Annotated in this window: 62 protein-coding genes, 4 tRNA genes and 1 pseudogene; 38 read left to right on the top strand and 29 right to left on the bottom strand. The window is 42.5% G+C overall.

Translation table 11 applies throughout. From position 1 onward, the window contains the following. Positions 1-502 precede the first annotated feature (502 nt). The 4 genes from NWE91_01850 (at position 503) to NWE91_01835 (ending at position 3,292) form a co-directional block, all read left to right on the top strand. On the top strand, positions 503-1,096 hold the full coding sequence (locus NWE91_01850; protein MCW3985139.1) for a uracil-DNA glycosylase: 594 nt from the start codon (positions 503-505) through the stop codon (positions 1,094-1,096). Positions 1,097-1,212: 116 nt separating this feature from the next. Then, positions 1,213-1,749 carry a hypothetical protein gene (locus tag NWE91_01845; GenBank protein MCW3985138.1) on the top strand — a complete coding sequence of 179 codons (537 nt, stop codon included), beginning with the start codon at positions 1,213-1,215 and terminating at the stop codon, positions 1,747-1,749. A 1-nt stretch (position 1,750) separates the two neighbouring features. Next, positions 1,751-3,034: an SLC13 family permease gene (locus tag NWE91_01840; protein MCW3985137.1), complete on the top strand. Its 1,284-nt coding sequence runs from the start codon at positions 1,751-1,753 to the stop codon at positions 3,032-3,034. A 3-nt stretch (positions 3,035-3,037) separates the two neighbouring features. Beyond that, positions 3,038-3,292 carry a hypothetical protein gene (locus NWE91_01835; GenBank protein MCW3985136.1) on the top strand — a complete coding sequence of 85 codons (255 nt, stop codon included), beginning with the start codon at positions 3,038-3,040 and terminating at the stop codon, positions 3,290-3,292. A gap of 53 nt (positions 3,293-3,345) precedes the next feature. Here the strand turns inward: NWE91_01835 and NWE91_01830 are convergent, their stop codons facing one another. Continuing rightward, a complete protein-coding gene (locus NWE91_01830; protein ID MCW3985135.1) occupies positions 3,346-4,389 on the bottom strand; it encodes a DUF4114 domain-containing protein in 1,044 nt (347 codons plus the stop codon). A 281-nt stretch (positions 4,390-4,670) separates the two neighbouring features. On the opposite strand from NWE91_01830, the gene NWE91_01825 reads away from it, so the two are divergent. Next, positions 4,671-4,745 (top strand) — tRNA-Ala (locus tag NWE91_01825). 29 nt (positions 4,746-4,774) lie between these two features. Here NWE91_01825 and NWE91_01820 read toward each other — a convergent pair. The 4 genes from NWE91_01820 to NWE91_01805 all read right to left on the bottom strand — a co-directional run bounded on the left by NWE91_01820 (position 4,775) and on the right by NWE91_01805 (position 7,758). Beyond that, a complete protein-coding gene (locus NWE91_01820; protein MCW3985134.1) occupies positions 4,775-5,476 on the bottom strand; it encodes a hypothetical protein in 702 nt (233 codons plus the stop codon). Positions 5,477-5,498: 22 nt separating this feature from the next. Beyond that, entirely contained in the window at positions 5,499-6,062 is a 564-nt protein-coding gene (locus NWE91_01815) for an adenylyl-sulfate kinase (protein ID MCW3985133.1), read from the bottom strand. A gap of 141 nt (positions 6,063-6,203) precedes the next feature. Beyond that, positions 6,204-7,340: an aminoglycoside phosphotransferase family protein gene (locus tag NWE91_01810; GenBank protein ID MCW3985132.1), complete on the bottom strand. Its 1,137-nt coding sequence runs from the start codon at positions 7,338-7,340 to the stop codon at positions 6,204-6,206. Beyond that, on the bottom strand, positions 7,327-7,758 hold the full coding sequence (locus NWE91_01805; protein ID MCW3985131.1) for a hypothetical protein: 432 nt from the start codon (positions 7,756-7,758) through the stop codon (positions 7,327-7,329). The genes NWE91_01810 and NWE91_01805 overlap by 14 nt, the downstream gene beginning before the upstream one ends. Positions 7,759-7,872: 114 nt before the next feature. Here NWE91_01805 and NWE91_01800 point away from each other — a divergent pair, with 114 nt between their 5' ends. From NWE91_01800 to NWE91_01775, 6 genes are all read left to right on the top strand, one after another. Then, a complete protein-coding gene (locus NWE91_01800) occupies positions 7,873-9,213 on the top strand; it encodes an amidohydrolase (protein MCW3985130.1) in 1,341 nt (446 codons plus the stop codon). Positions 9,214-9,276: 63 nt separating this feature from the next. After that, positions 9,277-10,533 (top strand): adenosylhomocysteinase, encoded by a 1,257-nt coding sequence (locus tag NWE91_01795; protein MCW3985129.1) that lies wholly within the window; start codon positions 9,277-9,279, stop codon positions 10,531-10,533. Positions 10,534-10,591: 58 nt separating this feature from the next. Beyond that, on the top strand, positions 10,592-10,879 hold the full coding sequence (locus tag NWE91_01790; protein ID MCW3985128.1) for a hypothetical protein: 288 nt from the start codon (positions 10,592-10,594) through the stop codon (positions 10,877-10,879). Positions 10,880-10,940: 61 nt separating this feature from the next. Beyond that, positions 10,941-11,690 carry a nucleotidyltransferase family protein gene (locus NWE91_01785; GenBank protein ID MCW3985127.1) on the top strand — a complete coding sequence of 250 codons (750 nt, stop codon included), beginning with the start codon at positions 10,941-10,943 and terminating at the stop codon, positions 11,688-11,690. A gap of 68 nt (positions 11,691-11,758) precedes the next feature. Next, the gene (locus tag NWE91_01780) at positions 11,759-13,393 is read left to right on the top strand and encodes a hypothetical protein (protein MCW3985126.1); all 1,635 of its coding nucleotides are present in this window, start codon (positions 11,759-11,761) and stop codon (positions 13,391-13,393) included. Positions 13,394-13,414: 21 nt separating this feature from the next. Further along, entirely contained in the window at positions 13,415-15,193 is a 1,779-nt protein-coding gene (locus NWE91_01775) for a hypothetical protein (GenBank protein MCW3985125.1), read from the top strand. On the opposite strand, the gene NWE91_01770 is transcribed toward NWE91_01775, so the two are convergent. Further along, a complete protein-coding gene (locus NWE91_01770) occupies positions 15,185-15,910 on the bottom strand; it encodes an anaerobic ribonucleoside-triphosphate reductase activating protein (protein MCW3985124.1) in 726 nt (241 codons plus the stop codon). The two genes, NWE91_01775 and NWE91_01770, sit on opposite strands and share 9 nt — an antisense overlap. Continuing rightward, positions 15,907-16,164, bottom strand: a complete 258-nt coding sequence (locus NWE91_01765; GenBank protein MCW3985123.1) for a thioredoxin family protein — start codon at positions 16,162-16,164, stop codon at positions 15,907-15,909. Before NWE91_01765 ends, NWE91_01770 begins: the two co-directional genes overlap by 4 nt. A gap of 304 nt (positions 16,165-16,468) precedes the next feature. Between NWE91_01765 and NWE91_01760 the strand changes: the two genes are divergently transcribed. Then, positions 16,469-16,939 (top strand): hypothetical protein, encoded by a 471-nt coding sequence (locus NWE91_01760; GenBank protein MCW3985122.1) that lies wholly within the window; start codon positions 16,469-16,471, stop codon positions 16,937-16,939. Positions 16,940-16,959: 20 nt separating this feature from the next. Here the strand turns inward: NWE91_01760 and NWE91_01755 are convergent, their stop codons facing one another. Continuing rightward, positions 16,960-17,397: an archease gene (locus NWE91_01755; GenBank protein MCW3985121.1), complete on the bottom strand. Its 438-nt coding sequence runs from the start codon at positions 17,395-17,397 to the stop codon at positions 16,960-16,962. Positions 17,398-17,681: 284 nt separating this feature from the next. On the opposite strand from NWE91_01755, the gene NWE91_01750 reads away from it, so the two are divergent. After that, on the top strand, positions 17,682-18,908 hold the full coding sequence (locus NWE91_01750) for an ATP-grasp domain-containing protein (GenBank protein MCW3985120.1): 1,227 nt from the start codon (positions 17,682-17,684) through the stop codon (positions 18,906-18,908). Here NWE91_01750 and NWE91_01745 read toward each other — a convergent pair. After that, positions 18,902-19,621 (bottom strand): hypothetical protein, encoded by a 720-nt coding sequence (locus NWE91_01745; GenBank protein MCW3985119.1) that lies wholly within the window; start codon positions 19,619-19,621, stop codon positions 18,902-18,904. The two genes, NWE91_01750 and NWE91_01745, sit on opposite strands and share 7 nt — an antisense overlap. A gap of 68 nt (positions 19,622-19,689) precedes the next feature. On the opposite strand from NWE91_01745, the gene NWE91_01740 reads away from it, so the two are divergent. Both NWE91_01740 and NWE91_01735 read left to right on the top strand, forming a co-directional pair. Continuing rightward, positions 19,690-20,439, top strand: a complete 750-nt coding sequence (locus tag NWE91_01740; GenBank protein ID MCW3985118.1) for a histone deacetylase family protein — start codon at positions 19,690-19,692, stop codon at positions 20,437-20,439. 96 nt (positions 20,440-20,535) lie between these two features. After that, entirely contained in the window at positions 20,536-21,417 is an 882-nt protein-coding gene (locus NWE91_01735) for a hypothetical protein (GenBank protein ID MCW3985117.1), read from the top strand. A 189-nt stretch (positions 21,418-21,606) separates the two neighbouring features. Here NWE91_01735 and NWE91_01730 read toward each other — a convergent pair whose 3' ends face one another. The 3 genes from NWE91_01730 to NWE91_01720 all read right to left on the bottom strand — a co-directional run bounded on the left by NWE91_01730 (position 21,607) and on the right by NWE91_01720 (position 22,585). Then, positions 21,607-21,921, bottom strand: a complete 315-nt coding sequence (locus NWE91_01730; GenBank protein MCW3985116.1) for a hypothetical protein — start codon at positions 21,919-21,921, stop codon at positions 21,607-21,609. A 36-nt stretch (positions 21,922-21,957) separates the two neighbouring features. After that, positions 21,958-22,045: transfer RNA gene (locus tag NWE91_01725), tRNA-Ser, on the bottom strand. Positions 22,046-22,213: 168 nt separating this feature from the next. Further along, on the bottom strand, positions 22,214-22,585 hold the full coding sequence (locus NWE91_01720; protein MCW3985115.1) for a hypothetical protein: 372 nt from the start codon (positions 22,583-22,585) through the stop codon (positions 22,214-22,216). Positions 22,586-23,232: 647 nt separating this feature from the next. Here NWE91_01720 and NWE91_01715 point away from each other — a divergent pair. Both NWE91_01715 and NWE91_01710 read left to right on the top strand, forming a co-directional pair. Further along, positions 23,233-23,874 carry an endonuclease NucS gene (locus NWE91_01715; GenBank protein ID MCW3985114.1) on the top strand — a complete coding sequence of 214 codons (642 nt, stop codon included), beginning with the start codon at positions 23,233-23,235 and terminating at the stop codon, positions 23,872-23,874. Positions 23,875-24,014: 140 nt separating this feature from the next. Further along, positions 24,015-24,158 carry a hypothetical protein gene (locus NWE91_01710; GenBank protein ID MCW3985113.1) on the top strand — a complete coding sequence of 48 codons (144 nt, stop codon included), beginning with the start codon at positions 24,015-24,017 and terminating at the stop codon, positions 24,156-24,158. 473 nt (positions 24,159-24,631) lie between these two features. On the opposite strand, the gene NWE91_01705 is transcribed toward NWE91_01710, so the two are convergent. Both NWE91_01705 and NWE91_01700 read right to left on the bottom strand, forming a co-directional pair. Then, positions 24,632-24,859 carry a hypothetical protein gene (locus NWE91_01705; GenBank protein MCW3985112.1) on the bottom strand — a complete coding sequence of 76 codons (228 nt, stop codon included), beginning with the start codon at positions 24,857-24,859 and terminating at the stop codon, positions 24,632-24,634. Positions 24,860-25,122: 263 nt separating this feature from the next. Continuing rightward, the gene (locus tag NWE91_01700) at positions 25,123-25,350 is read right to left on the bottom strand and encodes a hypothetical protein (protein MCW3985111.1); all 228 of its coding nucleotides are present in this window, start codon (positions 25,348-25,350) and stop codon (positions 25,123-25,125) included. 448 nt (positions 25,351-25,798) lie between these two features. Between NWE91_01700 and NWE91_01695 the strand changes: the two genes are divergently transcribed. From NWE91_01695 to NWE91_01680, 4 genes are all read left to right on the top strand, one after another. Further along, positions 25,799-26,542 carry a DNA alkylation repair protein gene (locus tag NWE91_01695; GenBank protein MCW3985110.1) on the top strand — a complete coding sequence of 248 codons (744 nt, stop codon included), beginning with the start codon at positions 25,799-25,801 and terminating at the stop codon, positions 26,540-26,542. An 89-nt stretch (positions 26,543-26,631) separates the two neighbouring features. Continuing rightward, positions 26,632-27,129, top strand: coding sequence for a DUF3795 domain-containing protein (locus tag NWE91_01690; GenBank protein MCW3985109.1), 498 nt, complete (start codon positions 26,632-26,634; stop codon positions 27,127-27,129). A 63-nt stretch (positions 27,130-27,192) separates the two neighbouring features. Next, entirely contained in the window at positions 27,193-27,372 is a 180-nt protein-coding gene (locus tag NWE91_01685; protein ID MCW3985108.1) for a hypothetical protein, read from the top strand. A 68-nt stretch (positions 27,373-27,440) separates the two neighbouring features. Further along, complete coding sequence (locus tag NWE91_01680; GenBank protein ID MCW3985107.1) at positions 27,441-27,767, top strand: hypothetical protein; 327 nt, start codon at positions 27,441-27,443, stop codon at positions 27,765-27,767. Positions 27,768-27,799: 32 nt separating this feature from the next. Here NWE91_01680 and NWE91_01675 read toward each other — a convergent pair whose 3' ends face one another. Next, complete coding sequence (locus tag NWE91_01675; GenBank protein MCW3985106.1) at positions 27,800-28,021, bottom strand: hypothetical protein; 222 nt, start codon at positions 28,019-28,021, stop codon at positions 27,800-27,802. A gap of 161 nt (positions 28,022-28,182) precedes the next feature. Here NWE91_01675 and NWE91_01670 point away from each other — a divergent pair, with 161 nt between their 5' ends. The 3 genes from NWE91_01670 to NWE91_01660 all read left to right on the top strand — a co-directional run bounded on the left by NWE91_01670 (position 28,183) and on the right by NWE91_01660 (position 29,627). Then, the gene (locus tag NWE91_01670; GenBank protein MCW3985105.1) at positions 28,183-28,629 is read left to right on the top strand and encodes a hypothetical protein; all 447 of its coding nucleotides are present in this window, start codon (positions 28,183-28,185) and stop codon (positions 28,627-28,629) included. Positions 28,630-28,826: 197 nt separating this feature from the next. Continuing rightward, the gene (locus NWE91_01665; GenBank protein ID MCW3985104.1) at positions 28,827-29,174 is read left to right on the top strand and encodes a cupin domain-containing protein; all 348 of its coding nucleotides are present in this window, start codon (positions 28,827-28,829) and stop codon (positions 29,172-29,174) included. 375 nt (positions 29,175-29,549) lie between these two features. Continuing rightward, a tRNA-Pro gene (locus NWE91_01660) sits at positions 29,550-29,627 on the top strand. 23 nt (positions 29,628-29,650) lie between these two features. Here NWE91_01660 and NWE91_01655 read toward each other — a convergent pair. Further along, positions 29,651-30,610 (bottom strand): transglutaminase-like domain-containing protein, encoded by a 960-nt coding sequence (locus NWE91_01655; GenBank protein ID MCW3985103.1) that lies wholly within the window; start codon positions 30,608-30,610, stop codon positions 29,651-29,653. Positions 30,611-30,691: 81 nt separating this feature from the next. Between NWE91_01655 and NWE91_01650 the strand changes: the two genes are divergently transcribed. Together NWE91_01650 and NWE91_01645 are read left to right on the top strand one after the other, a co-directional pair. After that, complete coding sequence (locus NWE91_01650; GenBank protein ID MCW3985102.1) at positions 30,692-31,213, top strand: hypothetical protein; 522 nt, start codon at positions 30,692-30,694, stop codon at positions 31,211-31,213. 61 nt (positions 31,214-31,274) lie between these two features. Next, a complete protein-coding gene (locus NWE91_01645; protein ID MCW3985101.1) occupies positions 31,275-33,092 on the top strand; it encodes a beta-propeller domain-containing protein in 1,818 nt (605 codons plus the stop codon). Here NWE91_01645 and NWE91_01640 read toward each other — a convergent pair. The 3 genes from NWE91_01640 to NWE91_01630 form a co-directional block, all read right to left on the bottom strand. Next, complete coding sequence (locus tag NWE91_01640) at positions 33,089-34,081, bottom strand: fructose-bisphosphatase class II family protein (protein ID MCW3985100.1); 993 nt, start codon at positions 34,079-34,081, stop codon at positions 33,089-33,091. The two genes, NWE91_01645 and NWE91_01640, sit on opposite strands and share 4 nt — an antisense overlap. Before the next feature lie 45 nt (positions 34,082-34,126). Beyond that, a complete protein-coding gene (locus NWE91_01635; protein ID MCW3985099.1) occupies positions 34,127-34,366 on the bottom strand; it encodes a hypothetical protein in 240 nt (79 codons plus the stop codon). A gap of 305 nt (positions 34,367-34,671) precedes the next feature. Beyond that, complete coding sequence (locus tag NWE91_01630) at positions 34,672-35,781, bottom strand: DegT/DnrJ/EryC1/StrS family aminotransferase (protein ID MCW3985098.1); 1,110 nt, start codon at positions 35,779-35,781, stop codon at positions 34,672-34,674. 305 nt (positions 35,782-36,086) lie between these two features. Here NWE91_01630 and NWE91_01625 point away from each other — a divergent pair. From NWE91_01625 to NWE91_01605, 5 genes and pseudogenes are all read left to right on the top strand, one after another. Continuing rightward, positions 36,087-36,950, top strand: a pseudogene (locus NWE91_01625) (FAD-dependent oxidoreductase). After that, positions 36,924-39,461, top strand: coding sequence for an NAD(P)-binding protein (locus NWE91_01620; protein MCW3985097.1), 2,538 nt, complete (start codon positions 36,924-36,926; stop codon positions 39,459-39,461). Before NWE91_01625 ends, NWE91_01620 begins: the two are co-directional and overlap by 27 nt. Beyond that, positions 39,461-39,967, top strand: a complete 507-nt coding sequence (locus NWE91_01615) for a 4Fe-4S dicluster domain-containing protein (protein ID MCW3985096.1) — start codon at positions 39,461-39,463, stop codon at positions 39,965-39,967. Before NWE91_01620 ends, NWE91_01615 begins: the two co-directional genes overlap by 1 nt. A gap of 3 nt (positions 39,968-39,970) precedes the next feature. Next, positions 39,971-40,840: a CoB--CoM heterodisulfide reductase iron-sulfur subunit B family protein gene (locus tag NWE91_01610; protein MCW3985095.1), complete on the top strand. Its 870-nt coding sequence runs from the start codon at positions 39,971-39,973 to the stop codon at positions 40,838-40,840. Between the two features lie 78 nt (positions 40,841-40,918). Continuing rightward, on the top strand, positions 40,919-42,133 hold the full coding sequence (locus NWE91_01605) for an acyl-CoA/acyl-ACP dehydrogenase (GenBank protein MCW3985094.1): 1,215 nt from the start codon (positions 40,919-40,921) through the stop codon (positions 42,131-42,133). An 8-nt stretch (positions 42,134-42,141) separates the two neighbouring features. On the opposite strand, the gene NWE91_01600 is transcribed toward NWE91_01605, so the two are convergent. The 7 genes from NWE91_01600 to NWE91_01570 form a co-directional block, all read right to left on the bottom strand. Beyond that, positions 42,142-43,110: an electron transfer flavoprotein subunit alpha/FixB family protein gene (locus tag NWE91_01600; protein ID MCW3985093.1), complete on the bottom strand. Its 969-nt coding sequence runs from the start codon at positions 43,108-43,110 to the stop codon at positions 42,142-42,144. 6 nt (positions 43,111-43,116) lie between these two features. Beyond that, positions 43,117-43,863, bottom strand: coding sequence for an electron transfer flavoprotein subunit beta/FixA family protein (locus NWE91_01595; GenBank protein MCW3985092.1), 747 nt, complete (start codon positions 43,861-43,863; stop codon positions 43,117-43,119). A 423-nt stretch (positions 43,864-44,286) separates the two neighbouring features. Further along, positions 44,287-45,486, bottom strand: a complete 1,200-nt coding sequence (locus tag NWE91_01590) for an MFS transporter (protein MCW3985091.1) — start codon at positions 45,484-45,486, stop codon at positions 44,287-44,289. A gap of 90 nt (positions 45,487-45,576) precedes the next feature. Further along, the gene (locus NWE91_01585; GenBank protein ID MCW3985090.1) at positions 45,577-45,801 is read right to left on the bottom strand and encodes a hypothetical protein; all 225 of its coding nucleotides are present in this window, start codon (positions 45,799-45,801) and stop codon (positions 45,577-45,579) included. A gap of 51 nt (positions 45,802-45,852) precedes the next feature. Then, positions 45,853-46,890: a zinc metalloprotease HtpX gene (locus NWE91_01580; GenBank protein ID MCW3985089.1), complete on the bottom strand. Its 1,038-nt coding sequence runs from the start codon at positions 46,888-46,890 to the stop codon at positions 45,853-45,855. A gap of 188 nt (positions 46,891-47,078) precedes the next feature. Next, positions 47,079-47,243 carry a hypothetical protein gene (locus NWE91_01575; GenBank protein ID MCW3985088.1) on the bottom strand — a complete coding sequence of 55 codons (165 nt, stop codon included), beginning with the start codon at positions 47,241-47,243 and terminating at the stop codon, positions 47,079-47,081. Positions 47,244-47,247: 4 nt separating this feature from the next. After that, positions 47,248-47,946 (bottom strand): hypothetical protein, encoded by a 699-nt coding sequence (locus tag NWE91_01570; protein ID MCW3985087.1) that lies wholly within the window; start codon positions 47,944-47,946, stop codon positions 47,248-47,250. Between the two features lie 358 nt (positions 47,947-48,304). On the opposite strand from NWE91_01570, the gene NWE91_01565 reads away from it, so the two are divergent. Together NWE91_01565 and NWE91_01560 are read left to right on the top strand one after the other, a co-directional pair. Further along, positions 48,305-48,883 (top strand): hypothetical protein, encoded by a 579-nt coding sequence (locus tag NWE91_01565; GenBank protein MCW3985086.1) that lies wholly within the window; start codon positions 48,305-48,307, stop codon positions 48,881-48,883. A gap of 594 nt (positions 48,884-49,477) precedes the next feature. After that, positions 49,478-50,116, top strand: a complete 639-nt coding sequence (locus NWE91_01560) for a helix-turn-helix domain-containing protein (protein ID MCW3985085.1) — start codon at positions 49,478-49,480, stop codon at positions 50,114-50,116. Between the two features lie 166 nt (positions 50,117-50,282). Here NWE91_01560 and NWE91_01555 read toward each other — a convergent pair whose 3' ends face one another. From NWE91_01555 to NWE91_01545, 3 genes are all read right to left on the bottom strand, one after another. Continuing rightward, positions 50,283-50,408 (bottom strand): hypothetical protein, encoded by a 126-nt coding sequence (locus tag NWE91_01555; GenBank protein ID MCW3985084.1) that lies wholly within the window; start codon positions 50,406-50,408, stop codon positions 50,283-50,285. Between the two features lie 373 nt (positions 50,409-50,781). Beyond that, positions 50,782-51,072: a hypothetical protein gene (locus tag NWE91_01550; protein ID MCW3985083.1), complete on the bottom strand. Its 291-nt coding sequence runs from the start codon at positions 51,070-51,072 to the stop codon at positions 50,782-50,784. A 46-nt stretch (positions 51,073-51,118) separates the two neighbouring features. Next, complete coding sequence (locus NWE91_01545) at positions 51,119-51,337, bottom strand: hypothetical protein (GenBank protein MCW3985082.1); 219 nt, start codon at positions 51,335-51,337, stop codon at positions 51,119-51,121. 77 nt (positions 51,338-51,414) lie between these two features. Here NWE91_01545 and NWE91_01540 point away from each other — a divergent pair, with 77 nt between their 5' ends. From NWE91_01540 to NWE91_01520, 5 genes are all read left to right on the top strand, one after another. Next, entirely contained in the window at positions 51,415-51,756 is a 342-nt protein-coding gene (locus tag NWE91_01540; protein ID MCW3985081.1) for a hypothetical protein, read from the top strand. A 41-nt stretch (positions 51,757-51,797) separates the two neighbouring features. Beyond that, positions 51,798-52,550, top strand: a complete 753-nt coding sequence (locus NWE91_01535; protein ID MCW3985080.1) for a hypothetical protein — start codon at positions 51,798-51,800, stop codon at positions 52,548-52,550. A 226-nt stretch (positions 52,551-52,776) separates the two neighbouring features. Continuing rightward, complete coding sequence (locus tag NWE91_01530) at positions 52,777-54,042, top strand: MFS transporter (GenBank protein ID MCW3985079.1); 1,266 nt, start codon at positions 52,777-52,779, stop codon at positions 54,040-54,042. A 51-nt stretch (positions 54,043-54,093) separates the two neighbouring features. Continuing rightward, positions 54,094-55,692 (top strand): lysine--tRNA ligase, encoded by a 1,599-nt coding sequence (lysS, locus tag NWE91_01525; protein ID MCW3985078.1) that lies wholly within the window; start codon positions 54,094-54,096, stop codon positions 55,690-55,692. Positions 55,693-56,146: 454 nt separating this feature from the next. Beyond that, positions 56,147-56,225 (top strand) — tRNA-Arg (locus NWE91_01520). Positions 56,226-56,520 lie beyond the last annotated feature (295 nt).

Here is a 56,520-nt window from a genome sequence, read left to right as displayed (position 1 = left end):
TGTCTTGCGGTGCCAGCGATTGTCGGTTTTCCTCTCTTTGTTTGAATTTGGCTAACAATTGCTTCGCTTATTTGTCGGATGAACTCCTCTCTACTGACTGGCTTTTTACTAGCTCCCGACACAACGACACTCCCAAGAGATTCCTAAGGACATCTAGTATTTAAAATTGTCGGATAAACATCCAAATGGGATAATGTTCCGACACTTGCGGTGGAAGAATATCCTGACATTGTCTGGTTACCCGACATTCTTGAAAACTTTCAAGAAAGCAAGAGCAATACTTTCTGAAAATAAACAAACGGCACATGTGAAGAACTGAATACTAAACACGCCAAAATCTAAACCGCGACGTACATGTAAACCCTCAGCATTCTCGATGAATTTAATTTTGTTTAGCAAATTCCCAGACTAAATATAAAGAAAATGCGCGCTTAGTGAATCCCTGAACCACCCGCCAAAAATATATCCGCTAGTCTGTTGAGTAAAGGGCGTTAGTGAGCAAATGTCTAAGGAAGAAACTATTAAGAAAATTAGTGCAGAGGTGGCGGCTTGCGTTGAATGTGAACTAGGGAAGCAACGTAGATATGTCGTTCCTGGCGATGGAGCCTTGGACGCAGAAATAATGTTTATCGGAGAAGCGCCTGGGAGACAAGAAGACTTGAGAGGACTGCCTTTTGTGGGTGCTGCAGGAAAACTCCTCGACGAATTGCTGCACAAAGTCGGTCTTTCTCGAGAAAAAGTCTACATAACGAACCTTCTTAAATGTAGACCTCCTGAAAATCGTGACCCCACCTCGGAAGAGATTACTACTTGTAGCGGATTATATTTGAATCGTCAAGTTCAAGTTATTCACCCAAAGCTTTTGGTGATGTTAGGTAGGCACTCAGCAGCGTATGTCCTTTCCAAAGCTGGAATTGAAGAGGGAAGTATCACAAGAATACACGGTAAAGTATATGAAATAGATTCATTTGGCGTTCCAGTTGTCGCCATCCCCATGTTTCATCCTGCGGCGGCGCTTTATAACCTAAAGTATAAAGGCTTGCTGGAAGAGGACTTTGAGGTTTTGAAATCTGAGCTCGAAAAATATGATTCCTGATCGGTGTTAATACACGCACTAGTTTCTTGATTTTCATCCAGCTCAATCAGAGGTATATTCTTAATAGTTTATTTGAATATAGACGTGATATCTTTAAATGGAGAAGGCTGGCGAACATGAGTAAGATAAAGGAAGAGATACGTCGCAGAGTTCCACGGCTTTTAATGAGCTTGGTTATGACTATTATCTTCTTGGCAATTTTTTTGGTAGTTCCGGAGACGGTCAAAGGCATCCTAATTCCAGGCCTCGACATGGACGCTAGTTTACTAGCACGGACTATAACAATAGTCATCACAGCGATTTTTCTAATACGGGCGTTGTCCGATGCTTTGGTGCTAGGCGACATCGTAACCGACATTATTATCAGACGAATGGGGATAAAGGAGGAAAGGTCTCCAAAAAGAGCAGGTAGAGATTTCATATACATCATAGTTATCATTCTAATAGCAACTGCTGTTCTGCCTGTTCTGAGTGTGTTAGAAGGGGACATTCGTTATTGGTTATCCACGTTCATCATGTATGGCGCTCTCGGAATAATCCTTATACTAATTTATGATATTGGACGAATCCTTTACAGAGTCGTTGAGCAAAAAGCCGAATCGTTTGCTGATCGTCTTTCCAAGATGGCTGAACAAGAAAAAACAGATGAATAGCATGGAGCCAACAATAGTCATAATTTTCGTACTCATCTATTTGTTGACGGTTCTTCTTTCAGCTACTAAAGCCGTTCCCATGTCTATCGCGGCATTAAGTGGAGCATTGCTTACTGCATGGTTTGGGCTGCAATATGGAGTGTTCACATACTCAGAAGCCTTAGATTTCATAGATGTAAAAATCCTTGGCCTAATAATTGGCACAATGGTCGTAGTGGAAGTTGCCAAAAAAAGTGGGCTATTCCGTTTCGGAGCATTGTACGCTGTCAAGTTATCGGAAGGAAACCCTGGCAGACTCTTCGTATCTATCTGTATAATGTCTGCTGTTGCTTCCATGTTTCTCAGTGATACAACAGCGATGTTGCTCATGGCTGCGGCTACGGTGACAGTAAGTAAACTTCTTAATTATGACCCGATACCATATTTTCTTTCTGCAACTATTATGATAAATCTCGGTGGCACAAGTACGTTAATCGGCTCAACGAGCAACATGATCATCGGCGTTGCCTCAGGTCTGACCTTTACAGACTTCGTCAGCTATCTGTTACTATGCGAAGTTGCTCTGTGGGCACTAACAATTTTTGCTCTCTACATCTTTTTCAAAAAAAGATTGGGGAAAAAAAAGGCTCTTCCAGAATATACTCCTTGGCAGAGCATAGAAAATAAGAAACTTTTCTACCAATCTATCTTCATCCTTGTTCTTTTAGTATTCCTCTTCCTAACATTGGAAAACTTAGGGGTCGGTCCTGAAGCAGTTGCTCTGGGCTGCGCTATCATAGCATTAGTTCTCAGCAACTCGGATCCAGCAGAAATCTTCAAAGGACTCGACTGGGAAACTGTATTTTTCATCGCTGGCTTCATGTTCATAGTGGGAGGCATACAAAAAACTGAGATTCTCAGCGTTGTATCAGAACAACTTTTCGTTTTGGTTGGCGGCAACCCATTAAACACAACTCTTTCAACCTTGTGGTTCAGTGGACTTGCAAGCGCCGTAGTAAGCAATGCCGCTATTGCCTTAACATTTATACCAATAGTCGCCAAATTTTCTTCTTTGAATCCAAATCTTCGCCCACCTGTTTCATCAGCACTTGTTCTGGGAACAAATCTTGGAGGCGCCACGACGCCGCTAAGTGGTTCTGTCTGCATGATGGCCGTAGGCGCTTTAAAACGTGAAGGAATCTCAATGAGCTTCAGCGAATTTACCAAGATAGGTGTCATAACATCGCTACTTCAATTAGGTTTCTCCAGCCTTTATCTCATTTGGAGATTTGGATTAGGAGTGTAATAAATGGCTAAAGTCAAAAAATGGATTGAAACAAGAACAAAAAAGCCCGAATCCGAATACGAAGAAGCTAAACGAGAATTTGAAATGGCGATAGGAAGACCATTCATCAACATAAGAATCGAGATTCCTAAAGGCTTTGAAGATTCGCGCGTCCAATTCCTTAGCTTGGAGACGGACAAAGATTTCCTCATGGAAGTTGAGGATCTAGTTAAGAAAAGGCTTGTATACGAGAAGCGTGGCATAAAGCGTACGTCATAAAATGACAAGCTGCGGGCTATAAAGGAAAGTTCTAATTCATAAATCGCTAAAGACTACCTTATGTAAGGTTTTGCACAAAAGAAATGCTTGCCACGGCGAGTTTTGGTTAGTGGAACGCTAGCTTTGTTTCTAGTATATTTCGAAAAGTGGATTATTCGAATTTCAGTGCTTCCTTCGAAGGCTTGACCGCTGAAGAGATTTCCAGAGACTACCAACGTGATTTTGACATATTTCGAAGTGTTTCCATTTATTACGATTGCGTTTTTGATGAATTCTATGATGGCGGTTCTGCTGAATTTCACCATAAGTAATTTAACGCCAACGTTGTCGAGGTCGAAAATCGCCACAGGTTTTGGTTCAGCGGGAATCGTACCATTTAGCATTATCGTTGAAACATCAATATCTTCCACATTGTAATCTTGAGGCAATCTAATGAAGCATGTTATCCATTTTCCTCTACTTTTCATGTTCAATGTGTGCGGGAAAATGTAAACTTTTGCTTCTGTAACAGGAATCAATACTGCTAGAATCATATCTTGAAAGTCTTCATCACCGCCTTCCCACAGATCTTCCCAGACGACAATATATCCGCCAAGTGGGTTAGGATTGGCAAAGATCAGCGTATGGTTAAACCCATCTGGGTTACGGTGCGTTTCAGTGTAGAATAAGCCGTCAGGAGAACCTAAACACAATCCGAAGGTTTCTGTCGCCTCGAAGATCCCTATGTCTCCAGTGCTGTTGGCTCCATCAAAAATTTGATGCAGCTCACCTGATGAAGTTGGATACCAGCTTAAATTGTTTGAAGATGCATATCCAGCAATCTCTGCTAAAATCGCGATTTGATAATATCCCGCGTCAAATGTTTCATTTCTCAATTTGTCCTCAATCACGTTGATGGCATATCCATTTGCGTCGAACCATTCTTGCAAGGTTGGTTCTTCATCCGTTTCTGCCATTCCAGCCTTAGCAATAGATGTCCTTGAAACAGTCGATTTGACCTCTGTTTCAAATCCAACCACCGTTGAAACGGATACAGATAGCAAGATTAGCATTAGTGCAATAATCGCAAAACTTTTTGTGATTACGATTTTTCGCAAATTTATATCCTCATCATGTTCTTTTGTGTGGTAGCATAAAAGCGTAGTAACTGTTTTTTTATAGAAGTTTCTTCTAGAAGTATTTTAGATTACTATAAGACAGTTGTAAGACGTTAAGTGTCTTATTCGGGGAATTATTGTGGCTGTTGCTGATGCGGAACATGCTAAAAAACCAAAACTGCCGAATAAGCGGTTTTTGAAGAGACACAAGAGAAGGAAAGGCAAATAGAAACTAAAAACCTTTAATAGTAGACTACGTGTCAAGAAATTCGCGTGTCAGTGGGCCGGTAGTTCAGCCTGGAATGAATGCCTGACTTGCACTCAGGAGGCCGTGGGTTCAAATCCCGCCCGGTCCACCTTTTTAGATATGTAGGTTCAAAACTAGTCAAGAGTTAGACGCAGACTTTTCTAAGTCTCTGAGATCACATTTGCTTTCTGTGCAATAATCTTTTCCAAATCTGAGCAGCGCGCTTTCTAGGTGAGCAAAAGATTTCCTTTTTACTTTGTTCTCTTTCCAAACCTCCTTGAGTTGTTCAAGGGCCTTTCTGGAGTCGTCTGGTTTGATGAGTTTCAGATGCCGTGTTGCCCGAATCACGGATTTTTGAAGCGGTGGATCGGCTTTAGGCCAAATATCTCTGAGTTCACGGAGAAAAATGTTAACTGTTACTGGGCCTACGCCTTTGAATTCTTCCAGCCTTTTTTCCAGTTCTTTGTAGTTGGCTGCTTTTTCGATAAGGTTAAGAATTTCTCCGTCATATTGGTCTTGTAGTTGTTTGGTTATGTCCAGGAGCATGTCGGCGGTTTTGTAGTCATATCGTGCGTAGCCTCCTTCGTCTAAAACTTCAACAAGCTTGTTCCAATCAGCTTTCTGAATAGCCTTAGGTGTGACGAGCCCTCGAGTCTCAAATTGTCTGTAGGTTTTTCTCGCTATTTTAAAGGATATTCGTGCTCCAAAAAGAAGCGATGCTAGAAACCATTTGAAAATCTCCTTTTCGCGGCACGAAGCTAAATCTATGCCCAACTCTTCAGAAAAAGTTCTGGGAAACAGTGACAATAGTTTCTTTATGGTTTGCTTTTTCTGAGACAAAAGCTTTCAGCCCACCCGACTTTTATGGCTTTTTAGATTTCAAGAAGTGTTCCTGAATTGCAGTCAAGATTTTTTCAGCACATTGCTCCGCTGAAAGCCATGAAGAGTCAACCTTTACCTCTGGGTCGAAAGGTTCTTCATAAGGGGCACCTACGCCGGGTACTGTTTGAGCTTTTCCTTCTTCTGCCTTCTTGTATATGTCACTGGGGGCTAGATAGGTGTTTTTGCGCTTTGCTTCCCGCTGCACGCAAACTTCAAGGGGGCATTCGAGGTAGACTTCCATGAAATGCGGCATGGCTTGCCTTGCTTGCTCTCGGAATCGGCGGCGATTACCTGTTGCGTCAATGATGATGTTGACGCCATTTTCGGTTAACATCTTCGCAGTGAAAACTAAAGCGCCATAGACTACTTCACGCTCATTTTCGGAGTAGGTTGGTTGCGGGGTGGCGTATTTGCGTATCATGTCTATAGAAACCATTTGAGCGTAAAGGTTTAGAGCCTTCAGCTTTTTCAGCAGCAAATTGGCTATGGTGGACTTGCCACTTCCCGGCAAACCAGTGACCCAGATACACCATCCTTTATTCAAATGAGTTACCCACCTTCAGCAATGACCTAGGAGAAAATATTGTCAATCTGTTGATAAATCTTAGGAATAAAAGACACAAGCAATCTACACTCAAAGATATTGGATATATGCTTAAGCATCTGGAATGAGAGCGCATTGCTTTCACAGTTTGAGATAGGAGTTAATATCCTTTAAGTCTAGTTTTTCGGTCTCAAGCACGTTTCGAACAAAGTTGAAAAGCTTACTTCTCACGTGCTCTGGCAGGTTTGGATACCAAACTGGTGATGCAACGACCAAGCTCCGCCAAGCGAAGAAAGGCTGAATGACAGTCAATATCTCTTCGTCCCCGGTCTTGTCTAAGTAGTTTTTCCAGAACAGGTTGAAGAGAGTTTCAAAGGATTTCGCTAGTCGCCCGTGCGTCTGCAAGCTGTAAAACAGGTAGTTAATTGTCATGGCGCTAACATCGTCTGCTGGCTCGCCCCATTCTCCTCGGCTGCGGTCGAGAACGGTGAAGTCGGTGTCTTTGTGGAAGAGTATGTTCCAAGGGTGGTAGTCTCCATGCACCTGCGCCAGTCGATGGGTGAATCGTTTCAGCTTCCACCTCCACTCCACACAGTGCTTCTCGATTTCCATTAAGTTCTTCTCGTTAATGTAATCCAAGCCTGTTGGGTAGCTGTCCATTAACCCCATTATGCACTCGCCGTGGCCTATGAGGTCGCGGATTCGTCGAATGTAAAGCTCTGTTCGGCGGCTCTTAACCTGGTGAATCTCCGCTAAATAGTCAGAGAGGGCTCTGCAGCGCTCCAAATCTAACGGACCGAGTTGCTTGAACATTTTCAGCCTATCTAAGTCTTCGTGGTAGAGCTTGCCTTCCACGAATTCTGTCACAATAAAAAATTCGTCGCAGTCGCCAAGAGACTTCAGGCTTCGTCTTTTTGTAAAGGCGCCAACATCCACCGAGTGTACATGCTTAGGCAGTTTGCTGAAGGCTGAATGTTGCCAAAGCAGGATCCCAGCGCGGTCGCTGAAATGGTCATGGCTAAAACCACTGCCGGGGCGCATCGTTTCCAAAACAATTTTTTTCATGCGACCACCAATGTTTAGGACGATGAGGTAAGGAATCCCATAGCCGAAGCCTTTCAAGCCGCATTCTTTATCCTCTTCTAGATGATTCCGCTTCTTTTCTTTACCTAGCTCATCAACATAAACCACATCAACATCTTCGCCGAACAGTGACGAAAGATATGCCTCTAAACTCTCTCGCAGAGCCACAACTCTTTCTTTTTCAGTCGTTGTCATACATACCAAATCCAAACAGTTCTTTCAACTCATCCCAGGTGTACGCCAATATAGTAACGAACACGCTTAAGTAAATAAGCCAATGTAATCCGCCAAACGGCGCAAATCTACCTAATCCCAACAGGAAATTAGACACTATAACACTTGTCAAACGTGCCTCAATAAGACAGATCACCCCTACTAGTATCAGAAGCAACAGTTCATCAAGAAACCTATCTGTGCTAACTTCACGATTGATGAAAAGAAGCACTCCAGCCACTCCAACTAAAATGCCTAAATAAATGAAAACATAAAGGTGAAGCAGACCTTTTTGAGCAAAATAGGACGCAAACAGCCCAACTTCATACAAATAGAGGGAATAACCTCGCCAAGCAGCAAAGAACGTGGACAACACGTCTAGAATGCCCAAGACAGGCAAGATAAGAATCACACGATCTAGCCGGCTTAGCTTCATTAACCTCAAAGTTCTTCTAAAGCTTCACCAACTTTAATAACATTTCATCCAGAAAAGTTGTAAAACAGGAGAGTGTCTATGAATTCGATTATAGAATGTGGAACAATAGTCACTATAAGCCACAAAGGTACGATAAAAAACAGCTCAATAGTTATCGAAGATGACAAAATAGTCGAAATAGGAAAAACCGACAAGCTAAAGCCAAAGTATCGACGCTACAGAAAAATCAACGCAAAAAACAAGGTTGTCATTCCAGGCTTAATCAACACGCACCATCACGCCGCCATGAGCATCCTAAGAGGCTACGCAGACGACTTGAACCTCAAAACATGGCTGGAAAAATGGATATGGCCCATCGAAAAACACATGACAAGCCAAGACATCTACGCAGGCGCCCTACTCACCGCCATCGAATCCATCAGGGGCGGTACAACAACAATCAACACAATGTATCACTATACTGACGAATACAACGAAGCACGAGCCTTCGCTGAAACAGGTTTGCGTGGCGTCGTGGGACATGCCTGTTTTTCGTGGCGAAAAAAACAAGACAGAACGACTCTGGATTCTTTGACTAGAACATGGCACAACAAAAAAGATGGCCTTATACGAATCAGCATAGGCCCTCACGCCCCTTACACAGTAGGCCCAGACTATATGCAAGAGCTGAGAGCGTTTACGCAAGAGCTGAACCAAAAACGATGCTCACAAAATTCGCCTATAATCTGGCACATTCACGTGGCTGAAACAGCCGATGAGCCTGAAAAGATTAGAAAAGCTTTCAACGTAGCTGTCACAGGGGGAGTGGTAGAATATCTTGATGCTTTAGGTGTTCTTTCCCATGACGTAGTGGCGGCTCACTGCGTCCACCTCACAAGAAGGGATATGGCGATTTTGGATAAAAGAAAGGTAAAAGTCGCTCACAACCCCGTTTCGAACCTAAAGCTCGCCTCAGGCATAAGTCCAGTAACACAGTTACTGGAGAAAGGCGTGACGGTAAGCCTCGGTACAGACAGTTCATGCTCCAACAACAGCTCTGACATGTTTGAAGTTATGAAGATTGCAGCTTTGCTCCATAAGGGAGTAAGCAGGGACCCAACGGTGTTGTCTGCTGAACAGGTCTTGCGTATGGCAACCATTTATGGTGCTAAAGCATTAGGTTGGGACAAAGAAGTTGGCTCGATAGAGGTCGGTAAAAAGGCGGACTTGGCCATAGTTGACTTCAAAAAGCCTCATCTAATGCCAGTATACAACGAGACAAGCCACCTTGTTTATTCAGTCAAAAGTGCAGATGTGGACACGGTAATCATAAATGGTGAAATTGTGATGGAAAATAGGAAAATCAAAACTGTGAGTGTAGATAAGGTTATGGAGCTTGCAGAAAAGACAAAGCGTAGTCTCTTAGAACGTTTGAAATAAAAGCCTTTAAGGTATCCATCTTAAATAACTGATAGTTAACAACGTGATGGAGTAGTGGAAATTATGCCAGAATTCAAAGTCAAAGACCCAAGTCTTGCTCCGAAAGGGGCCTCTCTAACGGAATGGGCTTCAATGCATATGCCTGTGCTGAATCAAATCAAACAACGATTTGAGAAGGAAAAGCCTCTTGAAGGCATACTATTAGGAGCCTCTCTTCACGTAACAAAGGAAACCGCCGTTCTCATAGACACTCTCATGGCAGGCGGCGCAGAGATAGCTCTGTGCGGCTCGAACCCCTTGTCTACTCAAGATGAAGTTGCAGCAGCTTTGGCCGAAAAAGGCATAAGTGTCTTTGCCTGGAGAGGTCAAACAACCGAAGAGTACTACTGGTGCATTGAAAAAGTCATAGATCACAACCCCTTCATAACCGTAGATGACGGCGCCGATTTAGTCGGCACAATTCACTCTAAAAGAACTGAAATCATATCAGATATTAAAGGTGGAACCGAAGAAACCACAACTGGGGTTGTGCGGCTGCGAGCAATGGCACAGGGTGGAGCATTAGAGTATCCGATAATAGCTGTGAATGACGCTTATACGAAGTATCTTTTTGACAACCGCTATGGCACAGGTCAAAGCACCCTTGACGGTATCATTAGAGCCACCAGCATTCTACTTGCTGGCAAAAACTTTGTCATAGCTGGGTATGGGTGGTGTGGGCGCGGGTTAGCGTTGAGAGCTAAAGGCATGGGCGCTAACGTAATCGTAACAGAGACAGATGCGACAAAGGCCTTAGAGGCTGTCATGGATGGCTTCAGGGTGATGCCCATGGGAAAGGCTGCAGGAATAGGCGACGTCTTCGTCACAGTCACAGGAAACGTAAGCGTAATCCGCAAAGAACACATGGAGAAAATGAAAGATGGGGCAATACTTGCTAACAGTGGGCACTTCAACGTAGAAATAAACATCCCGGAACTAGAAGGCATGACAGTTGCACAGAGGACAATTCGACCAAACCTGAAAGAGTACCAGTTGCAGGATGGAAGAAAACTGTATTTGCTTGGCGAAGGAAGGTTAATCAACCTTGCCGCTGCAGAAGGTCATCCCTCAGAGGTCATGGACATGTCTTTCGCAAACCAAGCCCTCTGCATAGAGCATCTGGTCAAAACACCTAAACTAGAGGCAAAAGTTTACAGTGTTCCAAAGGAAATAGATAGACTCGTCGCTAGCCTTAAACTAAGGGCCATGAATGTTGAAATAGACAGACTAGTCGAAGAACAGAAAGAATATCTAGCTAGCTGGAAAGCTGGAACAATCTAAATTAATGACAAAGCTTATAACAACAATATGCTTAAAAAGGCTACAAAGTGGTGATAACATGGTTAGTAAAGATCAAGGAATTGGCGGCCTAATTTTCCTTGTATGCGCTATCGTCGCTATCGGATATACCCTAGGACTCTTTTGGCTAGGAGAGCCACTTGGCGGCACACAAGACGCTTGGACGCTGTCTTTTTGGCTCATAGCAATGCCAATGTACCTCGCGTTCATACTCATTCTCGGCATTGGTGCTTGGATAGGTTGGACAATGGCTACTACTCCACCGCCGAAACCAATTGAAGAACTCGAAGTTGAAGAAAAGAAAGAAGAAAAACAAAAGGAAGAGTAAGCCCGCTAGCAAAACGCTTTTTTCTCTCCTATTTCATAAAGAAGTCACTAGGTGATGTGCTATGTGTAATCCTAAGGCTTTAGTGTTGTGCGGAGGAGAAGGAAAAAGGCTTAGACCAATCACCTATTATCTTCAAAAAACCATGATCCCGATAGGTTATACACAAAGACCCCTTCTCGAGTATATAGTTCGCCTTCTCAAATTTCACGGTATAACTGACATTACCTTCTTGGTGAATCACAAAGCTGAACAGATTAAGAACTATTTCAACGAAGGATCAAGGTTTGAAGTAAGGATACGTTATGTCTATGACAGTCAATTGCTAAAGGGAACAGGCGGTTCAGTACTCAATGCCTACAAGCAAGAAGCCTTTAACGAAAAGGACACAGTACTTGTTTACTATGGAGATATTCTCACAAATATAAACTTGAAAGAGTTGATTAGTTTCCATAAGAGAAAGCAGGCAATGGCAACTGTAGCACTTGCCTCTGGGTTTGAAGTAAGGGTTGGCTTAGCCAACCTTGAAAAAGACGGCAAAATTCAAGGATTCATTGAAAAGCCCAAATTAGAAAAACCTGTAAGTATCGGCATCTTGGCCTTTGAAGGCACAGCTTTGAAGGCTACGCAAGAATTGGTTGAAGAGAAACAAACAGTGGATTTGATGGGAGATGCTATTCCTCATTTGATACAGATAGGTAAGCCAGTATATGGGTTTGTATCCGACGCCTTTTGGTTTGATGTCGGCAGCATCGAAGCTTACGAAAAGCTGGACAGAGAGAAAGTAAAAGATGCTATGTCTTTTTTGCTTTAAGCTCTTCTGTCATTTGAGTATAGGTTATAAAAGAAACTTTGGAGAATATAGTTTTCGGAGAGGTTACTATGACTGGCTCTAATTTAGTTCTGCCTTATGCTACAGAAGATAGCGGCAGAAAGACACGTTTTTCTGAGGCTATGGAAGTTGCGGCACTCATTGGCATTACTGAAGCAGAGCGGAAAAAGAAGCAGGGACTTCTTGGAGGAGCAGCAGAAACTCTTACCTTTCTCTCCAAACTTTATTATCCTCTTTGGGCAATTCCTTGGGAAAAAAACTGTTTGCTGATAGATGGAATGGGAACCGTTTCAGACAATATCCTATACTTTAAACCGCCTGACGTGGAAGCCTTTATTGAGCATTTAAGGAGAAGTGCCACAGTTCAAGAATTATATCACAGCACTTTAAGAAGCCACCGTGAAACTTTTTCTGGATTCACCTCCCAAACAGAAATTCTCATAGAGGGATTCATTACAGAGAAAGAACTGTTATCCGACATGTTAGCATTCATAAAAAACAGCCCAGCAAAGATTACAGCCAGTTCAGACTTAAAGCCCACTTCATCAATACAACCCAAAATTGACAAGGAAAACGCGGCTAAAATTAGCGAAAAAGTTCTGGGCCACTACAGCAAGCTCCAGTCGGAAATAAAAGGTTTGCAATTTGCAATTGACACCGTGAGCGAAGAAACGAAGACACATGTTGACAAGCTTCGGCAAGAATTAGAGCAAATTCGAGAAAAACATGAAGACAAGATTTCTACCGTTAGGACAGAGGTCGAGAAGAGAAAAGAAGAATTGGAAAAAGAGCGGGACAAGAAAATAGAAAAAATAACTGTAGCTAACGAAAAAGAGGCAAATGTAAGGCTTACAGAACGTAAAAAATGGGAGCGAGAACTACTAAGACTAGAACAAAACAAAAGCGAATATGAACAAAGGAAGGAGATGCGGAAGCGGAAAAACGACGAAATTGGGGAGGCCCGATGGGATGCCAGACTCCGAGATGTTCAAAATCAAATTTCAACCGTGAAGGGAAAAATTAAGGCTCTCTCAGAGTTTATCAATCGAGGCAACAAAGAAGCAGAAAAAACAACAAAGAATCTGCACGGGACCTACCGGAAGTTAATAGACAAAGAAAATTGGAAAATCATAGATTTGGAAAATCTACGTGACTCAGAGGTTGAGAAGAAGGGAAAAGAGATAGAGACGCTGCAGCGAGAAACACTGACCATCACAGATAAAATTGAGAGACTAATTGAACAGAAAAGAGAGCGTTCCTCAATTCTTAAAGAAGCTACCATTCCTTGGAAAACTGAAAACCTCACTTTGATTCATGTACCCTTCTACTTAATTCAATACGCAGCTGAGAAAAAGAAAAGATACCGTCTTCGCCCACCTGTTGTTGTAAGAGGGCCAGAGGGATTTGCGATGAAGATTCGCTCGTTCGTGAAAAAAGCAAATATTAACACCCTTCTGAAACCTCGTTCCAAAGCCCTAGAGAAAATACTGAACTCTTTTGAAGAGAAGCAAAAAAGCGATAAGGGAGTTCAAAGAAAACTAGACCAACTTGGCACGTCACACAACCTGTTAACGTCTGCAGACTCTAAAGAAAAAGTGAAAAAAGGCATAGAAGAGCTTGAAGTTGAAGGTTGGATCAAGCCAGAAGAAAAAGCATCCATAATAAACACCCTTTCAACAAACTAACCCCCTCGCGAATAATTAAAAATGGGAAAACCAACTTCTTTCGGCGAGTTGAGAAAAATGCGAAACAACAAAGTTGTTGACCGTAAACTTCTGCTTAAACGTGTATTTTCAAGAAGCAAGCTTTTCCAAATAGGAAAAGCGCTAGACGTTCCTTATTTTATCAATTTTCATAGCGAATGGGACATGGACTATGACAGAGCAGCTTTTGAAATTGCTTCCAATATAAGCGATGTGCAGCTCGAGAAAGTTTTCAGCAATTATGAACCCCGTAGATGGGAAGTTTTCAGAGGTCAATATTATACATTTGAAAATGGTAAATTTCGACTTGAGGGCTATTGGAAAACAATTCAAGCAGCGATTGCCCAGACCAAGAAAAAATTCGGAAAAAACTGCATTGCTGTTTTGAAGTGTCTGGTGAATTCTGGGAAGGGTTGCAGCCTTAAAGAGATTAGACAGAATCTTCCAGAAAGCACAGATCCTTCCCCAATTTTATCGGATTTAGAGAAACTGAAGGTTATAGTGACTTCTTATAGGAGCAAAGATTTTCAGGAGTGGACAGTGTTGGAAGAAACCTCCCCAATAATCCAGTTAGAGTTGGGGTTAGCGCCCAGGGAGGCTAGAAAAGCAGCCTTCGTCGCCGATATTCCTGCAAAAGCTGACCCAATAGATGAAGAACGCCAAATTGTCGGGGAGATGGACAGAGAGTTGGACGATTACTTAAATGACTTGTTCAAGTATCGAGTTGATGAGGCGGTCAAGTTCGGCAAATCTTTTTCTATCTCTCGCCTGGCCGGCTACCTGAAGGACCTTTTTGGTCCAGTTCTCTATTTTGATAGTTTACTTAGCATCACTCAACAAATCGGGTTGGCTGATGTTGAGATTGTTCATAGTAAGGGTCGAACTGGGATGCGAACAGGGTGGAATCTTTCTCTTTTCGGTGAACCAGGCACTGGTAAGAGCTTTTCAGTTAGAGACATGATTCTTGGGAAGCTTGATGCTAAAATCCCACCTCACGGGATTCCAGGACGCAACCGTTACGCTGGAGGTATGACACCAGCCAGGTTCATTCGCATAGGTCAAGCTTACTCTGGAAGAGTTTTTAATTTTATTATTCCCGAATTTAATGACTGGTTTAAATACAAAGGCATGGTAGAGCCATTGAAACTTGCCATGGAACGAGGTGAAATTAAATACGAGACGCATCGCGAAGTCATTGGTCCTTATCGTTTCCACAGTTTCTTCAGCGTAAACTATAATGTAGCAGCGTTTGGCAGAGGTTATGAGCTGACTATTCAAGACCCAAACTTCAACGCAATCGAAGACCGCATGCTTTGTCGCCTACATAGGCTTACTAAGCAGCGTTTTGTAGAAATTGCAGAAAGTCAAATGCGGCTGGTCTTTGGAGAAATTGACATTGAAGAAGGAGCACAACAGATACGAGACCATTTGTCGCTGGTTTATGCGGCTGAAACCAAACATCCTTTGGCGCAGGGCAAATTTTCGCTAAAACCTGTTATGCTTACTCCAAAAGCTCAAGAGATGTTGATGAGAGCTAGAAAAGCCATCTTAGATGAGATTCCGCGAAAGGTTGTTCGTTTTTCAGCTAGATTGGAAGACCGTGCTATCCGTTTTGCCTGTGCCGCTTCGCTTCTCAGCTATTTCCAGTCAGATCTCGACTTCATTCCTGTTAGTGAAGACGCTTTGAAGTACGCTATTCAGCTTTATGTAGAAGAAGCCTCAGTAAGGTCGCAGGAAGAGTTTGTACCAGAATCTGTTTTGGGGAAACTTGCTTTAGGATAGGGGCTGTCTCAAAATAGTTTTTGGTACAATCTTCCTAGCCAGCTTCAAAAAATCATCCGTATCTTTCGAAGAAAAAGACTTGACATTTCTGAATTTCAAGTCCAACGTTTTAACATCTTCTTTGAAGCTTTGAAGGACGTATCTTTTACTGCCTTTAATTCTGCTACAAATTTGTTTAATGTCGTTCTTGCTGTGAATTGTAGGAACCAATGTTGTACGAAACTCGTAATCTATGATATTTTTTAACAAAATTTCAACTGTTCTTTCTACTTCAGTTAGCAGCTTTTCCGCGTTGACGCCGGCTGCATTCGAGTAACTCTCTACACTCAGAGGTGCCTTAACATCCATAGCAATGTAATCCACAAGTTTGTGTTCAATCAACTCTTGCACCATCGCAGAGTTTGTACCATTAGTGTCCAGCTTGACCCCTAAGCCCAATTCTTTGATACGTCTGCATAGAGTTGGAAGTTCATTGTGGATCGTTGGTTCGCCTCCAGTTATGGCTACTCCGTCCAGCCAACCCTTGTTTTTCGTCAGGTATTGCTCGATTTCTTCGTAGGGAATTGTTTGCATTCCTTCTGGGTTAAGAACAAGACTGAGGTTGTAGCAGAAGGGGCAGCGAAAGTTGCAGTGAGGCAAGAATATGACTGCTGAGACTGTTCCATCCCAATCTACAAGGCTGAGGTCGATGAACCCTTTAATTTCCGGCAGCTTCATTTGGCCAACCGTTTCTTCACTTCGGTTTCCAACTCTTCTCTAGAAAGCAATTTTCCGCGAGTTATGACTTCGTCATCTATGGCTATGCTTGGCGTGCTCATAATCTGATGCATAAGTCCGTCTAGTTGACCATCTGGGGTACTTATGTCCACTGTTTCATATTTCAATCCATATTTTTGCGCAATTTCCTGAGAAATCTTTTTAGCGGCAGGACAATTTTTGCAGGTTGGCAAAGTAAAGACTTTCAACTCCATGTCAAACTTCCTCCTTTCTAAACACATGTGTTGTTAGAAAATAAGAGTCTTAGCTTTTTCTGTTTGAAAGACTAGATGTACGAGATTTCTCCGGAAATTTACTCGCCAGCAAATGCCAGCCAGAAATAGAAAATGCATCAAAACGCATCAACTCTCCTTCCTATACATAAACAACATGGCTGCCTGCTGCCTCCATCCATTAGGCTAGGTTTAATCTAGACGTATAGAGGTCAAAACCTTATTATGGTGTCTAAACCAAAGAAGTTTTATTCGTCAAACGTCTAGTTCTGTTTCTTGAGTTACATTGCTTGTAAGAATCGTGCGCAGTCTAACGCCTGAAGAAGTTTATGATCGAATTCGCATATTCGAGGAACAACATGGCTTATCTTTTGAAGAATTCGAAGACCAATTTCTCAAAAGAAAGAGACCACGGCATCTGTTGAGTGTCTATCTTGAGTGGGCAGGTTTTGTCGATGCTTACAGAGGCTATGAAGAGGAGGGTGAGCTTGACTACATCGTAGAAGAGGTGCGAGATTTTGATTCTAAGCGGTTAGCTTCACTAACTTCGAAACGCGTAGAGCTGCTGAATCATCTCGCCAATACACGTGTAGAATCAATAAATGAGCTGGCACATAAAATCAAACGTGACATTAAGAATGTTTATGAGGACTTGCTTGCTTTGAAGGAGTTGGGGCTTCTCAAGTTAAGACGAAGGGGAAAACGTAATGTTGTGCCCGAAACTTTGGTTGAAGAGATAGCTTTTTTGATACGGTGATTGGGGCAGGGGGTTTTGTTTTAGATGTCGAGGATGAGCTTTACTGTGATTTCGTTGGGCTTTTTGGTAATTTCCATTCGGTGATACGTTACGGCTTTGACTCCGACTTTTTGTGGGTGTTTCTTGGGATTAAATCTTTCACCTTGAATCTTGGCCTTTAGCCTGAAGCCCTTCTCTGTTCTTTTTATAGGTTCGATTTTAAATTTGGAGTATAACATTTCTGTTATGTCGAATTTGACTAGGAGTGTTTCCAGCCAGTTGTAGAGCAGTGCTTTTTCGTCGAACCCTTCAACTTCTACCGTTTCTTCAAGCTTTGGCTTTACTTTCCTTGTTTCAGTCATTGTTTCAAAGGTTGCAAGGGCCGCGTTTTCAAAGGCTCCTTCCAAGGTTTTGCCATAGGCTGCAATGTAAACATCTGCTCGATGTTCGAGAAACTTGAACTTCATCTTTTCAGACAACAAACTTTCCCCCTTAAGCAATGAATAGTTAATGAATTAATTTGCCTTTCCTCGGTTTTTATAGTTGCGTATGATCTGCCAGAGAATTAGCTTCGCATGCGCGCGCGTGCATTGTTTTCAATGATTTTCTAACTTCGTCTTCTCTACCCGTAACTCCGCAGGCATTAGAAAGCTTCTCCAAAGCGTCTGTAAGTTTCACTTCTTCTTTCCCTCATTTAGAATGTTATTTAGCACAGAACTAAGAAATAAGCGTAAAGGCCATCTAGAAAAGCAGAGGCTATGGTTTGAAGGAAATCAACGTTCAAAATATTTTGGTGATAGGCATCGACGCCGCTGCACTGGCCACTTCAGCAAAGATGGCAGGATACAACGTTTTTGCTGTAGACTATTTTGGAGATCAAGACCTTAAACGAGCATGCAAAGACAATCTATCGATTATTGCGCAAAAACCTGGAAAATCTTGTAAGCGCCTTGAGACGAATTTTTCTCCAAACGCGCTTTTAAGTCTAACAAAGAAGCTTCTTGCAACTCATCGAATAGACGCTGTTTTGTTAGCTTCAGGTCTGGAAGACTCGTTTCAGCCCTTAGCGAAACTCAACGATCTGATTCCCATAATTGGAAACCATCCTAAAATAATTAAAAAAGTGTGTGACAAAATGCGATTTTTCCATGAACTTAAGAAAATCGCCATACCTTATCCCGAAACTGCGTTGGCAAGAAATCCTGATGAAGGGAAGCGTGCAGCTAAAGATATTGGCTATCCTGTCATGGTGAAGCCTTTAGCAGGTTTCGGAGGTGTTGGAATCAGAAAGGCAAAAGATAGAGACGAGCTAGGCAAGGTTTTTCCGCAAGTTGTTTCATTATCCCGAGGAGTTTTGATTCAAGAGTTTGTGTCTGGTATGGATGCTAGTGTGTCGTTTCTCTCGTCCAAGAAAGCGGCTGTGGTTTTGACTTTAAATGAACAATTATTGGGAATCCAAGGAGTTGGTCAAAAAGAACCGTTTGGCTACTGCGGAAATGTTATTCCGGCTTCAACAAGTGAAGCGCTTATGGATAAGTGTAGAGACACAGTACAAAAAATCGCCTCGCACTTTAGCCTTACGGGGTCAAACGGTGTAGATTTGGTGATTTCCAAAGATGGTATACCCTATGTTGTTGAAGTAAACCCCCGCTTTCAAGGAACCCTAGAGTGCGTTGAACGTATTCTTGGAATAAATTTAGTTAATGCCCACATAAAAGCCTGTGTTGAAGGAATTCTTCCACTTCTCAGCGAGGGAAGACCAGCAACCTCGTGTGTTAGACTCATCTTATATGCTCAGCGACGTTCAATAATCCCCCGCCTTACAGACCTTGCAGAAGCCAGAGACATCCCACTTCCAGGGGTTATCATAGAGGAAGGAGAACCACTCTGCTCTATTGTAGTTGAAGAAAAAACGAGAAGTTCTGCTTTGAGAAAATCAATGATGCTAGCTGATCTTATCTATGGGATTGTAAAGCCAAAGTCTCAGTGATGGATCAGCAAACCTGCTTTTCTTAGTGTTTCGAGTAAAGGACGTCCAATTGCTACAGTAGCGATGGAGGATAGCGCCACCTTTATGGGAGTGATGACAGCGCCGCTACCCCAGATAAACTGTAAATCTTCAACATTCAACCCATAAAAGAGCCTGTAAGTTTGACATGGAATAAAAACGAAAATCCGAAATAAAACGTCGGCCTCTAGCCCAACAAATGCTATGACAGCGAGAACAATTGGCAACCTTGTAGATTCGTGTTTCCATAAGTCTTTCTTAATTAGGAAAATCACTCCGAGAAGAATGGCAAATGCAATATATGTGTCCCACATTCCCCAAAAGGGAAGTTGCCAAGCAACAGGTGTGAGGAAGTAGGCTGCAAATAAGATTGTGTAGTAACCTAGCACGGGTTTCCATTTTCCTCTAAACAGCAGGGCTGAAACAGCTGCTCCGATTGGAGCGCCCATTGTAAAAAGGAATTCGTACGCGTCTATGAAGTGTATGTAGTGTCCAATCATAACTCCAATAGAGGTGGCTGCAAATCCTAACAGTGGTCCAAGTATGATTCCTGTAATGGGTTCCATTAGAAAGTTCCAACTGGACCAGATGCCGGAAGAGGGCAAACCCCCAAAAGAGTCAGTAATAACGTTTAGGGCTGCAAAAACTGCCACAATAGCCACTGTTTGGGCTTTGGTGATTTTTCTTTTCTGCATGGCTAGTTGCAGTCAATGTTGGCAAGGTTCTTTTATCGTTTTGCGTATAGTGGATGGGAGAGATTACTATGTATGTAGTTTATCATGAACGATACGAAGAAGTCTATGCGTCAGACCCTGCAGCATCTCCAGGCAGAATTGAGTGTATCAGAAAAGAGCTGGAAGATCTCTTCCAATTCGTTAAACCCGTATCTGCTAGCGAAGCTGATTTACGGTTGGTGCATTCGCAAAGCCACGTTAGCTGGGTGAAACAGCAAGGCTTGACCTATGAAATAGCTGCCTTGGCTGTTGGAGGAGCGTTGAAAGCTTCTGAACTTGCTATGCAGGGAGAACCGTCCTTTGGCTTAATTAGGCCTCCGGGGCATCACGCAAGTCCAGACTCCTGCTGGGGTTTCTGTTATTTCAATAATGTCGCTGTTGCGATTGAAAAGCTTAGGAGAGAAGGTGTTGTTAAGAGGGCTCTGATTGCGGATATTGACTTGCACTTTGGGGACGGTACGAACAATTTTTTCGCATCGGTGCCTGAAGTTGAGTATCACCACGTTGAAGGCGATAAAAGGGCGAGTTTTGTGAGTGATTTGGAACACTTCCTTGCTTCTCAGCATTGTGATGTGGTCGCTGTCTCCGCGGGTTTCGACAGACATGAGCTTGATTGGGGCGGTTTGCTAAAAACTGAAGACTATAGAGTCATTGGAAGGATTGTAAAGGAATATGCTGACGAAAAATGTGGTGGGAACATGTTTGCTGTTTTAGAAGGTGGCTATAACCAAAGTGTTCTCGGACGGAACGTCAAAGCCTTACTTTTGGGCTTGGAATAGTTTGTTTCTCAGTATTCAGCGTTTTTCTCAAAGCTCGAGCGAAAGCAGCTTTATAAGCTGTTTTGGCGTGTAGACAATGTTTGGTGGAACTGATTAGTGATATGGGTGTACACGGTCACAGCGTCAAATGAATTGCAAGCTAGAGACGCTAGTTCTCTGCAAGAATTGCAAAGCCTTAGTAGAGAAGTTGATTGGCTCTGGATAGATTGTATGGATCTTGGCGACAAAGAGTTTGAGGTCATTGGCGGATTGCTTGAAGAAACTAAGGTTATTAATGATATTAAGGAGCAAAAGATTTTTTCACGACCCGAGAGAGTCAACAATTATCTCATGTTTTCAGTTCCTCACGTTGTGTTTATAGATGAACTGAAAACGTTTCCCATTTACATTTTTATGAAAGAAGGAATGTTCTTAACTGTAAGAAATAAGCATTCTTCCAAACCTGTTAAGAATGCGTTTAAAACCTTTGAGGATTGTGTTGGAAAAGTTTGTGAAGGATCTATTAATTCCTCTTTTATCCTTAGTAGGCTGTTCTACGAGATAAGTAATGAAAATCTGGACGTAGTGATGGCTCTGAGAGCGAATATTGATAAGATAGAAGAGAGGGCACTTGCGAGTCCAGGGGATAAAAGAATCAGTCGTTCGGTTTTTGTAATAAAGAGAGAGATATCCGCTCTCGAAAGAATCTTATGGTCTCAAAGAGAGTTAATGCTTAGCATAAGAGAAGGTGTAGTCCTTATGGTTAAGCCTTCTGAGGAAATCAGCGCGACTCTGAGCCATGCAGTCAATAACATTTCGCGTGAGCTTTCTCTTCTCGACTCTGATAATAATGCTTTAGACAGTGTTCTCAGCCTGCAAGATTTGGGTATGATACATAAAGTTGAAAGAAATCTAATCTACCTTACTTTAATTGCCTTGGTTGTGAGTGTCCTTCTAATCCTCTTGGAAATCGATGTAATTAGTCTTTTATCTAGATGAATCTGGAACATCCCACAAAAAATAGGTTATGCAGCTAATAGCGCAAAATATATAGGTGGCTCCTTTCTCTTAGAGAAAAATCCAGTAGAAGGCGATAGAACGAAAGCAAAACCATTGCGTGTAGCCAGACGCTATCTGAGAAATACTATGGCTTCTAGGAGCGAATGTATCTATAACCTCAATCATTGTCTATCCACTCTTGATTATACTCATATGGTTTGTCGCAAAGAGTTCAAAACTCTTAGCGTCATATTTGCTTTTCCGCCAACTGCTTGGGACAAAATACTCGTTACTGCTAGGTTTAGGCCTTAGCGTAAGGTTCAGCAAGAGCTTAATCGTAACATATGTTTTGCTCAATTCTGGACTGATTTCATTGGGTTTATACTCAGCACTTATAGCCACCGCGATATTCATGAAACCTGTAATTCTAAGTGTATGCTCATGGGTCTTATCTAAGGGAAAACCCTTATAGATTATCTGAGCTTCAATAGTTTTGTAGTCCACACACAAATAAAATCAAAGGCTTTTAAGCTGATTATATGGCGCCGGGAATGGGATTCGAACCCATGCGGCCCAGAAGGGCCACAGGCTCTCAAGGCCTGCGCATTATCCGCTCTGCCATCCCGGCTTGTTGGGACATACAGTGGTTTACTCGAGAATTAAATATTAACCTAGCCCCCCTAACTTTGCTTTAACAATAAAAAGGGTTTAATGCCTAGTCATATTCGATGTATATTGACTGCCTACTAGAAGCCTATAGTGCAAAGCTTGATCCAAGGGTGACGCACACGTGATTTTATATGGTCGACAACACTTTTTTCCTTTTCCTCTTTTTCCTTGTCACTGCACCCTCTTCAATAAAGCTGGAACTACGTAGTTCATGCATGTACCACCCTCTGGCCCGCGAGAAATAGACTCCCGCCGCTAACCCGAAAACCATTAATGTTAACCCGCTCAGCGTCAATGCCAACCCCAATACACATCCAGGTGCGGTCGAAAACCCAACGGGCACAAACAAGACCCAATCAACCAACTCTGCCACAGCCAACGTCTCCAAAGTCCCGCCGATAAACAAAACACTTCCCGCAATAAACATCAAATAAGCTGACAGCTCGTCATGCCTAGATTCTGCAGCTCTCTCACGTAGATAATCGCGAATCGACAACATCGACCCCATATAGAAGCAATAGCGAAAAATATGTAAATGTTATGATAGGTCACTAAAGATTTACAATCTATATAACAAAGGAAAACTGCATACGTGTACAACAACAACACGGAAACGTTTATTAAATCTTAAGTTTTACTATACGCTTAATGGGTGCCTCCTTTGTCAAAGCTTATTTCAATGCGATACTCGGAGAATGTTGAAAGTGGAAATAATGACAGTTGCTGCGAAGCCTGCGGACGGATGTTTGGAAATCCAATCCAACTGACCAATCTTTCAGCAATGCCTATGCAAACATATAACGCTTGTCCATTCTGTTTCTCTAAACTGGAACTTGACAATTTTGAAGTGTCAACTTCAAGAGAAGCTGGCTATACTTACGAAAAGGCCCAGAAAAATATGGAAAGTCCCGCACAGTCAGAATGTCCGCATTACCTCGGATATTTGAAAAAACGCCCAAAAAACGCGCCAATTCCAGACTCTTGTTTGGTCTGTCAAAAAATGATACAGTGCATACTCCATTAGCTGGAAGAATACTCACACAATTCGTCTTATCTAATAATATTCAAAATCAATATTCTATTTCGTGAATTGTACTTCATAAGCTATTTATCTCTTATAGAGATTTGTTATTGCTGGGATTAAGTATGTCAATTGCGAGAATCAGCGTTAAAGATGAGAATGAGCTGCAGAAAATAGTCGCACATGACGTAAGTGCTGTCGAAAAGGGACTGACAGTGATTTGCAGTAACATGCCAATAGATTCAAAAGTAAATATCGATGTGCTGTGCCACGACGAAGATGGACAACTGGTCATTGTCAAACTAAGTACGAAAGAGAACGATAACATGTTTTTTGAAGGTTTGAAAATCTTGGCTTACGTTAACAACGTGAAACCCTTGCTGAAGTTTTCCTACAAAGACTATAAAATAAATGATACAAAGTCACCAAGGCTCGTCTTTTTAGCGCCTTCGTTTTCAACACAATTAGTCGACGTAGTTAGTCAGATGCAAGGAATCCAGATGGATCTCTACACGTGGGAATACTTCGGATTTGATGATAAAAGAGCCCTACATCTTGAGCCAGCATGGTTAAGCGAGGCAACGAAATCAAGGCCCCGAAGAACCAAGCCGGAAAAGCCCCTGCCGCTAAAAGGTGTTGAGGAGCCTGAAAAGGAACCTGAGAAGGTAACAGAAGAGGTTGTAATGCCTCCAGAAGAAGTAAAGCCAAAGTCACCTAAGAAAGAATACAAAGAACGAGCGAAAAAGAAGTCGATTTTCTCGATCTGAGTCTGCTTTCAGCATCCACCATCAATTTTTTCTAGCTCTTTTCATTATCTAGCTGAAGCGCAAAATAGAAATTCATTTTCGATCAGATTATTAAGCGAAACTCTAATTGATACATTAAGGTGATGTAGGTGGATGCAAAATTGTATGTTGACGAAGAAGAAATCCCACTCAATGAGTTTGTAAAGAAATTGTTTAGCGGAATGGTTGCAGGTGCCGTCATGTCACTAAGAGACGTAGAAGAAAAGTGGAAGCGAATTCGAATTGAAGTAACAAGAGAGACATGAATAGCCTTGAGTTTGTCGAGGAAATCTGCTGCTTGGAGATTTTTCAAAGAGCTTTACTTGTTGACTGATGAAGGAGCGAACTATGTTCTAAGGAATGCAGATTTCTGTTCTGTATTTGTGTTGGACATGTCGACAAAAAGGTTTATTAAATATTCAGATTCATGATATGTTGACTTGCAATATTTATTCAAGATGTCTGAAAAGGGAAAATCATAATGCGGGGTTTGGCGGTTTTCGTTGTGTTTTTCGCCATTTTCTTAGTATCATCACTTGCAATTCCTTCTCCATTGTTCCCTGGAAATGTTGTTTGTTTTTTCTTTGGAATTTCGGATTTAAGTTATATTTCTCTTGTCAACGCTGTGGTAAATGGAATTTTTTATGGGTCTATTGCCTGGATTGTTTTTAGTTTGAGCTTTAGATGGGTAGAACGTTCCCTTTATAAGGAAAGGTCTGCAAAGAAGAAAAAGTAGTTTTCACAAAGAAGTGAATCCGGTTATGTGGATGATGCTTCCGCAATTGATACATTTTATTACAAGTTCTTCTAGTTGGGCCTTCTTTTTCATTTGGACTTCTTGAATGACGTACGTGGTTTCAGTTTCATCGTCTGGCGAAATCACTCTGCCGCAATTTGGACAGAGGAAATTTCCGTTGCCTTCAATCTTTGTTAGATCAACCACATATACGGTGGAAGCTTTTTTCATTTTTTGGTTCTTCCTTTCTGACGTGATGTTTTGGTTTTACCATGGATTTAATAAATAACCTTTGTGAATTATGAATCCAGAACGTTGAAAAAACGTATCCCTCTTAGATCTCTCTAAATGTTGAAAATGAAGGCTTCAACCTCTGTTGGATTCCACAAATCTACTTCTCTAACAGTCCTCTTAGCCTTTGTATGATCGCCTTCTGACTCGCTTTGCTTAAATGCTGGATATTTGATAAAGTCTTGACTAATAATCTAGGCTCTTCACCTAAGGGGCGTTGGAACGAATATGGGCTGTCGGCTAGCTTGGTCTAGGCTCTTAGCCTCGGACACATGGTTGATTCCCATTCTAAAAGCATCTTTCTGACTTAGAGAATGTATAATGTATTTTCTGCTATAGTTGACGTAGCCTTTGTAATGTTTGATTCTGTAGCTGTTACCTCTGGCTTCTAGAAATCCCATAGTATTGCATTTAGGACATTTGACTTTCATTGTGTTTTCCTTCATTTCTCCTAAAACTTGTAGTCAATAATATGTTGAAGTTGATATTTCTGTTTTATGCAAAGTCTGCCATGAAGAATCCAGAGCGATGAGCAAGCTTCTATTAGATTGGAGTTTTCTTCATGCTTCAGTTATCTTGTGAGATTAGCTACAATACCGTACTTATCCAGATAGCAGCAACTATGCCACACACAATAAGTGCAGAGACTATGAAGAAAGCTATGTTTTGCCATATATCAAAGCCTGTGGGATAGAACGCTAGGAATGAAATGGTAAATATTAGCCAGCAAAATACTGTAATGATTGTACCAGCAATTCTTCCTTTCAGAGAGACCATGTCTCTTGTGTCAGAGTAAAATGATTAATATCTGTTACGCTGTTGAGGTTTCTTCCGCAAGTCATAAAACTACCCTGTAGTATTTGGGAAACAGGTGCTCTTATGAAAGTGGAGGAATTATATCAGGAGATTGTCAAGCAGTTGAAAAGGAGAGAGAATCGTGAAGCTGCCTCAAAAATAGTTGCAAAAGCCAAGTATTTTGGGGTCACCATAAGGTCTTATGGGCTTGATGAGTTAGAAGAGAAAGAGGTTTTTGAAAGTTACCGTGAAGGTCTGAAGCAATCTAACCTTAGAGAAAGATTGGAGTTAGTTAAGAGGTTGCATGCTTCTGGTTTTGCTGAAGAGGTGAACTTTGGGAATACGGTTTTGATGCTTAGCCTTGACGAAATAACTCCTGCTCATTACCGCTTATTGGACGAAATTGGAAGCTACTTGAGTCATTGGGGAGAAACTGATTGGTTCTGCATCAATATTCTGCAGCCTTTACTCAAGCAATATACTGAAGAGACTTTGGAACTATTGAGAAAATGGAATAGAGCTGAGCATACTTGGAAGCAGAGAGCAAGTGTTGTTGCCTTTACTAGAAAAGTAGGGCAGAGTGGAAAGTTCACTGATGAAGTATTGGAGCTATGTGAGAGCCTGATATGGAGTAGAGAGGATTATGTTCGTAAGGGGGTTGGTTGGGCTCTAAAGGACAACATGAGAGGCTCAAAGAAGAAAGTTCTGGACTACGTGAAATCCCTGAGAGAAAGAGGAGTTTCTTCAGTGATCACACTTTATGCAATTAGAGACCTGAAAGGCAGGGAACGAAAAGAAGTCTTAGGTAAAAAACCAAAGAAGAAGTAATCATGTTTCTCACAGAAGACTTCTTCCACAAGTCATAAAACTGAAGCAGAAGACATAACTTGTTCCTATGATTATGGGGATTGTTGTCCATGGTTGATGAGTCTAGTCTGGTTGGATATTGCGGTCTTTATTGTGGTGCTTGTGCGATTTATCAGCAGATGATTAAGAAGAGAGGCATACAGCTACTCGAGGTTTTAGATGCTTATCACTTTCGAGAAATAGCAAAGGAAGCCAAAGAATGGGACCCCAAGCTTGACTATTACCCTCAGTTCGAAGACGTTCTGCAATCTTTGATGAAAATGTTTGGAGAATGTCCTAGCTGCTTAGAGGGTGGTGGACCACCAGTCTGTGTAATCAGAGACTGTTGCAAGGAAAATGGGTTCTCTACATGTGCAGAGTGCGACAAAATGCCTTGTGATAAACTACAACCACAAACTCAAGCTTACAGAGGACATCTCGATATGCTTCGCAGAATCAAAGAGATAGGAAAAGACAAGTGGGCTAAGGAAATGGAAAGAAAAGTCAAAGAGGGGTTCTCTTACATCGAAGTCATGGCAAAGAGAAGTGTGTCCAAAAGTGAAGACTAAAACTAATAGTTTCTTCCACAAGCCATAAAAACTGAACAAGAAGACATTGTTAAGGGACATTGATTGAAGGTTGACTTGGCAGTTGCAGGAATAATTCTTGTGGCTTTGATTGGATGGCTGATTGGAGCTTTATTAGAGCACCCTATTGGTTCTGGAGGTCTTCAGTTCTTAGGGGCTTTAATTGGCGCTATGGTTGCCCTAGCGGTTTTAGTGCTTGGCGAAGCCTTAAAATCTAAAGAATAGAGGCATCAAGCGTCCTTCCACAAGTCATAAAACTGAGGGAAAAGACAGAATCAGTAATGGTGAGCTTTTTGTCTGTTACTCTGCGTGATGCTCAACATCTCTGTTGGAAGAACTTCAGGAAAATCAATGATAAGCTTGATCTTGAAAGAGGAAAGGGTTGGACTCCTTTTGTAATGGTCACTGATTTACTTGAAGAAGCTGGTGAAGTTGCTGGAATAGTTAAGGGGTTAGAGGGGTTCAAGCCTCCAGAAAAACCTAAAACAAAAGAAATGTTAGCCGCTGAACTATCAGACCTTCTCTATATTATCTTTGTATTAGCAGAACACTATGGCATTGAACTAGAAGAGGTATTTCTTCAAACTGTAAACGATTACATTCTGAGATTTCTGAAATGATAGAGAAAGAGAGTAAAGTCTGATAGATCGTGTCAGCAAATAGAGCTGCTCTTATGGCACTTGCATTTGTTATCTTCTATTGACAACTCTAAATCCATGAGCATATCTTCAAGCTCTTCAGCGACTTCATTTGCTTCATTTTTCATAGCTTTTTCTAAAGCGATACGAACCTTGTCTCTAACAGCTAAAACGTCTTCTTCACCCTTCTTAAAACCCTCGTACATCCTACGCAAAGTCTCAATTGTTTCTTTCAAAGTCATCAAACAATAATGTCAAACTCGTAAAGATAAATATTTTCAGTTGTCTCTTCACAGAAAAGACAAAGTCACAAATCTGCTTAGTGAGTTTTGAACTGTAGTTTCTTCCACAACTCATAAAAACTGAAGCAAACAGGAAAAGACTTGAGGCTAGTTGAATGAATCTTGATGAAGATGAAGTTGCAGAGCAGTTGAACAAGTGGCAGAATATCTTAAGACTGCGAGACTGGGACATAATAATCAAGATAGTCAAATCAAAATGGAGAAAGTCTGGGGACATAAAAATCGATCTGGAAGATAAGAAAGCAGTGCTTTTGCTGAACTATACCCCGAAGTGTGAAAACTTGGAAGAGCTAATTATTCACGAGTTGCTTCATCTCAAGCTGTATGGAATGGATCAGATGATTGAAGACCTTCTGTCCATTGTCTACGGAAAGAAAGAGAAAAACCCAAAACGAGAGTTTGCCAATACACAATTCATGATACTCTTGGAGTCTACAGTTGAAGACCTAACCAAAGGTTACTTAACTGCTATAAAAAGTCAAGAGCCTTTGTCCTTTGGAAGACTGCAAAAGCAAATTGATAAAGAAGTCGGAATCAAATAGACTCTTCTGACAGCCTAGTCTATAGAAGAAAAAGAGCAAAGTCCACAAGACTAGTAAGTAGGTTGTCCTAGACTAGAATTTCTCCAAGTCTACAGGCTAGGACCGATAACTGGTACAATCTGGAGTTTCTTCCACAAGCCATAAAACTGAAGCTGCATGTTTCAGTAGTTGCGAATATTTCTAGAGGAAAAGATAAGATGGAATCCAATAAGGACCAAAAGAGCAAGGAGAAACTTGTAGTTCAAGCTGCCAATTTAACTGATTTGATAAACTATCAAGAAGAAGCTGTCGTGAGTAGAACTTTGATTGATAAGAAGGCAGGAACTGTAACCTTATTCGCTTTTGATAAAGGACAAGGACTAAGTGAGCATATAGCACCATTTGATGCTTTAGTTCATCTTCTAGATGGGCAAGCAGAGATTGTTATCTCAGGCAAAGCCCTTTATTTGAAGGAAGGTGAAGTGGTCATAATGCCAGCCAACAAATCGCATTCCCTAAAAGCAGTAAAAAGGTTCAAGATGATTTTAACAATGATAAAGTCTTGATGGAACCGCCTTCTTCATAGTTATTCCATTATTCCTAATAGCTACTTTCCTAGAAGCCCTAGTGTACAGAAGATTTTAATTGAACAGCCTTCTCCAGAGCCATACTTCTCCAATGCTCGTAGATCCCTAGATATTTGCTCAAGTTAGCTAATGCAATCATAGTTAGTCTCTTTTTAGCTTTAGACAGACTTGTTATTCTATGCACACTTGAAGGATCAGCTAGGACATCAGCGTACTTTCTAGCATAGTTTAGGGCATAACCTAAAGTATTTTTATTGTGATTCTGTAGATACCATTTAGTGTATGATTTCCAATCTATGCTAATTGCTTTGGGAATCAATAAGCAAGTAGAAGGCTTAGATTCCTTAGTTTCATGGGGCTGTCGGCTAGCTTGGTCTAGGCTCTTAGCCTCGGACGCTAGGGACCCCGGTTCAAATCCGGGCAGCCCCACCACAGCAAAAGAAATTGAAAACACTTTACAACTCGATGAAGTATTGATCGTTGAAATTGTAAATGGCCGTGTATGGATATAACGTAATTATATCACCTGGTCCTGTGTACCATCCGTCTTGTTGAGGGTCAATATTGTACCATATGGCTGTCCATGGAATTTTTATTTTCACCCAAGCATGATAATCTCCCGCCTCATTTTGTCCAACCACAACATAAACGCCTTCTGTACTCCACCCATCAGCCCTCAGCAACGAGCAAAGCAGAATCGCAAAGTCTTCGCAATCACCGGTTCGACTTTCCAAAGTTTCCTTTCCAAGCTGCCAATACTCGCCTACGGCGTAAGAGTCATAATCACTCACGTACTCAACGTTTCTTCCAACCCAATCTCGAATTGCCATCCAATTTACAAAAAATACACCGCTCATTATCTCCTTGTAAGCTGATTCCACGTATTTCTCATCAGGAGTTATGAAAAGCTTTGACATACCCCAAGAAGGCTGTCGGGGCAACTCTGCATCTACGGTGTAACTCCAATAAGCTGTTACATTATCGTAGCTCGCTTCAATTTCAAGAGTCTTTGGTTGATCGTAGTCTACTGAAAACGAGATTGAATCTGTGAATCCGGAATTTGGCTGTAGGTCGTAGACGGTTTTAGTGGAATAGTACATCGCGTCTAGGGCAAGCTCTACGGTCACAATTTCGGCGGAGACATTTCCAACGTTCTCAACAATGTAGTTGACTGCAACGGTAAGCACAGGTAAATCGTCAGTTCCTCGCTCCCAGAAATCGTCCACTAAGTCGCCATCAACCTTTAACTCTACGAAACCTGAAGTTTGGGAAGTTCCAGCATCTTGCGGCTTCTGCTCATGTTCGCTGTCTGGTGCCTGTTCATATTCTTTTACGCTTAGTTGCTCGTCTATTAGAATTAGAGTTATAGCGAAGAGTAAGAGAAAAACCAAACCAACTGCAACAAGCTTTCCCATTGTCCTCAGAAAGCTTAGAATGGGAGTTGCCGTTTAAAAAGTCTTGTGCGTCAATTCGGTGGCAGTTTATTGTTGCTATCGATGCGATTCAAGATTTCTTTCACTCAACTTATTTATGTAGAAAATAGTAGTCTTGTTTGGGGCTTGGCAATCAAAGAGAATGAATCAGCCAAAGGGCACATTTCAGGCACCACTTGGGATGTTTACCTCTATATCTTAACCTCCAAAGAACCTGTAGGTGTAAGAAACGTTTGGAGAACTTTAAAGTTTTCTAGCCCTAGTTTAGCCCAATATCACGTCAACAAGCTTCTGGCCTTGAAATTACTGCGTCAAACCCGAGACGGAAAATACTGGGTTAAAGAAAAACAGAAGGTAGAAGCCTTAAGAAGCTTTGTCTTGTTAAGAGGGAAGCTTATTCCAAGACTGGTTTTTTATGGGGCTCTCATCGCAGGTTTCCTTGCTGTATACATTGCTCTAAGACCTATTGAATGGGATTTCCCTGATCTGATGGTTCTAATAGTCTCTGTTTTCAGCATCTTTGCCTTCTTTTTTGAAGCCTATAACCAGTATCGAAGCTTAAAGGTGGCTGTTCAAAAAATTTGAACGACTGTTCTAAAGCGTAGTATTAAGAGCTGTGTTAGCATCATATTCTGGTGTGATTGACTTGAAGTTCCTCAGGCTTTATCCAAACTCGATTATGAACAAAAGGAGAGTTCTAGTCACTGGCTTAGTTGCCTTCCTCGGCGGGGCTCTGCTGTGCAGCATACTGTTAAATTTTACTCAGATATCACCATATTTTACTGTGTCTGGAGAACCGCTTTTGAGGTTTTCTTCTTATGAAGAGCTAGTGAATTTCATAAACACCAGCTCCCAATATCCTTACTACCTTGCTGAAGGCGAACGATTGAATGTATTTGGTGCAGACGCTGAAAGCGCGACGTCTACCCCTGAGTACTCGACCACCAACATTCAAGTCGAAGGAGTAGACGAGGCAGATATCGTAAAAACCGATGGAACATACCTTTACGTAATTTCGAACCAAACAGCCTTCATTATAAAAGCTTACCCTCCGGAAGAGCAGCAAATTCTTTCTCGAATAAAACTAAACACAACCTTACATGGAATATTCATCAATGGAGATAAGCTAGTTGTCTTTGGATCCACTTCTTACGAAGCAAGTGTGACAAACGAGGTTGTCAGACCTTACTATTGGCCTTATCTACTACCTAGAACTTTCATTAATGTGTACAACATCTCCAACAGAGAATCACCTGTTTTGACAAGAAATGTTACACTTGACGGTTCTTATTTTGGCTCTAGGATGATAGGTGACCACGCATATACTGTGATAAACGAGCCAGCGGTGCTTAGTGCAGGCGAAGTGAAGCTGCCAACATTGTACTATCCCAGCAACAAGGTTCAGAAGGTAAATGCAATTGACATCTGCTATTCCAACATCACCGACTATTACTATACATTCACAACCATCGTTGCCATAAACATTCAAAACGACGCCGAGAAACCAACACACGAAACACTTTTGCTAGGGGCTACATGTGGCTTGTACGTTTCTCTTAACAACATTTACGTAACATTTCCTAAGCCAAGAGATACTACCACAAAAGTTGAAAAAACGCTAATCTATAGAATTCACATAGAAGCTGGCAACATAGAAAGCCAGGCAAACGGAGCTGTTCCAGGCAAAGTATTAAACCAGTTTTCCATGGACGAATACGATGGCTACTTCAGGATAGCAACCACATCAGGCTCCCTTTGGGGCGGAGAACCGTCTCGAAACAACGTATATGTTCTCAATATGAGTCTTACGGTTGTCGGAAACCTAGAAAACCTCGCTCCGGGAGAGAAGATTTACTCTGCCAGGTTTATGGGTGACAGATGCTATCTTGTAACATTCAAACAGATAGACCCGTTCTTCACGATAGACCTTAGCAACCCAGCTGAACCTGAAGTCTTAGGCTATCTAAAGATACCTGGGTTCTCAAGTTATCTCCACCCATACGACGAAGACCACATAATAGGCATAGGCAAACAAGACAGCAACGTGAAAATGTCACTTTTCAATGTCACAGACGTTACTACACCGAATGAAACGGCTAAGTTCGTTGTGCAAGGCGACTGGTCAGATTCAGCAGTTTTGTGGGACCACAAAGCCTTTTTGTTCGACAAATCGAAACAGCTGTTGGCTCTTCCACTTTCAATAAGCTTCGCCGAAGTGAAAGACAGCTTTTATCATAGAGTATATTGGCAAGGCGTATACGTCTTCAACGCATCTTTAGAACGAGGCTTCGTGTTGAAAGGCAACATAACCCATCAAGAAAGCAGTGCAAGCTATGTTGAATATGGGTTCCAGGTGCAAAGAATACTTTACATAGACAACGTACTCTACACAATCTCAAACAGAAAGATAAAGATGAACAGCCTAGAGACGCTCGATGAAATCGGGGAAATAGAGCTTTCTTAGCGTTTTCGCGTTAACTGTTTGTATACTGGATGCCCTTTGAACCGCAGCATCGTCTCCGATTTCTCGAAGGTTCCACTCGGCAGCCTTACGCATAGCGAGTTGACTATGGCTCCGTTAGGAATGAAGCGCACTCCATCCAAAAGCTCCCCTTTCGTGACGCCGGACGCCGCAAAAACCAGTTCATTACCCTTGGCTAGTTCCATCTCAGAATAAGTCTTCTCAACGTCAACTCCTTCAGCCTCCAACTGTTCCAGCCTCTTAGCATCATCTCTTCTATCCCTCCAAACCTTAACCAACATCGTTCCACCAAGACACTTGACAGCAGTTGCTCCAATAGTGGCCTCTGGACCCGCACCAGCCCCAATCAACAAGTCAACTCCTGACTTTGGAATGCACGTGACAACCGACGCCGCAATATCTCCATCTGGAATCAAAATAATCCTAACCCCCAACTTCCTTAGCCTCTCCAACATCTCCCTATGGCGCTCCCGTTCAAGCATAATAACAGTGAAGTTCTGAAGCTGCATCTTCTTCTGCTCAGCAACCACCTGCACAATTTCCTCAATAGACATCTCAAGCGAAATCTTACCTTTCGAGCGATAGTCAGTTGCCACTTTAAAGTAATATCCATCGTCTGGAAGCACCTGCAAACAGCCCTTCGGAGCGCACGCCAAAGCGGAAATCGCATCCTTCCTCCCCTTAGAGGTAGCGGTTGTGCCATCTACAGGATCCATAACAAACTCCACCTTGGGTCCATGTCCGATGCCTACTTTTTCTCTTCTGGTGAAGGCGGGAGCGTTGTCTTTTGGTCCTTCACAGGAAATCACTTCGCCGTCAATCTCCATCTGCGACAGCAAAGCTCTTGAAAAGTCAACTGCTCGCTGGTCAACAATTTTGGGGTTCCCTTGTCCTATGTGCAGGGCGGCGCCTACTGCCGCTGCTATGGTGATTCTCGTCAGTGATGGGGCGAGAGTTCTTAATGAAACCAACACTTTCTCCTCAGTTACCGTTCCACAGAGCTAGGTATATGGCTTTTATTCCTCTTTAACTCTTTTCAAAAACTTTTCTCGAATCTTTTCCGCCAGTCTGCCATCCTCAACTATGAAAGCTCCTCGGTATCCACAATCTCTGCACTCCCAGACCGACCATAATTGAGGCAACCCACTAGCCCACTGGATGTCTGTGGAGCCACATTTTGGACAAAACTTTACTCGCTTTTTCTCTTTCTTCACAGCTTTTACTTCCAAGAAGTTGTTTTGGGGTCTGCCCGTCATGAGGTCCTCATCCATAAATGTCGGTCTGGGACGGCCACATCATCCCCCAATTATTGAAGGGGTCCCCCACTGATAGAGTTTTTGCTACATTGTGATATTCAACGAGAATGATTATGCTGACAGCGCGATTAAGCTTGTGAGATGAATCTTTTGTATTGTATGCTATTCTTCTATTTGTAGGTTCATTGTTTTTCAGCTTCTTTTTTCCTAATGGAATGTTGTTCATCATCTAGCTTAGTGTTTAAAGTAAAAGTGCTCTAGCACGCAGGTGAGTTGCTGACAATCATTGTATTATAATTATGAAATTATTCGAGTAGTTTTTGCAGTGAGCTGGCTATATAGTCTATCTGTTCTGTAGTCACAGCGGGATGGACGGGTAGCGAAAAGACTTGTCTTGCTGCTTTTTCTGTGTTTGGAAGACCATGTTTGCTGAACTTGCTATAGAAAGGCATTAAATGTATAGGCACGCGGTAATAAGCTGTGGCGCCGATGCTAAGTTTTTTTAACTCAACAATTGTCTCGTCTCGTTTTTTCTCGTCTGCATTCTTGAGTCTAACAGTGAAGAGATACCAGCTGTGTTTATACCCTTTTGGCACTGTTGGCAGCTGCAGTTCTTTGATGCCTTCTAGTTTCGACGCAATTCTTTCTGCATTTCTCCGTCTTTGCTTCAGGAAATTCGGCAACTTCTCAAGCTGGACACGGCCAATCGCTGCTTCCATTTCAGGCATGCGAAAATTGTGTCCAATCATACTCGACACATATTCTTCTTTTTCACCGTGTGACCTCATGTAGGGCAGTTTTTCAGCGTATTCATCGCTGTTTGTGGTAATCATACCACCTTCGCCAGTAGTCATGTTCTTGCTGGCGTAGAAACTCCAACAAGCCAAGTCAGCGAAACTTCCAGCAGGTTTTCCCGCATATTGTGCACCGTGAGCTTGAGCGGCGTCTTCAATAACTGCCAAGCCATGTTCTTGTGCTATTTCTTTTATGGGCTTTGTTTCTGCAGGCAATCCGAAAAGGTCAACTGGTATGATTGCCTTGGTATTCTTTGTGATGGCTTTTCCAGTTTTCTCGGGGTCAATATTGTATGTTTCGAGGTTTATGTCTACAAAGACGGGTTTGGCTCCTACTAGTACCACAGTTTCGGCGGTTGATACAAATGTGAAACTGGGTACAATCACTTCGTTTCCGGGGCCTACCTCCGCGGCTAAGAGCGATAAGTGAAGCGCGGACGTTCCACTGTTTACAGCAAACGCATGTTTAGCTTTCACAAACTTTGCAAAGGCATCTTCAAACAGTCCTACTATTGAGCCGCTCTTCGTGCGGCTTGTTAGAATGCCGCTTCTCAAGACTATGACAACTGCTTCAACTTCTTCCTCGCCGAGGAGAGGTTTGTTAATAGGAATCATCTCCATAGCGATACCTTCAAATACGAGGTTGCGAGCTGCACAATGTTACCAGATTTGCGCTAATTAAACTTTAATCAAAAACTGGCAAGAACTAGACTACTTTTCTTTCTTTGTTCCAAAAGGATTTGAACACCAAAACTATTACTTGGGAACAGAAAGAATTTAGCTTGGTGTTAGATATTATTTTTGCTTTAAAGTTTTGGTTTCCGCAACTTCAAAGGCTATCAGACGTTTTTTAGCCATATTAGTAATAGATAAAAGGTTCTATGGCACTGTTAGAATATTCTACAGCCAAAAAAGGTGGTTAGGTCTTGGCTCAGATAGGTGTGTATATCTGCCACTGCGGATTGAATATAGCGGGAGTAGTGGATGTTAAGGGCGTTACAGCGTACGCCGCAGAGCTTCCAAACGTAAGGGTTGCAAGAGACGATACATACCTCTGTTCAGACGCTGGACAGAAAATGATCAAAGAAGATATTAAAAAACACAAGTTAGATGGAGTAGTTGTAGCTTCCTGCTCTCCGAGAATGCATGAAGAAACTTTTCGCAAGGCAATAAGCGAGGCTGGATTAAACCCGTATCTGCTAGAGATGATCAACATTCGTGAGCAAGACTCGTGGTGTCACAGCGAAGAACCAAAAAAAGCAACTGAAAAAGCCAAGGTACTTATTAAAATGGCTGTCGCTCGAGCAACCCTTTTAGAACCACTAGAAAGGGCTAAAATTAGAGCGAGGAAGAGTGTTCTCGTCATAGGCGGTGGAATTGCTGGAATCCAAGCCTCCCTCGACTTGGCTAATGATGGGTTCAAAGTATATCTTGTGGAGAAATCTCCAAGCATAGGGGGCAGAATGGCTCAACTTGACAAAACGTTTCCCACACTCGACTGCAGCGCGTGTATCCTAACACCTAAAATGGCAGAAGTAAGTAGGCATTCCAACATTGAACTGTTAACGTATGCTGAAGTTGAAAACGTAACGGGGTTTGTTGGAAACTACGAGGTTACGATTCGAAAAAAGCCTAGGTACATAGATGTGGAGCAATGTACTGGTTGTGGTGAGTGTGAAAAGGTATGTCCTATTTCGGTGCCTAACGAGTTTGACCTCGGCTTAAAGACGAGAAAAGCCGTATACAGACCTTTCCCCCAAGCAATACCCAACGTTTTTACAATCGACAAAAGAGGGACTCCGCTGTGTAGAGCAGCATGTCCCGCAGGAGTCAATGTTCAAGGATACATAGCCCTCGTAAGTCAAGGAAAATTCAAAGAGGCTTACGAACTTATTAGACGATCTATCCCTTTCCCATCGGTTTGTGGGCGAGTTTGTTTTCGTCCTTGTGAAAGTGAGTGCGAACGTGGGAAATTGGATGAACCAGTGGCGATTAATGCCATAAAACGGTTTGTAGCCGACTACGTTTTAAGCCGAGAAAAGGAAAAACCCGAACCTATACCTAAAAAATACCCAGAAAAAGTTGCAGTAATCGGCTCTGGACCAGCAGGACTTACAGCTGCTTATGAACTAACTACAATGGGATACCCCGTAACGGTTTTTGAGTCATCACCCAAACCCGGTGGAATGCTGCGAGTGGGCATACCCAAGTATCGGCTACCCAAGGATATACTCGACGAAGAAATCCGAATAATCGAACGTTTGGGCGTCGAAATCAAAACCAACGTCACAATTGGCAAGGATTTAACGGTAGACTCGCTTCTGCAACAAGGCTACGCAGTAATATTCATTGCTGTTGGCGTTCAAGAATGCCGCAAACTCAGAATCGAGGGTGAAGAATTAAAGGGCGTGATGCCCGCTCTGGAGTTTTTAAAGCAAGCAAACTTGGAGAAACATATTGAGATTGGACAGAAAGTTGCAGTAATCGGCGGAGGTAACGTTGCCGTTGATGCAGCAAGAACTGCCTTACGACGACACGCCGAAGAAGTCATCATTTTGTACCGAAGATCGAGAGAGGAGATGCCGGCACACTCTTCTGAGGTGGAGGAGGCAACAAAGGAAGGCGTCAAGCTTCACTTCCTGGCTTCACCAACGAAAATTTTGGGCAAAGAAGGGTGCGTTGTTGCTCTAGAATGTATTGAAATGAAGTTGGGAAAACCCGACGAAACTGGAAGAAGACGTCCAATCGCCATCGAAGGCTCAGAATTCGTCATAAATGTTGACACGGTGATTCCAGCAGTGGGTCAGTCACTTGACACCACTCTTCTGCCAAAAAACGTGAAACTCTCACGATACGAGACTATTGCTGTTGATCCTGTCACTTTGCAAACGAATTTGCCAGGCATTTTTGCTGGGGGAGATGCGGTTATGGGAGAGTCCACAGTTATCGATGCAATAGCTCAAGGAAAAAGAGCGGCGATTTCCATTGATCATTATTTGAAAGGCGAAGAGTTGCTGGCTGAGATGGAAAAGAAAGTTTCGAAGATTGGAGAGGTCCCCAAAGTAGGGATAGAGGAAAAACATCGGCTGGCAATGCCTTTACTTTCTCTCGACCAAAGATTAAGCAATAAAGAAGTAGAGTTAGGATTTACAGAAGAAATGGCGAGAGAAGAGGCTGGCAGGTGTCTTGCGTGCGGGGTTTGTTCCGAGTGTCTTGAATGCGAAAAAGTGTGCGAGTTGGCGGGCGTGATTAATTATCAACAGAAAGAGGAACATGTCACTATTGAAGTTGGGGGCATAATTGTAGCTGTGGGATGTGAGGTTTTTAATCCTTCTCTGACACCTGAACTAGGGTATGGACGCTACAAGGACGTTATTAGCAATCTAGAGTTTGAAAGGCTATCCAGCGCAGCAGGACCCACTGGAGGCAAAATGCTACGTCTTACAACAGGAAAGCCACCTAGGAGCGTGGCGTTTATCCAATGCGTTGGAAGCAGAGATAAGAGATTCTGTGAATATTGCTGCCGCATCGGTTGCATGGTGACGCTGAAACAAGCTATTCTCGTTAAGGAGAAGATGGGTCATGATATTGACGTTTGCATCTGCTACAATGACATGCGGGCGTTTGGCAAAGCATATGAAGAATTTTACGAACGAGCTCGTCACATGGGTATCAAGTTTGTGAAAGGACTACCTTCAGAAATCAAGTCTTCACCTAACCATTTGTTGCGCTTTGACGTTTACGAGTCGAGCACAAACAAACTTCTCGAAATTCAGGCTGACCTCATTGTACTCGCTTCTGGCCTCGTGCCCTCGCCAGACTTTGCTGAACTGCAGAATATTTTACGTATTCCACGAAGTCCAGATGGTTTCTTTCTGGAGGCGCACCCTAAGCTGCGACCTTTAGAAACCCCAACTAGAGGCATATTTCTAGCAGGGACTTGTCAGAGTCCAAAAGATATTCCTGACACGGTTTCGCAGGCAAGTGGCGCTGCAATGAAAGCTGCAGAGCTTTTAGCAACCGGTGAAGTTGAGATTGAGCCACTGATTGCAGTTGTTGAGGAAACTTTTTGCAGTGGCTGCAGAATTTGTGAATCAATTTGTCCATATCAGGCTGTTACAATGGAAGGCAAAATCGTGGATGGTGAAGAGAGAAATATTGCTAAGGTTCTAGAAGCAGTTTGTCAAGGCTGTGGTGTGTGCTCCGCTGCCTGCCCCACCCACGCCATAGACATGCAACATTATCGAGAAGCGCAAATTTTAGCGCAGGTTGCCGCTGCTGTTCAAGGAGAGAAGAGATAATGAGCTTGACTGACCTTATGACTATGGTGAAGTCCAATAAAGAGCTGCAAAAAAAGATTTTAAGTAAATTGTGGAACGTTCACCCTGACGAATGTTTCCAATGCATGCGCTGTACCAGTGGATGCACGTCGCTGAAACTGTTAGAACTGAAACCCCACGAGATTATGCTTCTTGTAAACTCGGGGTTTATTGAAGAACTGGTTTCATCCGACATTATTTGGACGTGTGCATCATGTTTGAAATGTCGAGAAAGGTGCCCCCAGAAAGCATCTCCCTATGACACTATTATGGCCTTGAGAAACTTAGCAGTGGAACGGGAAGCAAAGGTTCCAGAAGCATACATGAAAATGTTGGCTCAAATCCTAGAAACAGGTTTGATGCAGCAAGTGCAAACGGTTACCTCTAGGGAAATGCAACCCTTTAACAGAGAAACTCTTGGACTGCCGAAAATACAATATCCAGATGACAAGTTTAAGGCTGTTTTTATGACAGTTCTTGGAGGGTGAAAAGTGAAAGTCGCAGTTTATTGGGGATGCAAAATCCCAACAGCTCAGTACGGTTATGAAATGTCAGTTAGGCAGGTTTTTCCACATTTCAACATCGAGCTCGTTAACTTGAAGGGGGCGTCTTGTTGCGGGGGACCAGTGAGAAGCATCAACATTTCTGCTGCCATGTATCTTTCTGCAAGAAACTTGGCTCTTGCAGGCCAAACTGACCTGGATGACCTGCTCGTGCCCTGTAACGAATGCCACTTCATGCTGAGCGAGGCGAAGCACCGAATAGGCGATGATGAAGAGATGCACAGGAAGGTGGAGGAATTGCTTAAAGAAGAGGGACTTCAATACCCCTCTAAGGTTAAAATCTGGCATGTTGTTGACTTGCTCCACGACAAGGTTAAGATCGATGCAGTAAAAACCAACGTCAAGAAGCCACTCAAAGGCTTGAAGTTCGCGGTGCATCCTGGGTGCCAAATTATTAGACCGAGCGAAATCGGACGAGTGGACAATGCGGAAAATCCGAGAAAGCTGGATGCCTTGGTTAAAGCTCTTGGAGCTGAGACCGTAGATTATTCAGAGAAGCTGGATTGTTGCGGGGCGGCTTTGCTGAATTCGCATAAGGATGCGGCGTTGAGTCTTGCTGGCTCTAAACTGAAGGCAGTTCAAGCTTGTAGTGTGGATGGACTTGTAGATACCTGCCCTTATTGTCATATAATGTATGATGCCAAGCAGAAAGAAGCTGCGGACACCGTAGGTGGCAAGCTTTCCCTATCAGTGCTTTACTATACTCAGCTTTTGGGACTTGCCCTTGGGATCGAAAAGGAAAAACTCGGGCTACATCTAAACCAAAGTTTCAACCCAGAGAATTCTAAATTCAAATAACTCAAAATTTCAAGCGTGCACTCTGACAATCCTTATATGCTCAAATATAAGCATATTTCTCTTCAAGAGGGAACGCAAATGGTAAATTTCAGCTTTACAGAAGAGCAAGAACTCTTCCGCAAAGCACTGCAGGAATGGTGCAGAAAATTTCTACCCTTAGATAAAATTAGGGAAATGGACACCAAAGGGGAAATCCCCCAATCATTAGTAAGAGATATGGCAAACCTTGGCTTGCTAATCATGACTGCTCCAGAGGAGCATGGTGGAACCGGTGCCGATTGGGTTACGGCATGTATCGCAGCTGAAGAGTTGGGTTATGCTGATATCAGCATCGCAATTCCTGTCTTCTGGCTTGTAGAATCATCTTGGGGATACGTTGTTGACAAATACTGCAGCGAACAAGTCAGAGAAGTCATACGAAAAGCCATCAAAGGAGACGCTTTCATCGGCATAGCCTCCACAGAAGCAAGCGGCGGATCAGACGTTGCAGCCTTCCGGTCCACTGCCAAAAAGCAAGGAGACAAATGGGTTCTTAACGGTGAAAAAACCTATATTAGCGGAACTGAAGAGGCTAAGAAGTGGGGTGGAGGCTTTTTCGTCAACGCGAGAACTTCACCTGCACCACCAGAAGCAGCCCACCGCGGAATGACTGGGTTCTACTTACCCATGGATGCCCTTGGAGTTGAAATTAACAAACGCTTTGAAGACATGGGAAGAATGGCCATTTCAACAGGTGGTTTTGTGATGAAGAACGTGCAGTTGCCAGAACATCACCTTATCGGCGAGATTGACAAAGGCTTTTACTTAACCATGGAAGGATTCGACTGCGCCCGCATTCTAATCGGTGCCGTGTGTTTGGGTGCTGCAAGACGAGCGTTAGATTTGGGCATGGAGTACATCAAGGAACGGCGAGCCTTCGGGCGTCCTATTGGTAAGTTTGAAGGCATACAATTCGAGTTGGCAGATGACTGGGCAGAACTAGAAGCCTTACGGTCGCTCGTTTACAGAACTGCTTGGATGATGGACAAGCGATACAAAGAAAAACGATTCACACCGCTTGAGGTTGCACAGATGATTTCCGCGTGCAAACTAAAGACTCCGCACTTCGCCTTTGACGTTTGCAAACACGTCATGCTATGGTTCGGCGCATACGGCTACACAAAAGAGTGCCCCGTGGAGATGGGGTTAAGAGGTATAATGTCCTACTGCGTCGGCGCCGAAGGAACAACAAACATCCAACGAGTAGTCATAGCGAGGGAACTGCTGGGAAGGGAATACATGGCATACAAGTAGAAGAGTAATCACATACTCAATGCCTTTTTCAATGCATCAACTATTGCTGGCACTATCTCGTACAGGTCTCCAACGACAACATAGTCAGCAAACTCAAAGATAGCTGCTTCAGGATCCTTATTGATTGCCACAACCACCTGCGAGTCTCGCATCCCCGCTACGTGTTGAATCATGCCGCTGATGCCGCAGCCTATGTAAAGTGTCGGCTTGATTTTCTTTCCAGACAATCCCACCCATCCCGTGAACCATTTTCGGTCTTCAGCTAACGGTCTCGTGTTGCCAACTTGGCCGCCGAGAAGTTGAGCGAGCTCTTTAAGTGGCTTGAAGTCTTCCTTCTTTTCAATTCCTCTTCCGCCGCAGACAGCTATCCGCGCCTCTTCGATTTTCACGTCAGCCACTTCCATCTTGTTGACTCCCACAACTTCCAACTTTGGCTCTTCAATGTCAACATCAACATTTGCTATCTCACCGTTCCTTTCTTTTGGCTCTGGCTTTTCGAAGGTTCTAAGTGGTACTGTTGCTATTTGCGGTTTTTTACGATATGTAGCTGTGACGATGGCGTTGCCACTGTACACGATTCTCTTAGTCACAAGCTGTCCCTCTTGGCTGATGGATAGTTGACTACAATCTGGAGTGCATCCAGTTTCAAGCCTTGCAGCAAGACGGGAAGCTAGCTCCTTTCCATCCTTTGTAGATCCGATGAGAAGAATCTCAGGCTTGTTATTGACAACGAGGTTTGTTAGAGCGCTCAAATACGTTTCTGTTTGGAAGCTTTCTAGGCGGTGGTGGTCAACTACGAAAACTTTGTCAGCACCATACTTAATAATCTCCTCTGCCTTGCTTCCCACTTCGCTTCCAAGCAACACAGCTGCAAGTTCTGTCCCAAGGTTAGCTGCAAGGGGGCTTCCGCCGGCTAACAGTTCCAGCATCAGATCATAATTCTCAGAAAAAACCCAAACACCCTTATGTTCGCTCATCGCTTTCTACCTCCCCACTACACCTTCCTGAATAAGCGCTTTCACCAGTTTCTCTGCAATCTCAGCAGGATTTTCTCCTTCAATCATGACCCCTTTCCGTTCTACCTTAGGCGCCAAAACATCCATGATCCTGATGCCAGATCCAGTTTCTCCAACTTTTCCAGGTTGAACATTGATGTCTGCGAGCTTCCAAGTTATGATTTCCTTTTTAGAAGCTTTCATTATCGCCATAAGTGAAGGAATCCGCGACTCGTTAATCTCTTTGGTTACCGTCACTATTGCAGGCGTCTTAGCTTTTACTGTCTCGTAGCGATCTTCAAGAGCGCGCTCCACAGTTACAACGTTGCCTTCTAAAGTGATTTTACGCGCGTACGTGATCACAGGGATTTTCAGTAGTTCAGCGAGACGCGGGCCGACTTGAGCTGAAAAACCGTCGATAGACGCTTCACCGCAAAGAACAAGGTCGAACTCACCGATTTTCTTTATCGCTTCTGCTAACGCAATTGAAGTTGCCAATGTGTCAGAATCTCGCAAAGCCTCATCGTTGATGAAATATCCTTTGTCAGCTCCCATCGCCAAAGCTTCACGAACTGAGGTCTTGGCGTCTTCCACGCTCACGGTAACTGTTATGACTTCGCCGCCAAGCTTTTCCTTAAGGCGAACAGCTTCCTCTAACGCATTCTTGTCAAAATCACTGATTTTCCGTGACACACCTGCTGTGACTAATCGATGTGTGGACGGATCTGCCTTCAGTTGGCCAACGTCTATTGCTTGTTTAAGACAAACTATGATTTTGGGCAGAGCTTTTTCCGCTCCTGAGAATTTACCTATGAACGAGAGAACCCAAATTAAGCGTTTTGGTATATGTTACGATTTACAACATGAATACGCCTTCTCGTGCCTAAGAAAAAATCATCCGACATTTAATCCAAACTTTTCTGTCTTCAACTCTGAATGTAGAATACTTCATGAGCTGATGTGTAGCTTGATTGGAATATTTTAGGAAGCCCCTCACTTCTTTTGTAATGCGCTCGCCAACGCAAATAATCTTCACCGCGAGTTTGCATTTGACAGTCCGGGTGTGCGTCACTTTTTGACGGGGATTCCTGTTACAGGTTCCAAATGGGCGTCTAATAGACGTTAAATGCAAGCTGTTTCTTAGGGTCCAAGGAGAAGCTAGGTTTTGCCTGTTTTAGTTGTAAAGAATATTCCTGTAGTGGTGAGGATTATTATGCCGAGGGATCCGAATAGGCCGATATATTTCAGGGTTGATGCGAGTATTATTCCTGACACAATTGGTCCGATGGTTTGGCCGATATCCATTATCGTGGCTAGGAATCCCATGGCTGCGCCGTAGCTTTCTTTTTGAGTTAATTCAGATATTAGTGCTGGTGTTGACGAGGTTACTAAAGAGAATCCTAACCCATACATTATGGAGAATGCTAAGAGCAAGGAAAAGTGAACTGTGAGAGGGATAGCAATTAATGGAAAGCTAGCGATTAACGATCCTGCAATAATTGGCGTTCTTCTTCCGGTTTTGTCTGATAGTTTGCCCATGAAAGGTTTTGTGAGCGAAATTGTGATAAGCTGTGCTCCTAAGATTATGCCTATCAGGAAAATGTTCATCGTTGCAATATCTTGAAGATACGCAACCAAAAAGAATTCAAATGCTCCGAAAGTATAGTATTGAGAAGCTTCCAAGATACCTACCACTAGAATTCCCTTGTTTTTTGCGATTTTGCTCCAATCTTGAAAAACTCTAATTTTCTTCCCTTGTCTTACCTTTGAATGTCTGATCGAGCTTGTTGAAGCAATTTCTTTAAGAAACACTAAGGCTGTAAATAGAGAAATGGCACCAGCTGCTCCAACAATGATATATAACTCGTGATAGTTGTTGGCCGTGATGAATAGAATTGAACCTCCGAGGAGAGGGGCAATGCTTCTTCCTAGAATGGTTGCCGAAGAAAACGTTGAGATTTTCTCGCCTTTTTTGGTTGGGAATAATTCTGCAATTGTTGCGTTTGAAACTGGAACAAAGATAGCGGTTGCAAAACCATGGTAAAAACGCACTAGGACAAGTTGCCACCAAGAAGACACGAAGAGATATAGAAAAGGGGCAGAAGCGAAGACAATACCAGATGCTAACAAAAGTTTTCTTCGCCCAAGCACGTCAGAAAGCCAACCCGCAGGAAAGCTTACAAAGATTCCAGGAACCGTGGACGCAGCGGCGACAATGCCCAATAATGCTTCTGGCGTGCCTAAGCTTGTAGCAAATAGTTTCAGAACAGGATTCTTTGACATTGTAGAACTCAGAATCGCAAATAACCCTATAAGGCACAGTGTCCAGAAAAACCTGTTCTGCAAATTGTGGGACATTACGTTTTGTAAATCTGGAATGCTTATTCTTTAAGCTTTTTTCTGGGAAAGTAAAGTAGTTGCGTTCTATTTATCGTATCTAGATCGTCTTCATATCTCTTCTTGATTGGGCAAACACACTTCTTCATATGACTCACGGAACATGCGGAACGTTAGGTTTCTTGGCTTGATGCGTTCAGAGCCGCGCACACAAACATCGAGTTCTTCAAAAATCTTTGATGTTGCCACCGGTCGCGTAGAGGTCAATGCTGCCGAGTGACAAAGCTGTTCAAGGTCAGGCGTGTAGCTGAGAAGCTTGACTTCTATTTCATCCAACCGCTGAAGTATTAAAACATAAAAGAGAAAAAGATTGTGAGCATCCCATGTTTAGATGTTGGCATAAATGCGACCGCTGGAATAGCGTCCGGTCGTCATCTCATCTTCGATTTCTCGCAGCATAAGAATTCTCTTAAAGGTTGGAGGATGAGTTGAAAACCACGTATTGATGGATGTCCACGTTGATTTGGTTTCTTTCTCCATGGCATGCTGCAGTTCCCTCTCATCTAAGACGCCGTCACGGTCAAGGTCGTACGCGTCTTTTCGCTTAATTATACCTTGACATTCCTGCTTTGCCATAGCCGGATCGCCTATGTAAAATGTTCTTGCACTAGTTGTCGGCTTTGGCGATAGCGAGAGTCCATAGGTAATTTTAGCCAGAGCACTTTGCAGCTGCCTTGGCTGACCAGTTATGTAGGCGGAGTAGGCGTCAGCATAGTGTTCGCGCTTTCTGCTTAGACCCATCACACATAGAAGCGTCACGACATAGACTATGTATGATATTAAGGCGACGATGAAAAGCGCCGCTTTAAGACCGCCTTCCTTCTTATCGCGAGAACCGCTGCTGCTCCATCTTCCAGCCTCAAACGTTCCCCAAGCAATCCAGAAAGCAAGGAGCGGTAATGCTGAAAGCATAGTCATAACTAGATAGTCTTTGTGTTTGATGTGGCCAAGTTCATGACCGATAACTGCTTTTATTTCATCTTTATTCAGTTTTTCAAGCAACCCCTCATGCAATGCGAGAGTGGCGTCGCCGGCTGTTCTTCCAAAAATGAAGGCGTTTGGTGTTTTATCTGGGACTATTGCTAGTTTGGGCATGGGAATGCCGCTTTTTTGGGTTAGTTCCTTCACTGTTGATTCTAGCCATGGGTTTTCGCCTGATTTCAAGTAGCGCAGATGTGTGGAGCCTCTTACGATCGCCGGTCCAATGAGATACTGTAGCAGAAGGAAGAATATGGTAGCGATGAAAGCCCATATTGGATGAAGCCCCAGTATGTACATAATTACTCCTAGGAAAACGGTGAAGATTACGCTGACGAGAAGGATGGATATAGTCATGGAAAGTTTCAATTGTGCTAGCCTTGCCAAGATTTAAACCTCATTTTTAAAGTTAGAAGTGCTTTTAAGAAATAAACATTACGTGTTAAAATTTTAGTGTGAAATAACTATGGAAACTTGTTTTTTTTCTTGTGTTGATAGCTGCCTTGAAAAAAAGCGTTTAAGCCTCCGAATTTTCAAAGGCTTTTCTCAGAAATATCTCTGGAAGAGGTAGGGGTTCACTTCTCTTTTTCCTTTTTCTTCTCTGTAGAGCGACGCTCAACACCAGATTGTTCATATCCTTCTCGCACATCACGCCCGATTCGTCTTTCCACACCAGATATATCACGCTTTTTTATAATCCTCCCAGTCTCTTTGTCTTTTTTCTCTTCTTTTTCTGGCATTCAATCACCCCCCTTTCAATAAATTGAAACCATAACCGATTAGTCCAGTGATGATTGCCCCTCCCACAACAGAAAGAATATTGGTAAGCCAAGTTCTTGTTTTGATTCCGTAGATTAATTCCGCTCTATAGACATAATCTGAAAATAGAGAACTTGTCCATTCAAACACTGGGTTATCGATATATTGAGAACTTTTCTCTTCCCTTGCAAGTTCCCTACATTTTGGGGCAGATTCTTGAAGGATACTTTGCCAGAATCTCTTTTTCAGCTTTGGAAGAACTACTTGGAATTTTAAGTCCATCTTGTCGGATATTAGGTTGGCAAAACTTGTTGTGTTCATACCAGAAACTGTGTCTGAAAAAAGCCACACATCGCCAAGCTTGTGAACATTACTTGGAAACTGATATAGTAAAGTCATTTTATATTTTTGACGAGGACTCAATGTATTAATCCGTGGGAACACGCTCAATTTTATCATGCTCCCTTGCTTTTCTGGATGTAAGTCAAGACTACCCGAAGAGTCTTTAGCTCTTGCGCTCGCAAGCATGTTGCCTAGTTCACTGACATAAAGAGAAAGTTCTGATATGTCAACATCTTGGCGTGTTTGATTAGTTAAAATCCAACTTCTTTCAACATCCACATTGCCCGCATTATCGATTTTGTAAATCTTTTCCACATCTATTTTTATTGGTGGCTGAGACAACCAAAAGTATTCTCCTACGCTATCTTTTGCAAGTCTAATTGGAATTGGTTTTTGAGAGTATTTAAGTTAGACTATTTGAAAAAACAACAAATATAGAGAGTGCTAGGTGAAACTAAGTGTCTGTCGATTTCAATTATTTCGGTTCAGCTATAACTTTTCCGCATTTCTCGCATTTAGAGTTTTCAGAAGCTTATCTCAGAGAAATTGTTTCAGAAAGGGTAGGGGAGTTCTATAGGTTTTTTTGCAAGTCGGATTGGAGCTTTCTTCATGTGTATCAATACACTTTCCGATTAGTACGACATAATTTTATATATTGAGATGACAAAATCGATTACTATCGTTAGGAAGATGTTCTACCTTGGGAGATAATGAGTTTATCCAAACTAAAAATGCTCTTCTACGCTTTTTTACTGGTCAAGCAACTTCTCAAGCAGCACGGTTAATTGGCTTCACTATAGCGTTGTTTGCATTACTACAAACAGCTCAATATTCACGGCAAGAGCCACTTTCTAGCGTCTTCTCGGCACTACAATTTCCGATGATATTAAATGAATTATATTTGGAAGGATTGAAGTTTCTAGTTTTATTTGTAAGCATCTTAGTCATACTGACGTTTATGATCCGCGCGATTTTTCGGTTCTCAGTTTTTAGCTATTTGTCAGAGTACTTGATTAAAATCAATAAAAATGATATAGGCACTGAAAGCGATGGCAAAACCGTCTTAATAGATGGAGCGAGGCATATTCATGAAGCAACTTATATGGCTACTGTGAACTACTTAAGAGAGTGGGCGTATGAAGGAGAATTAAAACTATATTTCTTTCTCCCGCTTGTTTGGGTCATTGGAGAAAAAGGAAGAGCAAAATGGAAAGATTGGATATTGTACTTCCCTGTCGCAATTGCTTTCACTTGCTTTCTTTTGTTGCTTTTATGGTAGCCATATTCTAATCAGTTCTTTTGGCTCTGCTATAACTTTTCCGCATTTCATATCTTGCTGTTATTTTCCACATCTAGAGAATGAACATGATGTGATTAATGCTTAGAATACCAACCAGAAATTAGATGATTTAATTTTCAGGAATGTTAGAGCATGGATTGAAGTAGAATTAAATAGAAATCGAGTTATAGAATAGGAGAGATGTTTTGAATAATGACCTATAAATTTGAAAGATGCAAAGAATGTAGAAATCCAGACCATTTATTAACGGTAATTGAACGAGCTAAGAGACATCTAAAGATTCTTTACAAAAAATATCCAGAAACTAGACCATACGTGCACCATCTTGCACATCATCTATTCGACTGTCTAATGCTCTTCGGTTTTGATAAAACTAAAACTTGTGAGGAACTAGTGCAATTATTTGACATCACTCTTTAGACATGAAAGTTAAGCGATAACCTTGAAATCTACATAAAAGTTTGCTTATAGTATGGGGGTCATCGGTGTTACCCTACCTGTGTTTGCCATACTTATTTTATTTTGAGAAAAACTACTATATTGGAAATACAAGCATAATGCAAAGGCTTCGGAATGAAAGAATTTAATGAATATTATCAGAAAGCAAAAAGAACTCTTAGGGGTAGACCTAAGCCTCGATATGTCTTTGGGTTAGCTTGTGAAATGTTGGCGAAGGACTGGCTCAAGGAAAGAGGGTGGAAAGTCTACGGGTCTTTTAGAACTTTTACAAGATTCACTAAAGTTTATGGGTCTTTTGGAAGATTAACTAAACGGCAAAGGCATTTCATTAAGAATTTCTTAATTTGCGATTTCTATATCTATAACAAAAAGAGAGAACTATTTGCAATAGTTGAGGTAAAGTCAACACAAAGGAGAACCAATACGTTTGATTTTGCTTCTGAATCCCAGAGAAAGTATTATGAGAAAGCTTTAGAGTTAGGAATCCCTATTAAATTCATTTTCATAAAGATTTTGAATAATAAGGTTACCGAAATAAAGATGTGTAATTATCCCAAAGATTTAGCGATTTTTGAAAGAAAAGTTAGACCAAAGAAAGAAATTGAGCCTAAAACGAAACCGATAAGAAAAGGAATTACCAAAAAAGATGTTGAAGAAATGAAGGCTCTATATGCCCAAGGATTTACACAAAACGAAATCGCTAAGAAATTTGGGATTAAAGCTTCTACTGTAAGATACCATCTAAAAAAGTGACCTATGGGGGATTCTAAGCATTTAACGAAAGCGTATTCAGATTCTACTGAGACTGATGTTTCTTCCAAAATAGTAAACTTTTGTTTGTGTATGGGAAGCTTAGGATGAAGAACATTTTAGAGTTTTTCGCAAATGCTTCGTAGACCGATTGCCTAGGAATCCCTTGCTAGTCGTTTGTGATATTGCAACCTTTGATTAGCTGAAAATACTTCTCGATTAAGTGAACTTCGGGTTCTATCTTATTCGCCTTCTTATCAAAAAGAATCTGAAAAGAAATAGACTTTTTCTCCAATGGCTCACCACCAGAATACAACGGGTGGAGAGGTATGCAAGCGACGGAGTAGTGAACTAGTGAGTATAGATATGATTGAATATATAAGAGATATTGGTGTTGTGATGAATAGGGCGCTCTCCACCTAGTGTATAATGGTGGACAACCCATGAACCAATGGTTGCAAAATCACACACCCTAGAGAGGGAGAGACAGTGACTAATAACAATAATAGGTTAAAGAATTGTGATATGATAGTATACACACTCCGCGTGGGGTATGCCATTTTGCAGCCAATGGAGAAATGGAATTTCTAGGTTATATATAATGTAAGGATTGTGGTAGGCGTCTGTGTCAAGCATCATCGTTTCCAATAGATGCGATTGTCAGATGTCTAATTGCGGTGTGTTATTGAAAGGTAAGTCTCCCAGTTCACGGTTCGCAAGCGTCTTAATAGGTCGGGCGTTTCTTTTAGCGAGATTTCGATTCCATTGGTTGAGCAAAATGCGTGAAATCTTTCGAAGTAGGTGTCTATCGTTCTGAGAATTAGGTCGTAGCTCACTTTTAGGTGGATTGTTACTTTTTTGTGGATGTTTTCCAGTTCAGCCGTGGTGTTTGGCGACGTTTTCAATTCGTCAATTAGCTGGTCTGGATTCTTGTCTAAAGCAGTGCAGACTCGGTTCATGCAACTCAGACACCTTTTTTTGGTTGATTCGGCGTATTTTTTGTCTTTAAACCATTTTCGGATAGTTTTGTAATCTTCTTCTCGAATTTTCAGCCACAAATATCCGTGAATTCCTGTCTAAGCTTTCTTTTGCGGTTTTTACAGCCCCTTTTTCGTCAAGCTTTAATTGTTCCCAACCTTGCCATTCCCGCATCTCATTGAAAAAATCTTTGTGGAGGCGGGCTAAATTGTTAAAGTCGCTGCCTTTGTATTTTCTGATATTCATAGCAAATTCTCCTTTTGTGTAAATAATATATATCTTGGACGTATAGAGTTTTTAGCGGCACTTTGGAGGGAAATTGTTTGGCAAGGTTTCAGTTAGGACTTCTGTCCTTTGGCGTTTTTCTAGTAATTGTTGCAGTTTGGATAGCTGCTTTTCTTTTGGAATTAATTTTAGTAGAAAACATTGTTCCTTTAATCCTACTATCCAGCGGCGTTTGGACCGTAGTTACTGCTGGTCTTAAAGCAGTCAAACCTGAAGAAGGTGCTTTCAGCACTTTCGGCTGGGGCATGCTTTTCATAGTTCTCGGTGGCTCGTTGTACATGATAAAAGTGGGAATGAATCCGATGTATACCATCGTGTTTGTGTTAGCGTTAATCGGAGTGTTGGCAGTCGCCACTGCGCTGCGGTCAAGCAGAAAATAGAATATATCCAAGCCCTGTTCATATCAAACTGGAGGCTTTCGATGTCCATAATACATAAAATCAGTTGCGCCCACTGTGGGGCGCCAATTCAATTCAAACCCGGAGAAATCGTGACTACGTGTCGTTACTGCGGCTTTACACAGGTAATTGAGACAGGTCGACCCTTCACCTTTAAACATTCCATGTTCCTAAACAAATATGACCCATCTCAAATTGAAGGCATAGTGCACAAGTGGATGAGGGCAGGGTTCACAAAGCCAAGCGACTTGGTAAAAAAATCAAAAATAACAGAAAAAAATCTAGTTTATGTTCCCTTCTGGGTCTTGGAAATCGAAGCAATCAGCTCATATAAGGGCGTTTTTGAACGGCTCACACCGCCAGTAGTGAAGGAAGGCAAAATAGAAAAGCATTACGACTGGCTTATCCTTGCGAGAAAAGCCACACATTTCCCCACTAGGGAGTACGATGTTCCATTAGAAGGTAAGGTTCCTTACGACTTTCGGAAAGTAGAGGGATTTGCGAAGGTTCTGAACAGTGAAGTTGAGAAGAGTGAGGCGGCTGAGAAGGCTAAGCAGCAGATTGAAGCCCTTCACCAGTTCTTAATCAAGCAAGAGGTGGACAAAATAATGGAGATGCACACCGACTTCGAATTTGGCGACGCTGTTTACCTTCATGCGCCAATTTGGTTTGTAGCTTACGAATACAAGAAGAAAAGCCACGAAATAATCTTAGACGGCGCAACGGGAATGACAATCAAGGGTGACATACCGGCAATCAAGTTTGGCCTATTTTAGGCATATACGCGCTTCACTACTCTATCTTTTGACTATGTCGGCGATGGATTTAATAGATGATTCAAAGTCTCTTTATACATTTCCTGTAAACACGCACATCAAAGCAGCCACAGGTGATATCATTAGTATCGTAGAGAGATAATTCTACGCTGACAACGCCCATGCAGAGAATGAAGTCAAGACTTATATTAGCACGCACGCACGCTTCAAGAAAAGAGTGAAATTCATGGGGCTAATCGACGTTCTTAGGCGGGAGTTCTCCTTCATCACAGGCAACTATCGAGTTCTTGTAATAAGCTGGATAATAATGGACCTCGCCATGGAAATGCCCACCCCAAACTTTCAAGCTTACGTCGTCGAAACTCTGCACGGCCCAGATATGGCCCTGGGAATCATCGGTCTGGCAAATTTCCTGGCAATGGCAGCCGTAGCCTTTCCAGGCGGCTACCTTGCAGACAAATATGGAAGGCGTTGGCTCATCACAACTATGACGTTTGGAATGGCACTGTCGTGGCTGTTCCTTGCACTTGCCCCAACGTGGCACTTTATTTTGCTAGGAACAATTGTGAGCAGTCTTTGTTTAATTTATCAGCCAGCGCTGTTCGCGATGGTTCAAGATTCGCTTCCTGCCGAGCGTAGGGGCATGGGTATATCGATTATACAGCTTATTCATGGTACATTTAACACTCCTGGCCCTATAATTGCAGGTTTTCTTTTGCTGCGATTTGGGCTGGAGTGGAGTATGAGGGTAATCTACCTAATCATGACAGTTCTTTATCTCATAGCGGCGGTGTGGCGGCTCAGACTAAAAGAAACAGTAACGACCGAAGAGCCAATCCGCTTTAGCTATTTCATTTCCTCTTACCCTAAGGCTATAAAAGAAAGCGTCAGCGTTATGAAGAAGGTGCCGCGATCAATGTTCTGGTTATTTATCGTTCAAACTCTGGTAATGTTCGGGATGGTGCTTACGCAAGTGGTCAACCAAATTTACGCAATGAAGGTACTTGGAATTAGCATAGAGCAGTGGTGGCTCGTCTTCATCCCGCTTTTATTGACAATGGTCGTAGCTTCAATCCCAATCGGCAAGATGGTCGACAAGTTTGGAAGGAAAATTCCTTTGATTCTTGGTTTACTCACCCTTGGCGCTGCTACATTGATTTTTGCCACTGGCAACTTCTTGACAGTAATGATTTCGATGATTCTATTCGGGATAGCTCAATTGTTAGCGATGTCCGCAGTGATGGCGCTTGCAACGGACCTTGTGCAACCAGTAAATAGAGGCAAGGTTGTTGGGCTCACAAATTTCATCGGTTATATCGTGATGGGCTTCGGCATGTTACTCGGTAACTATCTCTTCATAGAAGGACTGACGATTGGCATTCCTCAACTGCCCTTCTATGTAGCACTTGGATTGATTATTCCCCAACTTCTCATAGTTATATTTCTCATACATGAACCCAAGAAGCGAGTAGGCGTTACAAGCTTAGATTAGACAACAATTTTTATTTCCCAACGCTTCATAATGTTGTGGACTGAAACTTTGATGACGGTAAAAATCATCGGTCACGGCACATGGTACGACAAAGCAGCCGCCAGAATCATAGAAAGGGAACATAAACTAGGACGCAACCTTGACCTAATCCGAACAGAAATGGGTCTTGGCGCTTCAGGGCTACCTCATATCGGCAGTTTTGCCGATGCAGCAAGATCCTTCGCAGTCACCTTGGCTTTGAAGGAACAAGGCATCAACTCTGAACTAATCGCGTTTTCAGACGACAAAGACGGTTTGCGAAAAATTCCAGCAGGCTTTCCTAAAACAATGCAAAAATATCTCGGCTGCCCAGTCACAAGCATACCCGACCCCTTCAAATGCCACAACAGCTTCGGAGAACACATGAGCTCTCTACTACTAGAAGCCCTAGACAAATCCAACATAGAATACCACTTCATTTCAGCAGAAAAAGCTTACAAAGAAGGCTGGTTCAACGAAGAAATCAAAACAATCCTCACAAACGCGAAACGAGTAGGCAAAATCGTGAAAGAAGAGGTAGGACAAGAAAGATACACCGAAGCGCTTCCTTATTTTCCAATATGTGGCAATTGTGGGCGAATCTACACCACAACCGCCCACAAATTCTTGCCGCAAGAAGAAAAAATACTATACACCTGCAAAGGCATGGAAATAAAAGGAAAATGGCTCGAAGGCTGTGGATATCAAGGAGAAACGGACTACAGAAAGGGCGAAGGCAAACTGAGCTGGAAAAGCGAATTCGCAGTAAGATGGAAAGCCTTAGACATAAGGTTCGAGGCCTACGGAAAAGACATAGAGGACTCCGTGAGAATAAACGATAGAATCTGCCGAGAAATCCTCCAGTACGAACCACCGATGCACGCAAGATATGAAATGTTCCTAGACAAAAGTGGAAAGAAAATTTCAAAATCCGCCGGAAATGTCTTCACACCACAAGTTTGGCTCCACTATGGCTCGTCCCAATCACTAATCTTGCTCATGCTAAAGCGCTTTACAGGCACTCGCGAACTGTCAGTAGTAGATATCCCTCAATACATGAACGAATTCGACGAATTGGAGGACATCTACTTCGGCAAGAAACAAATCGCCAACAAGAAAGAACTCGCAAAACTGACCGGGCTCTACAAGTACTGCTGCTGGCTCAATCCACCATCAAAGCCCAGCATCCATATACCCTACAACCTCCTAGCATACATAACCAAAATCGCCCCCGAAGGCAGAGAAACAGAATATGTCACACAGAAACTGCGAGAATATGGCCACTTAAAAGACAAGGAATTACCGCTTAAAGGTCTAAAGGAAAGAATCCAATACGCCATCAACTGGAACCACGACTTCATGGAAATAAAAGAAACCCCACTCAAACTCAAGGCAAACGAGACAGATGCAATAAAGGAACTTGTAGAAACTCTTCAAGGCAAAATAAATGCGGAAATAATTCAAAGCGCAATCTTCAACATCGCCCGAGAACACGACATACCGCCAAAAAGATTCTTCAAAACGCTCTACACAATTCTCTTCGGAACACCCGCAGGCCCAAGACTTGGCCCCTACATAATTGCCATGGGAAAACAAAACGTCACCGAAGCTCTGCAGCGAGCAGTAAACTAGTAATGACTCTAAAAGCTCTTTTGCTTTTGTCACTGAGTATTAAAGGACGAAAAAGCGGTCCGTAGTCTGGTCAGGATTGGCTTATCATTGTTGCGTACGCGGTTAGTGTTGGTCTCTAAGGATACTGTAAACTTATTTGTATGACTATTGATTCAGTCGGGACAAAAATTTAATGGCTCGTAGCAGTAGAAAAGTCTGCCTGGGAACTGTCTCTAGTTCCTCTTTTGACATTTTAGAATGACTGAGTAACACAAATTTCAAGAGAAATCTATTAATAATATACCCCAACTTTCTCTTAGAGTGCTTCTTCAACCACCTGGCAATTTCATAAAAGGAAGGTTACTCGAGCGCATATCCTTTAATATCCCCTTACTCAATCCAGAACTTCTAAATCTTATTAATATGTTAATGATTTTCTCTTTAGTATGCTCAGAAAACCGTAATCCAGTTGAGAGGGCCCGTAGTCTAGTCCGGATTAGGACGCTGGCCTGCGGAGCCGGAGATCTGGGGTTCAAATCCCCACGGGCCCGCCACTTTTTAGGTGCAGATACTTTTGTTAACGATCGTTCTCATAGGTTTGTTTATGTCTAAAAAGGAGTTGAGTGCTCGCTCTCGCCCGCGCCGACTTAAGTATGAGGCTTTTGAGAAAGACCCGCAGACAATAGTGGGGGAAGAGGAGTTGGAGGCTAACTTGCAGATGGCTGGCAATTCGTAAGCGTGCTACCTTCGCAGAGGATACTGATAAGAAGGACAGATTGATGCGCACAGCGCATCTAGAGACGAGAAATTTTGTGTTCAAGATGTTTCATTAGATATCGTCGAGTCTTT

The organism is Candidatus Bathyarchaeota archaeon, assembly GCA_026014805.1.
Lineage (GTDB): Archaea > Thermoproteota > Bathyarchaeia > Bathyarchaeales > SOJC01 > JAGLZW01.
Note: the sequence above shows the minus strand (reverse complement) of the source record. Positions and strands in the feature narration are given on the sequence as shown.

What these genes read in the sequence shown, in the direction of transcription:
- NWE91_01790 (MCW3985128.1), top strand. Translation starts at nt 10,592, where the DNA reads ATGGTTAGTAAAGATCAAGGAATTGGCGGCCTAATTTTCCTTGTATGC.
- NWE91_01590 (MCW3985091.1), bottom strand. Translation starts at nt 45,486, where the DNA reads ATGTCCCACAATTTGCAGAACAGGTTTTTCTGGACACTGTGCCTTATA.
- lysS (MCW3985078.1), top strand. Translation starts at nt 54,094, where the DNA reads ATGACGGTAAAAATCATCGGTCACGGCACATGGTACGACAAAGCAGCC.
- NWE91_01600 (MCW3985093.1), bottom strand. Translation starts at nt 43,110, where the DNA reads ATGAGCGAACATAAGGGTGTTTGGGTTTTTTCTGAGAATTATGATCTG.
- NWE91_01740 (MCW3985118.1), top strand. Translation starts at nt 19,690, where the DNA reads ATGTATGTAGTTTATCATGAACGATACGAAGAAGTCTATGCGTCAGAC.
- NWE91_01690 (MCW3985109.1), top strand. Translation starts at nt 26,632, where the DNA reads ATGGTTGATGAGTCTAGTCTGGTTGGATATTGCGGTCTTTATTGTGGT.
- NWE91_01810 (MCW3985132.1), bottom strand. Translation starts at nt 7,340, where the DNA reads ATGACAACGACTGAAAAAGAAAGAGTTGTGGCTCTGCGAGAGAGTTTA.
- NWE91_01635 (MCW3985099.1), bottom strand. Translation starts at nt 34,366, where the DNA reads ATGACGGGCAGACCCCAAAACAACTTCTTGGAAGTAAAAGCTGTGAAG.
- NWE91_01770 (MCW3985124.1), bottom strand. Translation starts at nt 15,910, where the DNA reads ATGAAGCTGCCGGAAATTAAAGGGTTCATCGACCTCAGCCTTGTAGAT.
- NWE91_01670 (MCW3985105.1), top strand. Translation starts at nt 28,183, where the DNA reads ATGAATCTTGATGAAGATGAAGTTGCAGAGCAGTTGAACAAGTGGCAG.
- NWE91_01615 (MCW3985096.1), top strand. Translation starts at nt 39,461, where the DNA reads ATGAGCTTGACTGACCTTATGACTATGGTGAAGTCCAATAAAGAGCTG.
- NWE91_01840 (MCW3985137.1), top strand. Translation starts at nt 1,751, where the DNA reads ATGGAGCCAACAATAGTCATAATTTTCGTACTCATCTATTTGTTGACG.
- NWE91_01845 (MCW3985138.1), top strand. Translation starts at nt 1,213, where the DNA reads ATGAGTAAGATAAAGGAAGAGATACGTCGCAGAGTTCCACGGCTTTTA.
- NWE91_01775 (MCW3985125.1), top strand. Translation starts at nt 13,415, where the DNA reads ATGGGAAAACCAACTTCTTTCGGCGAGTTGAGAAAAATGCGAAACAAC.
- NWE91_01665 (MCW3985104.1), top strand. Translation starts at nt 28,827, where the DNA reads ATGGAATCCAATAAGGACCAAAAGAGCAAGGAGAAACTTGTAGTTCAA.
- NWE91_01720 (MCW3985115.1), bottom strand. Translation starts at nt 22,585, where the DNA reads ATGTTGTCGATTCGCGATTATCTACGTGAGAGAGCTGCAGAATCTAGG.
- NWE91_01695 (MCW3985110.1), top strand. Translation starts at nt 25,799, where the DNA reads ATGAAAGTGGAGGAATTATATCAGGAGATTGTCAAGCAGTTGAAAAGG.
- NWE91_01535 (MCW3985080.1), top strand. Translation starts at nt 51,798, where the DNA reads ATGTCCATAATACATAAAATCAGTTGCGCCCACTGTGGGGCGCCAATT.
- NWE91_01700 (MCW3985111.1), bottom strand. Translation starts at nt 25,350, where the DNA reads ATGAAAGTCAAATGTCCTAAATGCAATACTATGGGATTTCTAGAAGCC.
- NWE91_01630 (MCW3985098.1), bottom strand. Translation starts at nt 35,781, where the DNA reads ATGGAGATGATTCCTATTAACAAACCTCTCCTCGGCGAGGAAGAAGTT.
- NWE91_01835 (MCW3985136.1), top strand. Translation starts at nt 3,038, where the DNA reads ATGGCTAAAGTCAAAAAATGGATTGAAACAAGAACAAAAAAGCCCGAA.
- NWE91_01575 (MCW3985088.1), bottom strand. Translation starts at nt 47,243, where the DNA reads ATGCCAGAAAAAGAAGAGAAAAAAGACAAAGAGACTGGGAGGATTATA.
- NWE91_01650 (MCW3985102.1), top strand. Translation starts at nt 30,692, where the DNA reads ATGCGATTCAAGATTTCTTTCACTCAACTTATTTATGTAGAAAATAGT.
- NWE91_01705 (MCW3985112.1), bottom strand. Translation starts at nt 24,859, where the DNA reads ATGAAAAAAGCTTCCACCGTATATGTGGTTGATCTAACAAAGATTGAA.
- NWE91_01560 (MCW3985085.1), top strand. Translation starts at nt 49,478, where the DNA reads ATGAAAGAATTTAATGAATATTATCAGAAAGCAAAAAGAACTCTTAGG.
- NWE91_01715 (MCW3985114.1), top strand. Translation starts at nt 23,233, where the DNA reads ATGTCAATTGCGAGAATCAGCGTTAAAGATGAGAATGAGCTGCAGAAA.
- NWE91_01545 (MCW3985082.1), bottom strand. Translation starts at nt 51,337, where the DNA reads ATGAATATCAGAAAATACAAAGGCAGCGACTTTAACAATTTAGCCCGC.
- NWE91_01780 (MCW3985126.1), top strand. Translation starts at nt 11,759, where the DNA reads ATGACTGGCTCTAATTTAGTTCTGCCTTATGCTACAGAAGATAGCGGC.
- NWE91_01530 (MCW3985079.1), top strand. Translation starts at nt 52,777, where the DNA reads ATGGGGCTAATCGACGTTCTTAGGCGGGAGTTCTCCTTCATCACAGGC.
- NWE91_01785 (MCW3985127.1), top strand. Translation starts at nt 10,941, where the DNA reads ATGTGTAATCCTAAGGCTTTAGTGTTGTGCGGAGGAGAAGGAAAAAGG.
- NWE91_01655 (MCW3985103.1), bottom strand. Translation starts at nt 30,610, where the DNA reads ATGGGAAAGCTTGTTGCAGTTGGTTTGGTTTTTCTCTTACTCTTCGCT.
- NWE91_01795 (MCW3985129.1), top strand. Translation starts at nt 9,277, where the DNA reads ATGCCAGAATTCAAAGTCAAAGACCCAAGTCTTGCTCCGAAAGGGGCC.
- NWE91_01850 (MCW3985139.1), top strand. Translation starts at nt 503, where the DNA reads ATGTCTAAGGAAGAAACTATTAAGAAAATTAGTGCAGAGGTGGCGGCT.
- NWE91_01745 (MCW3985119.1), bottom strand. Translation starts at nt 19,621, where the DNA reads ATGCAGAAAAGAAAAATCACCAAAGCCCAAACAGTGGCTATTGTGGCA.
- NWE91_01800 (MCW3985130.1), top strand. Translation starts at nt 7,873, where the DNA reads ATGAATTCGATTATAGAATGTGGAACAATAGTCACTATAAGCCACAAA.
- NWE91_01765 (MCW3985123.1), bottom strand. Translation starts at nt 16,164, where the DNA reads ATGGAGTTGAAAGTCTTTACTTTGCCAACCTGCAAAAATTGTCCTGCC.
- NWE91_01550 (MCW3985083.1), bottom strand. Translation starts at nt 51,072, where the DNA reads ATGAACCGAGTCTGCACTGCTTTAGACAAGAATCCAGACCAGCTAATT.
- NWE91_01605 (MCW3985094.1), top strand. Translation starts at nt 40,919, where the DNA reads ATGGTAAATTTCAGCTTTACAGAAGAGCAAGAACTCTTCCGCAAAGCA.